Annotated in this window: 54 protein-coding genes (1 of these 54 cut by a window edge); 16 read left to right on the forward strand and 38 right to left on the reverse strand. The window is 56.4% G+C overall.

Annotated elements, in window-relative coordinates; translation table 11 throughout:
- Positions 1–435 precede the first annotated feature (435 nt).
- From dnaA to NR195_RS12980, 7 genes are all read left to right on the forward strand, one after another.
- Positions 436–1,851 (forward strand): chromosomal replication initiator protein DnaA, encoded by a 1,416-nt coding sequence (dnaA, locus tag NR195_RS12950; protein ID WP_031591042.1) that lies wholly within the window; start codon positions 436–438, stop codon positions 1,849–1,851.
- Between the two features lie 4 nt (positions 1,852–1,855).
- Entirely contained in the window at positions 1,856–2,956 is a 1,101-nt protein-coding gene (gene dnaN, locus NR195_RS12955; RefSeq protein ID WP_010258930.1) for a DNA polymerase III subunit beta, read from the forward strand.
- 215 nt (positions 2,957–3,171) lie between these two features.
- Positions 3,172–4,257, forward strand: a complete 1,086-nt coding sequence (gene recF / locus NR195_RS12960; protein WP_010258927.1) for a DNA replication/repair protein RecF — start codon at positions 3,172–3,174, stop codon at positions 4,255–4,257.
- Positions 4,258–4,275: 18 nt separating this feature from the next.
- On the forward strand, positions 4,276–6,684 hold the full coding sequence (gyrB, locus tag NR195_RS12965) for a DNA topoisomerase (ATP-hydrolyzing) subunit B (protein ID WP_010258926.1): 2,409 nt from the start codon (positions 4,276–4,278) through the stop codon (positions 6,682–6,684).
- Between the two features lie 192 nt (positions 6,685–6,876).
- A complete protein-coding gene (locus NR195_RS12970; RefSeq protein WP_010258925.1) occupies positions 6,877–7,356 on the forward strand; it encodes a YhcH/YjgK/YiaL family protein in 480 nt (159 codons plus the stop codon).
- Between the two features lie 99 nt (positions 7,357–7,455).
- Positions 7,456–8,265 (forward strand): sugar-phosphatase, encoded by an 810-nt coding sequence (yidA, locus tag NR195_RS12975; RefSeq protein WP_010258924.1) that lies wholly within the window; start codon positions 7,456–7,458, stop codon positions 8,263–8,265.
- Positions 8,266–8,380: 115 nt separating this feature from the next.
- A complete protein-coding gene (locus tag NR195_RS12980; protein ID WP_062759458.1) occupies positions 8,381–9,640 on the forward strand; it encodes a DUF3748 domain-containing protein in 1,260 nt (419 codons plus the stop codon).
- Here the strand turns inward: NR195_RS12980 and NR195_RS12985 are convergent.
- Positions 9,615–9,983: a YceK/YidQ family lipoprotein gene (locus NR195_RS12985; RefSeq protein WP_223564587.1), complete on the reverse strand. Its 369-nt coding sequence runs from the start codon at positions 9,981–9,983 to the stop codon at positions 9,615–9,617. The genes NR195_RS12980 and NR195_RS12985 overlap by 26 nt on opposite strands.
- 290 nt (positions 9,984–10,273) lie before the next feature.
- On the opposite strand from NR195_RS12985, the gene ibpA reads away from it, so the two are divergent.
- Positions 10,274–10,690 carry a small heat shock chaperone IbpA gene (gene ibpA / locus NR195_RS12990; protein WP_010258920.1) on the forward strand — a complete coding sequence of 139 codons (417 nt, stop codon included), beginning with the start codon at positions 10,274–10,276 and terminating at the stop codon, positions 10,688–10,690.
- Positions 10,691–10,752: 62 nt separating this feature from the next.
- On the opposite strand, the gene NR195_RS12995 is transcribed toward ibpA, so the two are convergent.
- Genes NR195_RS12995 through NR195_RS13020 form a run of 6 tightly spaced genes read right to left on the reverse strand, consistent with a single transcriptional unit; the run spans position 10,753 to position 16,475 of the window.
- On the reverse strand, positions 10,753–11,664 hold the full coding sequence (locus NR195_RS12995; protein WP_033773205.1) for an EamA family transporter: 912 nt from the start codon (positions 11,662–11,664) through the stop codon (positions 10,753–10,755).
- A gap of 21 nt (positions 11,665–11,685) precedes the next feature.
- Complete coding sequence (locus NR195_RS13000; RefSeq protein ID WP_010258916.1) at positions 11,686–12,186, reverse strand: YbaK/EbsC family protein; 501 nt, start codon at positions 12,184–12,186, stop codon at positions 11,686–11,688.
- Positions 12,187–12,215: 29 nt separating this feature from the next.
- Positions 12,216–13,016 (reverse strand): hypothetical protein, encoded by an 801-nt coding sequence (locus NR195_RS13005; RefSeq protein ID WP_010671609.1) that lies wholly within the window; start codon positions 13,014–13,016, stop codon positions 12,216–12,218.
- 5 nt (positions 13,017–13,021) lie between these two features.
- Entirely contained in the window at positions 13,022–13,729 is a 708-nt protein-coding gene (locus NR195_RS13010) for a class II glutamine amidotransferase (RefSeq protein WP_031591025.1), read from the reverse strand.
- Positions 13,717–14,991: an acetyl-CoA carboxylase biotin carboxylase subunit family protein gene (locus NR195_RS13015; RefSeq protein WP_256844593.1), complete on the reverse strand. Its 1,275-nt coding sequence runs from the start codon at positions 14,989–14,991 to the stop codon at positions 13,717–13,719. Before NR195_RS13015 ends, NR195_RS13010 begins: the two co-directional genes overlap by 13 nt.
- A gap of 17 nt (positions 14,992–15,008) precedes the next feature.
- Positions 15,009–16,475 (reverse strand): hypothetical protein, encoded by a 1,467-nt coding sequence (locus NR195_RS13020; protein WP_256844594.1) that lies wholly within the window; start codon positions 16,473–16,475, stop codon positions 15,009–15,011.
- A 167-nt stretch (positions 16,476–16,642) separates the two neighbouring features.
- On the opposite strand from NR195_RS13020, the gene NR195_RS13025 reads away from it, so the two are divergent.
- On the forward strand, positions 16,643–18,094 hold the full coding sequence (locus tag NR195_RS13025) for a PLP-dependent aminotransferase family protein (protein ID WP_256844595.1): 1,452 nt from the start codon (positions 16,643–16,645) through the stop codon (positions 18,092–18,094).
- Here NR195_RS13025 and NR195_RS13030 read toward each other — a convergent pair.
- The 9 genes from NR195_RS13030 to NR195_RS13070 all read right to left on the reverse strand — a co-directional run bounded on the left by NR195_RS13030 (position 18,091) and on the right by NR195_RS13070 (position 27,196).
- Complete coding sequence (locus tag NR195_RS13030; RefSeq protein WP_256844596.1) at positions 18,091–19,341, reverse strand: valine--pyruvate transaminase; 1,251 nt, start codon at positions 19,339–19,341, stop codon at positions 18,091–18,093. The genes NR195_RS13025 and NR195_RS13030 overlap by 4 nt on opposite strands.
- An 81-nt stretch (positions 19,342–19,422) precedes the next feature.
- Entirely contained in the window at positions 19,423–20,397 is a 975-nt protein-coding gene (gene ghrB, locus NR195_RS13035; RefSeq protein WP_158148902.1) for a glyoxylate/hydroxypyruvate reductase GhrB, read from the reverse strand.
- Between the two features lie 74 nt (positions 20,398–20,471).
- A complete protein-coding gene (locus NR195_RS13040) occupies positions 20,472–21,752 on the reverse strand; it encodes an MFS transporter (RefSeq protein WP_010258909.1) in 1,281 nt (426 codons plus the stop codon).
- A 32-nt stretch (positions 21,753–21,784) separates the two neighbouring features.
- Positions 21,785–22,750, reverse strand: a complete 966-nt coding sequence (locus tag NR195_RS13045; RefSeq protein ID WP_010258908.1) for a sugar kinase — start codon at positions 22,748–22,750, stop codon at positions 21,785–21,787.
- Positions 22,751–22,759: 9 nt separating this feature from the next.
- Entirely contained in the window at positions 22,760–23,509 is a 750-nt protein-coding gene (locus NR195_RS13050; protein WP_010258907.1) for a hypothetical protein, read from the reverse strand.
- 139 nt (positions 23,510–23,648) lie between these two features.
- Positions 23,649–24,674 carry a LacI family DNA-binding transcriptional regulator gene (locus tag NR195_RS13055; RefSeq protein ID WP_187500791.1) on the reverse strand — a complete coding sequence of 342 codons (1,026 nt, stop codon included), beginning with the start codon at positions 24,672–24,674 and terminating at the stop codon, positions 23,649–23,651.
- Between the two features lie 66 nt (positions 24,675–24,740).
- A complete protein-coding gene (locus NR195_RS13060) occupies positions 24,741–25,721 on the reverse strand; it encodes a LacI family DNA-binding transcriptional regulator (protein WP_256844597.1) in 981 nt (326 codons plus the stop codon).
- A gap of 135 nt (positions 25,722–25,856) precedes the next feature.
- Positions 25,857–26,519, reverse strand: a complete 663-nt coding sequence (locus NR195_RS13065) for an OmpA family lipoprotein (RefSeq protein ID WP_010258904.1) — start codon at positions 26,517–26,519, stop codon at positions 25,857–25,859.
- 110 nt (positions 26,520–26,629) lie between these two features.
- On the reverse strand, positions 26,630–27,196 hold the full coding sequence (locus NR195_RS13070) for a DNA-3-methyladenine glycosylase I (protein WP_228312352.1): 567 nt from the start codon (positions 27,194–27,196) through the stop codon (positions 26,630–26,632).
- A 153-nt stretch (positions 27,197–27,349) separates the two neighbouring features.
- Between NR195_RS13070 and NR195_RS13075 the strand changes: the two genes are divergently transcribed.
- From NR195_RS13075 to NR195_RS13095, 5 genes are all read left to right on the forward strand, one after another.
- Positions 27,350–28,036 (forward strand): autotransporter, encoded by a 687-nt coding sequence (locus tag NR195_RS13075; protein ID WP_010258902.1) that lies wholly within the window; start codon positions 27,350–27,352, stop codon positions 28,034–28,036.
- Between the two features lie 75 nt (positions 28,037–28,111).
- Positions 28,112–28,792: a hypothetical protein gene (locus NR195_RS13080; protein WP_010671597.1), complete on the forward strand. Its 681-nt coding sequence runs from the start codon at positions 28,112–28,114 to the stop codon at positions 28,790–28,792.
- A 111-nt stretch (positions 28,793–28,903) separates the two neighbouring features.
- On the forward strand, positions 28,904–29,440 hold the full coding sequence (dnaT, locus tag NR195_RS13085) for a primosomal protein DnaT (protein WP_010258900.1): 537 nt from the start codon (positions 28,904–28,906) through the stop codon (positions 29,438–29,440).
- Positions 29,440–30,180: a DNA replication protein DnaC gene (gene dnaC / locus NR195_RS13090; RefSeq protein WP_010258898.1), complete on the forward strand. Its 741-nt coding sequence runs from the start codon at positions 29,440–29,442 to the stop codon at positions 30,178–30,180. Before dnaT ends, dnaC begins: the two co-directional genes overlap by 1 nt.
- A gap of 305 nt (positions 30,181–30,485) precedes the next feature.
- On the forward strand, positions 30,486–31,619 hold the full coding sequence (locus tag NR195_RS13095; RefSeq protein WP_022624794.1) for an ROK family transcriptional regulator: 1,134 nt from the start codon (positions 30,486–30,488) through the stop codon (positions 31,617–31,619).
- A 58-nt stretch (positions 31,620–31,677) separates the two neighbouring features.
- Here the strand turns inward: NR195_RS13095 and xylR are convergent, their stop codons facing one another.
- The 4 genes from xylR to xylF form a co-directional block, all read right to left on the reverse strand.
- The gene (gene xylR, locus NR195_RS13100; RefSeq protein ID WP_010258893.1) at positions 31,678–32,856 is read right to left on the reverse strand and encodes a D-xylose utilization transcriptional activator XylR; all 1,179 of its coding nucleotides are present in this window, start codon (positions 32,854–32,856) and stop codon (positions 31,678–31,680) included.
- Positions 32,857–32,949: 93 nt separating this feature from the next.
- Positions 32,950–34,134: a xylose ABC transporter permease XylH gene (xylH, locus tag NR195_RS13105; RefSeq protein ID WP_052270968.1), complete on the reverse strand. Its 1,185-nt coding sequence runs from the start codon at positions 34,132–34,134 to the stop codon at positions 32,950–32,952.
- The gene (locus NR195_RS13110) at positions 34,127–35,647 is read right to left on the reverse strand and encodes a xylose ABC transporter ATP-binding protein (protein WP_256844598.1); all 1,521 of its coding nucleotides are present in this window, start codon (positions 35,645–35,647) and stop codon (positions 34,127–34,129) included. Before NR195_RS13110 ends, xylH begins: the two co-directional genes overlap by 8 nt.
- Before the next feature lie 28 nt (positions 35,648–35,675).
- The gene (xylF, locus tag NR195_RS13115; protein ID WP_158131270.1) at positions 35,676–36,668 is read right to left on the reverse strand and encodes a D-xylose ABC transporter substrate-binding protein; all 993 of its coding nucleotides are present in this window, start codon (positions 36,666–36,668) and stop codon (positions 35,676–35,678) included.
- 344 nt (positions 36,669–37,012) lie between these two features.
- Here xylF and xylA point away from each other — a divergent pair, with 344 nt between their 5' ends.
- Both xylA and xylB read left to right on the forward strand, forming a co-directional pair.
- Entirely contained in the window at positions 37,013–38,335 is a 1,323-nt protein-coding gene (gene xylA, locus NR195_RS13120; RefSeq protein WP_256844599.1) for a xylose isomerase, read from the forward strand.
- Between the two features lie 17 nt (positions 38,336–38,352).
- Positions 38,353–39,795, forward strand: coding sequence for a xylulokinase (gene xylB, locus NR195_RS13125; RefSeq protein WP_256844600.1), 1,443 nt, complete (start codon positions 38,353–38,355; stop codon positions 39,793–39,795).
- Positions 39,796–39,961: 166 nt separating this feature from the next.
- On the opposite strand, the gene NR195_RS13130 is transcribed toward xylB, so the two are convergent.
- The 18 genes from NR195_RS13130 to rsmG all read right to left on the reverse strand — a co-directional run.
- Positions 39,962–41,200: an MFS transporter gene (locus NR195_RS13130; RefSeq protein WP_010258883.1), complete on the reverse strand. Its 1,239-nt coding sequence runs from the start codon at positions 41,198–41,200 to the stop codon at positions 39,962–39,964.
- Positions 41,201–41,307: 107 nt separating this feature from the next.
- The gene (gene phoU / locus NR195_RS13135) at positions 41,308–42,042 is read right to left on the reverse strand and encodes a phosphate signaling complex protein PhoU (protein ID WP_010258881.1); all 735 of its coding nucleotides are present in this window, start codon (positions 42,040–42,042) and stop codon (positions 41,308–41,310) included.
- A 17-nt stretch (positions 42,043–42,059) separates the two neighbouring features.
- On the reverse strand, positions 42,060–42,833 hold the full coding sequence (gene pstB, locus NR195_RS13140) for a phosphate ABC transporter ATP-binding protein PstB (protein WP_010258879.1): 774 nt from the start codon (positions 42,831–42,833) through the stop codon (positions 42,060–42,062).
- A gap of 44 nt (positions 42,834–42,877) precedes the next feature.
- Positions 42,878–43,768 carry a phosphate ABC transporter permease PstA gene (gene pstA / locus NR195_RS13145; RefSeq protein ID WP_010258878.1) on the reverse strand — a complete coding sequence of 297 codons (891 nt, stop codon included), beginning with the start codon at positions 43,766–43,768 and terminating at the stop codon, positions 42,878–42,880.
- Positions 43,765–44,727: a phosphate ABC transporter permease PstC gene (gene pstC / locus NR195_RS13150; RefSeq protein WP_010258877.1), complete on the reverse strand. Its 963-nt coding sequence runs from the start codon at positions 44,725–44,727 to the stop codon at positions 43,765–43,767. Before pstC ends, pstA begins: the two co-directional genes overlap by 4 nt.
- Before the next feature lie 87 nt (positions 44,728–44,814).
- Positions 44,815–45,858, reverse strand: a complete 1,044-nt coding sequence (pstS, locus tag NR195_RS13155) for a phosphate ABC transporter substrate-binding protein PstS (RefSeq protein WP_010258875.1) — start codon at positions 45,856–45,858, stop codon at positions 44,815–44,817.
- 165 nt (positions 45,859–46,023) lie between these two features.
- Positions 46,024–47,853, reverse strand: a complete 1,830-nt coding sequence (gene glmS, locus NR195_RS13160; RefSeq protein WP_010672188.1) for a glutamine--fructose-6-phosphate transaminase (isomerizing) — start codon at positions 47,851–47,853, stop codon at positions 46,024–46,026.
- A 153-nt stretch (positions 47,854–48,006) separates the two neighbouring features.
- Complete coding sequence (gene glmU / locus NR195_RS13165; RefSeq protein WP_167430515.1) at positions 48,007–49,377, reverse strand: bifunctional UDP-N-acetylglucosamine diphosphorylase/glucosamine-1-phosphate N-acetyltransferase GlmU; 1,371 nt, start codon at positions 49,375–49,377, stop codon at positions 48,007–48,009.
- A 160-nt stretch (positions 49,378–49,537) separates the two neighbouring features.
- Positions 49,538–49,957, reverse strand: a complete 420-nt coding sequence (locus tag NR195_RS13170; protein WP_010258871.1) for a F0F1 ATP synthase subunit epsilon — start codon at positions 49,955–49,957, stop codon at positions 49,538–49,540.
- Between the two features lie 24 nt (positions 49,958–49,981).
- Complete coding sequence (atpD, locus tag NR195_RS13175) at positions 49,982–51,379, reverse strand: F0F1 ATP synthase subunit beta (RefSeq protein WP_010258870.1); 1,398 nt, start codon at positions 51,377–51,379, stop codon at positions 49,982–49,984.
- Between the two features lie 30 nt (positions 51,380–51,409).
- A complete protein-coding gene (atpG, locus tag NR195_RS13180; protein ID WP_010258869.1) occupies positions 51,410–52,276 on the reverse strand; it encodes a F0F1 ATP synthase subunit gamma in 867 nt (288 codons plus the stop codon).
- Positions 52,277–52,328: 52 nt separating this feature from the next.
- On the reverse strand, positions 52,329–53,870 hold the full coding sequence (atpA, locus tag NR195_RS13185) for a F0F1 ATP synthase subunit alpha (RefSeq protein WP_010258868.1): 1,542 nt from the start codon (positions 53,868–53,870) through the stop codon (positions 52,329–52,331).
- Positions 53,871–53,884: 14 nt separating this feature from the next.
- Positions 53,885–54,418, reverse strand: coding sequence for a F0F1 ATP synthase subunit delta (gene atpH / locus NR195_RS13190; protein WP_003849530.1), 534 nt, complete (start codon positions 54,416–54,418; stop codon positions 53,885–53,887).
- 14 nt (positions 54,419–54,432) lie between these two features.
- Positions 54,433–54,903: a F0F1 ATP synthase subunit B gene (atpF, locus tag NR195_RS13195; RefSeq protein WP_003849528.1), complete on the reverse strand. Its 471-nt coding sequence runs from the start codon at positions 54,901–54,903 to the stop codon at positions 54,433–54,435.
- A 105-nt stretch (positions 54,904–55,008) separates the two neighbouring features.
- Positions 55,009–55,248, reverse strand: coding sequence for a F0F1 ATP synthase subunit C (atpE, locus tag NR195_RS13200; protein WP_003849523.1), 240 nt, complete (start codon positions 55,246–55,248; stop codon positions 55,009–55,011).
- Between the two features lie 105 nt (positions 55,249–55,353).
- Positions 55,354–56,172 (reverse strand): F0F1 ATP synthase subunit A, encoded by an 819-nt coding sequence (gene atpB, locus NR195_RS13205; RefSeq protein ID WP_010258863.1) that lies wholly within the window; start codon positions 56,170–56,172, stop codon positions 55,354–55,356.
- Between the two features lie 8 nt (positions 56,173–56,180).
- Positions 56,181–56,561, reverse strand: a complete 381-nt coding sequence (gene atpI / locus NR195_RS13210) for a F0F1 ATP synthase subunit I (protein ID WP_010258861.1) — start codon at positions 56,559–56,561, stop codon at positions 56,181–56,183.
- Between the two features lie 711 nt (positions 56,562–57,272).
- Positions 57,273–57,671, reverse strand: the 3' portion of a protein-coding gene (gene rsmG, locus NR195_RS13215; protein ID WP_010258859.1) for a 16S rRNA (guanine(527)-N(7))-methyltransferase RsmG. 219 nt of this gene lie beyond the right edge of the window; the window shows 399 of its 618 coding nt (coding positions 220–618); its start codon lies beyond the right edge, outside the window; the stop codon is at positions 57,273–57,275.

Raw genomic sequence — 57,671 nt, forward strand, 5'->3', positions numbered from 1 at the left:
ACAGCCCGCAGAGTCCCGACTTTGCGCCTGATGGCTCAATGTCGGGTGGAGAATTATACGGGCTCCGCACTAAAGCGCAAGGATCGCACGGGATCTTATTGCGATCGGCTTGCCGGATCCTGGGGATAAAATGAGATGTCGCCCGAAATTTTAATGGATTGCGTCAGATCCCTGCTGGTTTTTCCCGCAACTGGCGTAAACTTCTTTGCGCGCCTCTGGCCTGTGGATAAAAAGGATCAAAACTGTGTAGAAAGGGAAGATCTCTGCCTCGCTTTGCGCTATGATCCGCCCTTCCGCTGACGATCCTCCGGTGATTGCAGGACGGAAAACCGCTGATAGCGGTCGCAGGCGCTTTCTTAGCGTCTGTGTCAAAAATGAACGTTTCTTAGAGTAACGCCTACTATTCTTTTCGAATTTGTACGAGTGGAGTCCGCCGTGTCACTTACGCTTTGGCAACAGTGTCTTGCCCGTTTGCAGGATGAGCTTCCTGCCACCGAATTCAGCATGTGGATCCGTCCACTACAGGCTGAGTTAAACGACAATACGCTTGCCTTGTATGCTCCAAATCGCTTCGTACTCGACTGGGTTCGGGACAAATACCTTAATAGTATCAATGCACTGCTGAATGAATTCTGCGGTCCAAACGTGCCCGCCCTGCGTTTTGAAGTGGGAACGCGCCCGGTTCAGCAGCAGGCGGCAGCGGTCAGCCAGCCCGTAATGGCCAGCGTCAGCGCGCCCGTGATGCCCGTACAGAGCCATATTCGTCCGGCCCCGACGCAGATTATGCGTCCCAGCTGGGATAATGTCCCGGCACCAGCCGACGTGACCTATCGCTCAAATGTGAACAACCGTCATAACTTCGATAACTTCGTCGAGGGTAAATCTAACCAGCTGGCGCGCGCGGCGGCACGTCAGGTGGCGGATAATCCAGGCGGCGCTTATAACCCGCTGTTTCTGTATGGCGGCACCGGTCTCGGTAAAACGCACCTGTTGCATGCGGTGGGCAACGGCATCATTGCCCGTAAACCCAATGCAAAAGTGGTTTATATGCACTCCGAGCGCTTCGTGCAGGACATGGTTAAAGCACTGCAGAACAATGCGATTGAAGAGTTCAAACGCTACTACCGTTCGGTAGATGCGCTGCTGATCGATGACATTCAGTTCTTTGCTAATAAAGAGCGATCGCAGGAAGAGTTCTTCCACACCTTTAATGCCTTATTAGAGGGCAACCAGCAGATCATCCTCACCTCGGATCGCTATCCAAAAGAGATCAACGGGGTGGAAGATCGTCTTAAATCACGTTTCGGCTGGGGTTTAACGGTGGCGATCGAGCCGCCTGAGCTGGAAACGCGTGTGGCGATCCTGATGAAAAAAGCGGATGAGAACGACATCCGTCTGCCTGGTGAAGTCGCCTTCTTTATTGCCAAGCGGTTACGCTCTAACGTGCGTGAGCTGGAAGGCGCGCTGAATCGCGTGATCGCCAATGCCAACTTTACTGGCCGGGCGATTACCATCGACTTCGTGCGCGAAGCGCTGCGCGATCTGCTGGCGCTGCAGGAAAAGCTGGTCACCATCGATAATATTCAGAAGACCGTGGCTGAGTACTACAAAATTAAGGTAGCGGATCTGCTTTCCAAGCGCCGTTCGCGCTCGGTGGCACGTCCGCGCCAGATGGCGATGGCGATGGCGAAAGAGTTAACCAACCATAGCTTGCCAGAAATTGGCGATGCTTTTGGGGGTCGTGACCATACAACGGTGCTTCATGCCTGCCGCAAGATTGAGCAGCTGCGTGAAGAGAGCCACGATATCAAAGAAGATTTCTCTAATCTCATCAGAACATTATCTTCCTGACGCTATGAAATTTATTGTTGAACGTGAGCAGTTGCTGAAGCCGCTGCAACAAGTAAGTGGTCCCCTGGGTGGTCGTCCGACGCTGCCGATCCTTGGAAACCTGCTGCTGCAGGTAACTGAAGGTTCGCTGTTGCTGACCGGTACCGATCTGGAAATGGAGATGGTCGCACGCGTGGCGCTGACTCAGGCACATGAGCCTGGATCCACCACCGTTCCGGCGCGTAAATTCCTCGATATCTGTCGCGGATTGCCGGATGGCGCAGAAATTACTCTGGCACTGGAAGGCGATCGCATGCTGGTGCGCTCTGGCCGCAGCCGTTTTTCGCTGTCGACCCTGCCCGCCAGTGACTTCCCAAATCTTGACGACTGGCAGAGTGAAGTTGAATTTACCCTGCCGCAGGCAACGCTGAAACGGCTGATTGAAGCGACCCAGTTTTCGATGGCGCATCAGGATGTGCGTTACTACCTCAACGGCATGATGTTTGAAACCGAAGGGGAAGAGCTGCGCACCGTGGCCACTGACGGTCACCGTCTGGCTGTCTGCTCCATGCCGATTGGTCAGGCGCTGCCGAGTCATTCGGTGATTGTGCCGCGCAAAGGCGTGATTGAACTGCTGCGTCTGCTGGATGGAGGCGATACTCCGCTGCAGGTTCAGATTGGCGGCAGCAATATCCGTGCGCATGTCGGCGACTACATCTTTACCTCTAAGCTGGTTGATGGTCGTTTCCCCGATTATCGTCGCGTATTGCCGAAGAATCCGGACAAAGCGCTGGAAGCGGGCTGCGATCTGCTCAAACAGGCCTTTGCCCGCGCCGCTATCCTCTCTAACGAGAAGTTCCGCGGTGTTCGCCTCTATATCACCGAAAATCAGCTGAAGATCACCGCCAATAACCCTGAACAGGAAGAAGCGGAAGAGATGCTGGATGTCAGCTACAACGGCACGGAACTGGAGATTGGCTTCAACGTCAGTTACGTGCTGGATGTGCTGAACGCGCTTAAGTGCGAAAACGTCCGTCTGCTGCTGACCGATTCAGTGTCGAGCGTGCAGATTGAGGATGTGGCGAGTCCGGCAGCGGCCTATGTCGTCATGCCCATGCGCTTGTAGAAGATATCGGCCTGGCTTACTTGCTACGTTGTGCCCCGGCAGTGCTCGCCATCCTCACGTACTTCAGTACGCTCCGGTGGCTGTGCGCTGGCGGGGCGCAACGTAGCTGCGACGCCGACGGCCTGGTGACTGAGGTATCGGGCAAACCTGCTTTGCCGTTGACGCCCTGGATCGCCAGGCCCAAAACTTTATTGCCCTTCACGCTGGACTGATTCATGGCTTTAACCCGCCTTCTTATCAAAGATTTTCGTAATATTGAGCAGGCTGATCTGCAGCTGGCACCCGGCTTTAATTTCCTGGTCGGCGCCAACGGCAGTGGTAAAACCAGCGTTTTAGAAGCGATTCATACTCTGGGGCATGGCCGTTCGTTTCGCAGCCTGCAGGCGGGACGCGTGATTCGTCACGACGAGGCGGCGTTTGTGCTGCACGGGCGTCTGGAAAACAAAGAGCGGGAAATTTCAGTCGGGCTGACCAAAAACCGTGCCGGTGACAGCAAAGTGCGCATTGATGGCAGCGATGGTCATAAGGTCGCGGAGCTGGCGCAGCTGTTGCCGATGCAGTTAATCACCCCTGAAGGCTTTAGTTTGCTGAATGGCGGCCCCAAATATCGCAGAGCCTATGTCGACTGGGGCTGCTTTCATAACACCCCCGGCTTTTTTAACGCCTGGAACAACATGCGCCGCCTGCTTAAACAGCGGAACGCGGCGCTGCGCCAGGTCTCACGCTACAGCCAGATTCGTCCCTGGGATCAGGAGCTGGTTCCGCTGGCTGAACAGATCAGCCAGTGGCGGGCGGAATACAGTGCGGCGATTTCCGCGGAAATCACCGCCACCTGTGGCCAGTTTCTGCCGGAATTTGAGCTGCGCTTCTCATTCCAGCGTGGCTGGGATAAAGAGAGCGATTACGCCGAACTGCTGGAACGTAACTTCGAGCGCGATCGCGCACTGACCTATACCGCCAGCGGCCCCCATAAAGCGGATTTTCGTATTCGGGCTGAAGGGACGCCGGTAGAAGATTTACTCTCACGCGGGCAGTTAAAACTGCTGATGTGTGCATTGCGTCTGGCACAGGGCGAGTTCCTGACAAGCCAGAGCGGACGCCGCTGTATTTACCTCATTGATGACTTTGCTTCTGAGCTGGATGAGAGCCGCCGACGCCTGTTGGCGGAACGGTTAAAAGCCACTCAGGCTCAGGTATTTGTCAGCGCAATTTCTGCCGGACATGTAATCGACATGACCGACGAAAAGGGCAAGATGTTCCGCGTGGAACAGGGTAAAATAGCGGTTCAACCTGAAGATTAAAATGAGCGAGAAACGTTGATGTCGAATTCTTATGACTCCTCAAGTATTAAAGTCCTGAAAGGACTTGATGCGGTACGCAAACGCCCGGGCATGTATATCGGCGATACCGATGACGGTACCGGTCTGCATCACATGGTATTCGAGGTCGTGGATAACGCAATCGACGAAGCGCTCGCTGGTCACTGTAGTGACATTGTGGTCACCATCCATGCCGATAACTCTGTATCGGTGCAGGATGATGGACGCGGCATTCCTACCGGTATTCACGAAGAAGAGGGCATCTCTGCCGCTGAAGTGATCATGACCGTGCTGCATGCTGGCGGTAAGTTCGATGATAACTCCTATAAAGTCTCCGGCGGCCTGCACGGCGTGGGCGTCTCCGTGGTTAACGCTCTGTCGCAGAAGCTGGAGCTGACCATTCGTCGTGAAGGCAAAGTGCATCAGCAGATTTACGTCCATGGCGTACCGCAGGCACCGCTGGCGGTGACGGGTGAGACCGACATTACCGGGACCCGTGTGCGTTTCTGGCCGAGCCACGAAACCTTTACCAACGTGCGCGATTTTGAGTATGACATCCTGGCGAAACGCCTGCGTGAACTCTCATTCCTGAACTCCGGCGTGTCGATTCGTCTGGATGATAAGCGTGATGGCAAAAGCGATCACTTCCACTATGAAGGCGGCATCCGGGCGTTTGTTGAGTACCTCAACAAAAACAAAACCCCGATTCACCCTACCGTGTTCTATTTCTCTACCGAGAAAGATGGCATTGGTGTGGAAGTGGCGCTGCAGTGGAATGACGGCTTCCAGGAAAATATCTACTGCTTTACCAACAACATCCCACAGCGCGACGGCGGTACACACCTCGCCGGTTTCCGTTCAGCGATGACCCGTACCCTGAATGCCTATATGGAAAAAGAGGGTTACAGCAAGAAGGCCAAAGTCAGCGCCACCGGTGATGATGCCCGTGAAGGTCTGATCGCTGTGGTTTCGGTGAAAGTGCCGGATCCTAAATTTTCCTCGCAGACCAAAGATAAACTGGTCTCCTCCGAGGTGAAAACAGCGGTTGAGCAGCAGATGAATGAGCTGCTGGCTGAATACCTGCTGGAAAATCCATCAGACGCCAAAATTGTAGTCGGCAAAATCATCGACGCCGCCCGTGCCCGTGAAGCGGCACGCCGCGCCCGTGAAATGACCCGCCGTAAAGGCGCGCTGGACCTGGCGGGTCTGCCAGGCAAACTGGCGGATTGCCAGGAGCGCGACCCGGCGCTGTCTGAAATCTACCTGGTGGAGGGTGACTCCGCAGGCGGCTCGGCCAAACAGGGCCGTAACCGTAAAAACCAGGCGATTCTGCCGCTGAAAGGTAAGATTCTTAACGTTGAGAAAGCGCGTTTCGACAAGATGCTCGCCTCCCAGGAAGTGGCCACGCTGATCACCGCGCTGGGCTGCGGTATTGGTCGCGACGAGTACAACCCGGACAAGCTGCGCTATCACAGCATCATCATCATGACCGATGCCGACGTCGATGGTTCGCACATCCGTACCCTGCTGCTGACCTTCTTCTATCGTCAGATGCCTGAAATCATTGAGCGCGGCCACGTTTATATCGCCCAGCCGCCACTCTACAAAGTGAAGAAAGGCAAGCAGGAGCAGTACATCAAAGATGACGAGGCGATGGATCAATACCAGATCGCTATCGCGCTTGATGGCGCGACGCTGCACACCAATGCCAGCGCGCCGGCGCTGGGCGGTGAGCCGCTGGAGACGCTGGTCACTGACTTCAACAGCACCCAGAAGATGATCAAGCGTATGGAGCGCCGTTATCCGATGGCCATGCTGCGTGCGATGATTTATCACGACACGCTGAGCGACCTGACCAGCGAAGCAGAGGTTACAACCTGGCTGAATGGTCTGGTGAGCTATCTGACTGAACGCGAAGCGCATGGCAGCACCTATCTGGCACAGGTGCGTGAAAACCGCGAATCAAACCTGTTCGAGCCGGTACTGCGCGTCCGTACCCACGGTGTAGATACTGACTATCCGCTGGATGCTGATTTCATTCAGGGTCCTGAGTATCGCAAAATCTGCGCCCTGGGAAGCAAACTACGTGGTCTGCTGGAAGAGGATGCTTACATCGAGCGTGGCGAGCGTCGTCAGCCAGTGGCAAGCTTCGAACAGGCGATTGAGTGGCTGATTAAAGAGTCGCGTCGCGGCCTCTCGGTCCAGCGCTACAAAGGTCTGGGCGAGATGAACCCGGAGCAGCTGTGGGAAACCACCATGGATCCAGACAGCCGTCGTATGCTGCGCGTTACCATTAAAGATGCGATTGGCGCTGATCAGTTGTTCACAACCCTGATGGGCGATGCGGTTGAACCGCGCCGCGCCTTCATCGAAGAAAATGCGCTGAAAGCCGCCAATATCGATATTTAACCGGCATCAGAGATGAAAGGCCATCACACAGGTGATGGCCTTTTTTTTGTGCCGTCCGGGCGGAAAACCCGCCAGGAGGTGCCTTCCTGCCCGCATGCTGCGATCCCGATCACGTTTTAACCCGGTCAGCTCCCTTACTCTTGCCCCTCTTTGCGCATTTACCGCGCACTATTCCACACAGGGAGTTACACCATGATTGTTTGCGATCGTCACGACTGGGACAGAGAACGTCACGCCTTTCATCCGGTAGTCGATCAGGCGATAAGCTGGATTGCCAGCACAGATTTCAGCCAGCTGGAAACCGGCAAATATGAGATCCTGCCCGACAACAAAATGTTCTGTCTGGTGCAGGAGATGATGACCGAACCGGCCAGCGCGCGTAAAGCGGAGTCCCACTTCAACTACATCGATATTCAGTATCTGCTGGCAGGCACCGAAAATATTGGCGTGGCCCGTGCCCATCCCGACCAGCACATCACCGAAGATTTTGCCCAGCAGCGAGACGTCGTTTTTTATCAGAAGATATTGAATGAGTCAGTGATTACGCTGATGCCCGGCATGTTCGCGCTCTTTTTCCCGCACGATATTCATCGTCCCTGCTGCGCCCCTGGCGAACCCGCAACAATCCGAAAAGCCGTGATTAAAATCCACCGCGATCTCTTTACCGCCTGAACCTGGCGATCAGCTGGCCGTTCTCGCCTGCCATGAAACTGGTCAATGTGCGCTGAATCGCGCTAGCATTGAACAAAACCCAGACGCTACGAGGACTCTATGGCTATTAAATTGATCGCTATCGACATGGATGGCACCCTGCTCAACCCGCAACATGAGATCACACCGGCGGTGAAATCCGCCCTGGATCGCGCCCGTCAGCAAGGGGTGTCGATTGTGCTGACCACCGGCCGGCCGTTTGTAGGTATCCAGCGCTATCTCATGGAACTGGATATGCAGACGCCCGGCCAGTACGCGATCAGCAACAACGGTGCGCTGGTTCATCAGGCCGAAGATGGTGAGTGCGTGGCGGAAGTGACGCTGACCTTTGACGACTACCTCTACATCGAGAACCTGGCACGTGAGCTTGGCGTACATTTCCAGGCATTCGACAAAACCCATCTCTATACCCCTAACAAAGACATCAGCGAATACACCATCCATGAAGCGAGCCTGACCGGCATTCCGGTGCGCTACCGCGCGGTGGAGGAGATGGATCGTGCCATGCGCTTCCCGAAACTGATGATGATCGACCGGCCCGCTCTTCTCGACGCGGCGATTGCCCGCCTGCCCGGGCATGCTCAGCAGACCTACACCATCCTGAAGAGCGCGCCTTATTACCTGGAAATCCTCGATCGTCGGGTGAATAAAGGCCAGGGCGTCAAAATGCTGGCTGAGAAGCTCGGCCTGAAGCAGGAAGAAGTAATGGCGATTGGCGATCAGGAGAATGACCTGGCGATGATCGAATACGCAGGAACGGGTGTCGCAATGGGGAATGCCATTGACTCTGTTAAGAAAATTGCTCAGTTCATCACCAAAACCAATATGGAAGATGGCGTCGCGCATGCCATCGAAGAGTTAGTGCTGTAACGGCCTGCTCTCTGCCGGGCCGCTTCGGCCCGGATCCCCTAACCCGGCAAAAATGCTGCACCGCAAAACAGAATCGCGTAATTTGTCGGGCAACTCTTTCTCCGTGGGTTTCATCATGTCAGAAAAACAGATCACCTTTGCTGCCCGTCAGCATCAGCTCACCAATATTAATGTCTGGACTGCCGACAGCCAGTGGCTGGCGTTTGACGTTCGTCCATCGGGCGCATCGTTTACCAGTCAGACCATTGAGCGGGTCAATGTGATGACCGGTGAGGTGGAGGTGCTCTATCAGGCCCGGCATGGTGCCCATGTTGGCGTCGTCACGGTCAGTCCCGACCTGCCACCGCGCTACGTCTGCATTCATGGCCCGGAACATCCCGATGCCAGCTGGCAGTATGACTTCCACCACCGGCGCGGGGTGATCGTTCAGAACGGTGCGGCGGTGAATCTGGATGCCTGCGATATCACGCCGCCGTTTACCCCTGGCGCGCTGCGTGGCGGCTCGCATGTACATGTCTTCAGCCCCGACGGTTCTCGCCTGAGCTTTACCTACAATGACCATGTGATGCACGAACTGGATAGCCGGCTCGATCTGCGCAACGTCGGCATCGCGGTGCCCCTTTGCGCTGTAACGCCTGAAAAGCAGCATCCGCGCGAATATGACGGCACCTTTTTTTGCCTGCTGGTGAGCCAGACGCATGCGGAACCGCTGCCAGGCAGTGACCAGATTAATCGTGCCTGTGAGGAGTGCTGGGTCGGTGAGCGTGGCTACCAGAAGCCGGACGGCAGCTGGCAGCGCTGGGCGATCGCCTTTATTGGCGACACGCTGACGGCGCAGGGTGAAAAACGGCCTGAAGTTTTTATTGTTGATCTGCCTGATGCGCTGGAGGATTACGCCCGCGCCGGAGAGATGCCGCTGGAGGGCAGCAGCCAGCAGTTACCTGCGCCACCGGCTGGCGTGCAGCAGCGTCGCCTGACGCACAGCCGTGGTGTGGCTCTGCAACCTCGCCACTGGCTGCGCGCCGCACCGGATGGCAGCCAGATAGCGTTTCTGATGGCGGATGCCGCAGAGGTGATCCAGCTCTGGACGGTCTCCCCCAACGGCGGCGAACCGCGTCAGATCACCCGACTCAGCCACAGCATTCAGTCCGCCTTTAGCTGGCATCCTGACGGCCAGGCGATCGCTTTTATCTGCGATAACAGCGTGATGCGATGTGACGTTGAGAGCGGCGCGTGTCAGCGTCTGACCCGCAGAACGGAAGAGGCGCCATCAGGTGACGCGGTGGTCTGGTCACCTGATGGTACACAGATTGCTTATATGCGTGAGGTGAATGGCTGGCGGCAACTCTTTACGGTTGCGGCAGTGACCGCATAGGAGGCATAGGCTGCGCCTGCGCCAGGCTTTCCTGCGTATGCGCCAGCCTTTCGCTCTGCAGGATGCGTTCACGTGGAGAGTCGAGAGATTTATCTTTGTCGCTGCGGTAGTAGTCCCACGGCAGCAGCAGCGTATCCAGCACGGCAGAGAAAGGAAGATCGATTAACGCCAGCGGCTTCAGCGCCCAGCTGGTATCACCATCGGACAGCATATCAGCGCTGGCACGGGTGCCTGGATAGTAGCCCTGACTCGCACCTGTGTGAGACATCACGCTGGAACAGCCGGTTGTTGCCATTGCGCAGCACACCACTCCAGCCAGAGGTAAGGTCTTCATCAATTTCATCATCATCATCCCTTCAGTCATGGCATAAGCCTGGCTGAGTTTGCTTGCCAGACAACGTCAACACTCTGGGGCGAAGTCCGTCTGGGTCTGGCAAAAGTAGTCCTGAGTGTATGCCATTTCCACAATTTGGCGAAAAAAATTGCATTTCACCCTCTTGAAAATGGTCTTGTGGCACCCATTTTTAGTTTACGGACGCACTCACCGTTGCCGCAAGGGACAGTGGGGTGCCGTATCCAGCCTGTCCAGTAGTGGAAGGTTGCCAAAACTTGCTGAAATTCAGGAGTCTTAATATGCGTAATTTTGATCTCACCCCACTTTATCGCTCTGCTATCGGTTTTGATCGCCTGTTTAACCTGCTCGAATCTAATCAGAATCAGAGCAATGGCGGCTATCCTCCCTATAACGTTGAACTGGTCGATGAAAATCACTATCGCATTACTATTGCGGTGGCCGGTTTTGCTCAGAGCGAACTGGATATCACGGCGCACGATAACGTGCTGATCGTGCGGGGTGCCCATCCTGAAGAGCAGACCGAGCGTAAATACCTGTATCAGGGTATCGCCGAGCGTAACTTCGAGCGTAAATTCCAGCTCGCCGACCACATTGTGGTGCGCGATGCCCGTCTCGAGAATGGTCTGCTGAGCATCGATCTTGAACGACTGGTGCCGGAAGAGGCGAAACCACGCCGTATTGAGATTCTGAAGTAACCATGACAAACGCCGCATTAGCGGCGTTTTTTTTGCCCTTATGTCTGAAGGCGGACTTGTCCTTACGGCTGCGTTCGCATCGCTAAACGCTGACCCAGCACGCCACCAAACACATTGACCAGCAGTCCCAGTATAATCACCACCGCACCCAGCATCTGCTGCCCGGAGAGATGCTCATCCAGCACCAGCGCGGCGGTAATAATCCCCACCACCGGCACCAGCAGCGACAGCGGCGCGACGCGCCAGGTTTCGTAGCGACTCAGCAGATTCCCCCAGATAGCGTAACCCACAATGGTGGCGACAAATGCCAGATAGAACAGCGCCAGCACGGTCTGCAGGCCGATATGCAGCAGGCTGTAAACGATGGCGGCCTGACCATCAAACAGCAGCGAACAGGCAAAGAAAGGAACGATCGGCACCAGCGCACTCCAGACCACCAGTGACATGATCGGCACGCTGCGGTTCCGCATAATAATCTTATTGGTGATATTACCCAGCCCCCATGAGAGCGCCGCCGACAGCGTCAGCATCATGGTGGTCAGCGTAATACCGGCGCTGGTCTGCCCTTCCATGCCTGCCGTTGCCAGCAAAAACATCCCCAGCGTAGCGATGATAATCCCGACGATATGATTCCAGCGCAGCTTCTCCGCCAGCAACAACGCGCCCAGCAACAGGGTAAAGAATGCCTGCGCCTGCAGCACCAGCGAGGCCAGACCGGCAGGCATGCCGAGCTTGATCGCCAGGAACAGAAAGGCGAACTGACCAAAACTGATGGTCATGCCATAAACCACCAGCCAGCGCAGCGGAATCGGCGGGCGACGCACAAAGAAAATGGCGGGAAAGGCGACCAGGGTAAAACGCAGCCCGGCGAGCAAAAAAGGCGGCATACCCTGCAGCCCCAGCTTGATCACCACAAAATTGACGCCCCACGCCACCACCACGCACAGCGCTAACAGCATATCTTTTACCGACATCAGAAACTCCTTGTCCTGCCGTCAGGCGGTGACCGCAATGGGGGTCGCGATATCGGCACAGCAGCCTTCACCCACGATGCGAAAATAATCATCTACAGCCAGCGCGATCGACTTATCCAGTTCGCCCGCGTTAAACCATAACGTTCCGACCTGTTGCAGCCGGGTATCCACCCGCAGCGCCAGCCGGTCATCAAAACTAAACGGCGGTACCGCGCCCATCACACAGCCCGTCAGCGCCTGCGCCAGCTCCGGAGCGGCGAAAGAGGATTTTTTGCCGCCGATGGCGCGCGCCGCACTTTTGAAATTGATCCGGCAGTCGCCCGGCACTATCGCCAGCAGCTGACGCGATGGCGCACCGTCCGGCATGCTGACCTCCAGCACCATCGCTTTGGCCGCCTGACCCAGCAGGTTACCGCGTATCTGGCTGATCTGTTCGGTCTGCCCTATCGCCTCATGTTCCACCACGCGATAGCTGGCCTGCTGCTGATCCAGCAGCGCAGTGATTTTTTCAAACGTCGTCATTCCCTTCTCCTGTTCTGGCACGACCCGGCTTAACTCCAGGCGATAGCGTGCTTCATTTTTTTATCGGTCAGCCCGAAAAAGAAACCCATGGTGATACGGGTATCGCCTTCGACCCGATCGATCTCATGATAAAACGCAGGATTAAACAGATAGATATCGCCACTGCGTGGTGAAAATTCGCAGATCTCGCTGTTTTCAATCACCCCACTGCGATAACCCAGCTCCCCGGCAGTTTTGAACTGCTCATCCTCCGGCGACCACTTTTTGTTGTAGATACGCAGTGCTCCGCCCGCGTTGCACTCCTGCAGGCAGACCACGCAGCTGAGCTGATGCAGGATTTGCGTCACCACTAGCGAAGTCTCTGCGGCGTCGCGCACGATATTGTCGTTATGCAGCGGGTTCGCGACGCCATTGGCATGAAAGCGCACGATAGAACCGGCATAGTCTCCACAACCCGGTTCGTGGGCGATGCGTAAACTTTCCAGCCGCAGCGCATGCTGAACCCAGCGGTAAATCTGTTCGCGCAGCGTATTCAGTGAGGGCGGCAACGCCGGCTGGATATCGCGCAGCTCGGTAAAATAGTTATCGGGAGCCGCAGTATGACGCGCCAGATAGGGGCCGAGCGTGGTCAGCGCGCCATTGGGATAGTGGGAGACACGGATCTTTTCCCGGCAGCTCTGCAGGTCAGTCACCACCGCTTCCCGCACCTCTGGCGTCAGGAAATTACGCAGCACCAGCAGCGGCACCCGTGCGGTGACGATGTCATCCAGCCAGGTCGATTCCACAAACATGTTGGGGTTAATCACGCGGAACTGATTGAAAATTGCCATGTTTATCACTCCCTAAACGGTATTTCATAGAGTTCATGATTGTTCATTCGCCGCCAGTTGCCAGCGCTGCCTGGTATTGCCACGGGTTCAGAGGCGATCAGCGTGCAACCATCCTGTTGCTGAAAATGCATCGTAAAATAGTCGGGCCAGGGCGTGTCGTGCGGATACCACTGCCATGCCCAGGCTTTGTCACGGGTGACGAAAATGGCATTGCCTGCGCTGCCGCCCGGCTCTACCTGCGCCATCTTTGCGCGCAGATAGTCGCGGGTGAAATCGGCGGGCGTGGTCTGATCCACCAGATAATGCAGATACTCTTCTGAATCGAAGCGCGATTCCGCCAGACCGAGCTGGCGGTAAATCGTCGGCAGAAAGCCGTTATGCATCATGTACCACTGATGTCCGGCGCTGTTGCGCCACAGCGGATGAGAAAACGCCAGTCCCTGATTTTTACTCAGCGTGGCGTGCCGCACATGCACCGCCAGAAACCGGCTGCGCAGGCGATCCACATCGATACCCGGCAGCGCTTCTGCGAACGCGCCGGTGCCGTGCAGGGTACGAATCTCGCCCTCTTCGAGCCACAGACAGCCCCAGCCGTTAGGGTGTGATTTGATCGGGCCATCGTGTTCGGCGCTTTCACCGCAGCTCATGGCGCGCGCCGCCTCCAGAATCTCTGCGCTGTCGAACCGGCCATGCGCCAGAATCATCCTGCACATACTTTATCTCTCCCGGCCGCCACCGGCTGCGCGGCAATCACCTGCTGAAAAGTGGTCATAATCGGCTCACGCGCTGTGGCCGTCAGGCTGAAAGTGGCCAGAATGCCCGCGTGACGCGTCAGGTCTGCATAGAGCGATGAGCGTGACGAAACCTGTAACGCAGGCAATCTGAGTGGCGGTAACAGCGCGCCCTGCTGATGCTGATCGATCCAGCGTTCGGCAGCCTGCAGCTGCGCCGGTTGCCGCAACCGCAGCTGGCCGACCGCACCGGGTGTGGTGAAGGCAAAGACGGGTAACGCGCCGCCCGCTTCTAACCGGAAGGTGACTTCCGCCCAGTTGATGCCGGTCGCCTCATGCACCAGCGTCGCCACGCCCATGCCAGAGAGCCGGAACCCCATCTCCAGGAAATGCGGCACGCCGTTGACCACAATAAAATCGATATGAAATGCACCCTGACGGTAGCCAAAGGTTTCGCAACAGAATGTCATCAGGCTGCTGAACGACGCTGGCAGGGCCGCTGCCGCCATCGCCACATGCCCCGACTCATAAAAGCTGACGCAGCCCTCAGCATCCCGGTGCTGCTCAATCACCTTCTGGCAGCAGGTCAGCGCCTGGGGATGTCCCTGATGCACCACGCCCTGCAACGAAAACTCATCGCCGATCAGCGCGCTTTCCACAATAAAGCCGCTGAAGCCGCGTCCGCCGTAGTTCATGGTCTGTACCAGCTGTTTCACTACGCTATGCAGCTGATCGGCATGCTCAATCAGCCAGATGCCCAGGCCGCCGCCGCCATCCACCGGCTTCACGACGCAGGGATAGATCAGCGCCTGTCCGGCATCCAGAATGCTGAGCGGCGAGGCGAAAAAGCGGAACTCCGGCTGCGGGAAGCGCGGCCAGGCTTTTTTCAGCGCCATGCGCTGCGCATATTTATCCAGCGGAATAAAGGCAGCGGGCGCATCCGGCCCGGCCAGCATCTCGCGCAGTCGTCCGGCGCTGGCGTTGTAGGCTTCAAAGCCCGCCAGCACCACCAGCGGATGCGCCAGTAAACCGGCGTGCAGATAGGCCTGCATCACCTCCCAGGGATTCTCGGGGCGATCGAGGCGAATGATCAGATCAAATGGCAGAGCCAGGCTTAACGACTGGTAATCGACGAAATCACCCATTTCAGCCAGCACGGTAAAATAGCCGTCGCGCTTCGCCACCGCGCAGTAAGGATTTTGCCCGTCGCGGGTGGCGCCAATTTGCAGAAAAATCTTTTTCATCGCCTCGCCTTACCGGGTTAACGCCCGGAAATGATTTCTGTCACGATGTCATTCAGTACACCGTTATTGACCTGAATCACCGCTTTGTGGGGATCAAAACGCAGCACGCGCGATAGCGGATCGGCGCTTTTGCCCTCCAGCAGCGAACTGACCGGCTTGCTCTGCCAGCAGTGCCGCATCTGCGTCAGCGTCATGCCGGAGAGCCGGGTTAACTGCTGTGCCAGCGCGCGATCTTCACTGCGTTGCTCAAGCAGGTCGCGGATGGCCGCCTCATCCAGCGTAATCTGCTGCTGCATCAGCCAGTGTCCGAGCTGCTCTCCCTGCGCCAGGAACGGGGAGTAGATCATGCAGATCAGCTGATCTTCGCTGAGGTCAAACGCCTGTATGGCGAAGTCCGCCGCGCGCTGCCGCTGCCGCTGGATCGCGGCGTCATCCTGATAGCGCGCCGCCATCTCATCGATTAGCGCGGGCGGAAAATCTTTCTTCACCATCAGTCCCAGCGCAAAGCGCACATATTCGCGGATCCCTTCGGCATAGTGGCGCTGCAGCAGCGTTTCTGCCCGCAATCCGCGCAGGTGCGCCATCAGCGTCGGATTACCGCAGTCGGATTCGGAAAAACTGAACATCAGCGCATCAAAACGGAAGCGCATAAATTCGCTGAGCAGTGCCCAGTGCGCGCCCGCTTCATAGGCGGTGTCCTGATAGATGTTGAAGAACAGTGGATTGCGCGCCAGCTGGTGGGTGATGCGGTGCGCAGGCGTCAGCTGCTCGGCGCCATAAACATCGCTGAAGTAGTGCTCTGCCACGCCATCCAGCGTCTGCAGAAACCCGCTGAAGCCCCTGCTTTTGTCCACCACCGGCGCATCAAACAGCCGTGAGAGGTGCCGCGCCCAGGCGACATAGGCGGCCTGCTCCTGTGGCGAGTCGCCGGTAACAATCAGATCCACGCCACCGTTGTAGTCTGCCGCCAGGCCAAAGGAGTTCACCATGCTGAGATTACAGGCGTTGCAGAAGGTCGAGCGCGCGTCGGCGCGAAACCGGTGGCCATTCATCAGCACATCATTACGGTTCTGCTGCCGCACGCTGCCCGGCATCGGCAGGTCGCGGTCAAATGGCCGGATCAGCAGGCCATCCACCACCAGGCACTCCACCCGCTCATCGTCATGCATCGCCAGCGACTGATAAACGCGGTGAATATTCTCCATTACGCTCTGATTCATCGCCGCATGGCGATTGGTGCTGATCCGCAGATGAAAGGTGCTGCCCTGCTGCTGCCAGATCAGTCCCTGAATGTAACGCACGTAAGCCACCATGTAGCTGCTGTCTTTTCCCCCGCCATAGGCGAGCAGCACACGGTTATTCTCCAGCTGCTGCTGATCCGGCAACGCTGCCAGCAGGCGAAGAGAGCAGCGCTGAGCGGACTCAATGATGGCGGGTGACAGATACGCTTCCATCTCCTTCATCATGGCGGGCAGATTATTCATTTCTCACGTTTTCCTCAGGTGAACAGAATCACTTTATGGTCTGAAGCCCGGGGCTGACGGGGTCGCCGGGCCGTTTAGCGTTATGAATAATTAAGAGATGCAGCCTAAAGTACTTTGAATGTACTCTGTTGAATATGCACAGATCAGCGCGATATGGGGTGGAACAGATGGCCGATATTATCGGGGAACAGGAGAGTCAGAGCAGTCGTTACCGCCAGATCGCAGAACAGATCAAGCAGGCCATTCATGCCGGTTCGCTGGCACCTGACAGCCGTCTGCCGTCGGTGCGCACGCTGGCGACGCAGTACAATGTCAGCCTCACCACCGCCCTGAAGACACTGCGCACGCTGGAAGATGAGCGCTACGCCGTTGCCCGCCCCAAATCGGGCTTTTTTGTTGCTCCGCAGCGGCCCTCTTCCCGTCAGTTGCCCGCCGTCAGTGAACAGCCGCGCGCCATCGCGCCGCTTGATGAGCAGACAGAGCTCCATCTGGCGATGCTTGGCTCAGACTGCCGGGTGCGTCTCGATCTGGCCAACGGTGACAGTGCGCTCTATCCGGTCAAGCGCATCGGCCTGCTGATGCGTCAGATGGGCTACAGCAAACCGGCCCTGCTCGGGAATACGGTGAAGGGCACCGGCTATGCGCCGCTGAAAACAGAGATTGCCCGCCGGGCAGTGGGTTACGGCTGCAATATCAGCGCTGACGATATTCTGATCACCAACGGCTGCATTGAGGCGATCTCGCTGTCGCTGCGCGCCACGACCCAGCCGGGCGATGTGGTCGCCGTGGAATCACCCTGCTATTTCGTGCTGCTGCAGATGCTGCATAACCTCAATTTACGGGTGATTGAAGTGGAAGCCGGGCCGGAAGGGTATGTCGATGTCGCGAAGCTCACCGGGCTGTTTCAGCGCAAGGCGGTGCGGGTTTTTCTCACCCTGTGCAACGTCAACAATCCGCTGGGAAAAAGCATTCCCAACGAGCATAAGGCCTATATTGCGCGGCAGGCGGATGAAAACGACGTGGTGATTATTGAGGATGATATTTTTGGCGATACCGCCTTTGGTGAACGCCGCCCTTTCCCGATGCGCGCCTTCAGCCCCAACGCCATTCTCTGCAGCGGCTTCTCTAAAACCGTGGCGCCAGGCATTCGTATTGGCTGGGTTCACAGCGTCAACTACATGCGCAAAATCGCCTCACTGAAATATACCTCAACCATGGGCACCTCGGTGCTGTCGCAGGCGGCGGTGGCGGAACTGCTGCGCAGCGGCGGGTATGATGCTCATCTGCGTAAGCTGCGGCGTGAGCTGGCTCGACAAATCCGTGAAATGCGTCAGTCGGTGCTGCGGAAATTTCCGGCGGGAACCCGGGTGTCCGATCCGGAAGGAGGCTATGTGCTGTGGGTTGAGATGCCCCGACAGGCGCTGAACGTGCGCGAGCTGTTTCTGAAAGCGCGTAATGCGGGCATCGGCATTGCGCCGGGCCACATTTTTGCCACCGACCAGCGCTACGATCACTGTTTCCGGCTGAATGCCGGTTTTGGCTGGAATGCGGAAGTGGAACAGGCGATTCAGCAGCTGGCACAGTGGTGCCAGCTGTCGTTAACCGATACGCAGGATTAGCTGTCGCGCCAGGCGTTATCAACCTCTTCCGCCAGAATCTGCACCGCCCGCTCAATATTCTCTGCATCCGGCACGTAATTCATCCGCATACATTGATGGGTGTGCGGCCACGCCTGTTCCAGTCCCGGGAAGAAGAAGTGGCCCGGCACCATCAGCACGCCGCGCGCTTTCAGCCGCTGATAAAGCAATTCGGTGGTGATCGGCAGATCGCGGAACCAGAGCCAGAGGAAAATCGCCCCTTCCGGCTTGTGGATCAGGCAGCGGTCTTCCGGCAGATAGCGCCGCAGGATCGCAATGGTCTGCTGCACCTTCTGCTGATAGAACGGCTTAATCACCTTTTCGGAGAGCCGCAACAGATCGCCGCGACGGATCATCTCATTGGCAATGGCCGGACCGATACTGCCGGGCGCCAGACTGATGATGCCGTTCATATTGCTCAGCGCGGTGATGGTCTTCTCGTCAGCGATAATGATGCCGCAACGCGCACCCGGCAGGCCGAGCTTCGACAGACTCATGCAGAGAATGATGTTGGGGTTCCACAGCGGGCGCACCTCGCTGAAAATGATGCCGGGGAACGGCACGCCATAGGCATTGTCGATCAGCAGCGGCACGTCATGCTGCTGTGCCAGCGCATCGAGCTGCATCAGCTCATCATCGGTGATCACGTTGCCGGTGGGGTTGGTCGGGCGCGATACGCAGATCAGCCCAACCTCTTCGTTCATCGGCAGATGCTCGAAATCGACATGATATTTAAACTGACCTTCCGGCAGCAGCTCAATGTTCGGCTTCGCCGACACAAACAGCCCCTCTTCCAGGCCGGCATCCGCATAGCCAAGATACTCAGGCGCCAGCGGGAACAGCACCCGCTTTTTGCTGCCATCGGCCCGGCGACCGGCAAACAGATTGAACAGATAGAAGAAGGCGCTCTGGCTGCCGTTAGTCAGCGCAATGTTCTGAGCGGTGATGGGCCAGCCAAGCTCATCGCTCAGCAGCCCGGCCAGCGACGCCAGCAGCGTCGCTTTACCGCGCGGGCCGTCGTAATTGCACAGCGCCTCGCTGAGTTTGCCTTCCTCATGCATCTGCTGCAGCAGTTGCTGAAAGTAGTCGTTCATGGCCGGGATCTGCGCCGGATTACCGCCGCCCAGCATGATGGTGCCGGGCGTTCGCAGGCCCGCGCCCATATCTTCCATCAGACGTGAGATGCCGGAATGTTGGGTAAATTTGTCGCCGAACTGAGAAAAAGACATAGCGGTTAAATATTTGTGATAGCGAATCGGGGGTCCACCATAACGCCCGCCATGGGCGGGCGCAATGGAAAGGCGAGGGGATTACTTCAGCGCCTGCGGGTTCACGCAGTTTTTCTCGACGCTTCCGCCGAGTGCAGCGAGGAGATTTTCTACCGCATCCTGCATCATGCCGTAGCGGGTTTCATGGGTGGCAGAACCGATATGCGGCAGCGTCACCACATTGGGCAGCGACAGCAGCGGAGAGTCGGCAGAGACCGGCTCCTGCTCAAACACATCCAGCCCGGCGGCATGCAGTTTGCCCGCCTGCAACGCGGCGATCAGCGCATTCTCATCCACCACCGGCCCGCGACCGGCGTTGATCAGCACCGCATCCGGCTTCATCAGTTCAAGCTCGGCGGCACCGATCAGATGGTGCGTCTCTTCAGTCAGCGGCAAACTGATGCAGACGAAATCACTCTGCTTCAGCAGCGCCTCCAGCTCACAGCGCTGTGCGCCAAAGCGCGACTGCGCCTCTTCATGCTCGCGGCGGGCGTTGTAGAGGATTTTCATGCCGAAGCCAAAGTGGGCGCGCTGCGCCAGCGCCATCCCGATACGTCCCATGCCGAGAATACCCAGCGTTTTATGGTGCACGTCGATGCCGAACTGTGCCGGACCGATGCTCTTCTGCCAGTTGCCCGCTTTGACCCAGGCATCCAGTTCCGGCACCCGACGCGCGGTGCTCAGTACCAGCGCCATCATGGTGTCCGCCACGGTTTCGGTCAGCACGGTGGGCGTGTGCATCAGCACCACGTGACGCTGATTCAGCGCTTCTACATCAAAATTGTCATAGCCTACAGAGACGCTGGAGCAGACGCGCAGATTGGGCATCTTCGCCAGCAGCTCACCATTCACTTTACCGCCCGATCCCAGCAGACCTTCTGCCTGTTGGAACGCCGCAGCATGTTCCTGCTGGCTTTCCGGCGAGAGATCGCTGATTTCCGTCACGTCACACTGTTCAGCCAGGCGAGCATAGAGATCATCGGGCAGTTTTTTATAGAGAATTACAGCGGGTTTCATTCGGTGGCTCCCGGTCAATAAGTAGCGGGCGGCTTGCAGGCCGCCCGGAGAAATAGAGGCTAACGTTTACGCTTTCAGGCGGGTTTCGCACCCTGCAGCGGCGGCGCTTTGTTCTGCGCCGGTTTCACAATCAGCGTCAGCCACACCGAAACCAGCAGGGCCGATCCCATAAAGATGTAGGACGCGGACGGGCTGCCGGTGGCTCCATTAAGATAGCCGACAATCCATGAACCGATAAACGACCCCAGCGCACCCATACTGTTAATCAGCGCCATTGCGCCACCGGCGACATTGCGTGGCAGCATCTCAGGAATAATGGCGAAGAACGGCCCGTAAGGCGCATACATCGCGGCACCGGCAATCACTAACAGGGTGTAGGACATCCAGAAATTGTTCGATCCCACCAGATAAGAGCCGAGGAACGCCAGCGCGCCCACCAGCAGCAGCGGCCAGACGAACAGCTTACGGTTCTGGGTTTTATCCGACGCCCAGGAGACCACCACCATCGCAATGGTCGCCGCCAGATAAGGCACCGCGGAGAGCCAGCCCGCTTCTACCATGCCCATCTGCGTGCCATTACGCAGAATCGACGGCAGCCACAGCACAAAGCCATAGACGCCGATGCTCCAGGCAAAATATTGCAGGCAGAGAATGATCACGTTGCGGTTGCGGAACGCTTCGCTGTAGTTGCGCACCGCTTTAATATTTTCCTGCTCTTTCTGTAGTTCAGCCTGCAATGCCGCTTTCTCGGCATCGCTCATCCAGCGCGCCTGCGCCGGCTTATCCTGCACCAGGAACCACCAGGCGATCGCCCAGACCACCGCCGGAATCCCTTCGAAGATAAACATCTCACGCCAGCCAAACGATTCGATCAGATAGCCTGACACGACCGACATCCACAACACCGTGACCGGATTACCCAGGATCAGGAAGGTGTTGGCGCGTGAACGTTCCGACTTGGTAAACCAGTTGCTGATGTAGATCAGCATCGCGGGCATCACCGCGGCTTCCACCACGCCCAGAATAAAGCGAATGGCCGCCAGCATCGGAATGTTGCTGACCACGCCGGTCAGTGAGGCACAGCCGCCCCACAGGATCAGACACCAGAAGATCAGTTTCTTGACGCTGCGGCGTTCGGCGTAAATTGCACCCGGGATCTGGAAAAAGAAGTAACCCAGGAAGAACAGCGCACCCAGCAGCGAGGACATGCCTTTGGTGATGCCGAGATCGTCATTAATCCCGGCAGCAGAAGCGAAGCTAAAATTTGCACGATCGAGATACGCCAGGCTGTAGGTGATAAACACGATGGGCATGATGAACCACCAGCGTTTTGGCGCGATTGTCTGCTTTTTCATCGGGAACTCCTGTGACTGTAGAGGGGCGCGAACTACACGTCGCCCAGTTGCTGACGCGTCGGCAGACCTTCGCTGTCACCAATGACCTGAATCGCCATCGAACCAATTTTGTTGCCGCGACGAATCGCCTGCGGCAGCGACTGACCTTCCAGCAGGGCGCTGATGACGCCAACGGCAAAGCCGTCTCCGGCGCCTACGGTATCCACCACGTTGTCGACTTTTATCGCCTCAACCTGGCCCTGCTCGCCCTGCGCCGTTTTATACCAGGCACCGTCACAACCGGTTTTAATCACGACCGCTTTCACACCCTTATCGAGATAGAAATCCGCGATCGCTTCTGGCTGACGATAGCCGGTCAGAATCAGCCCCTCTTTTTCGCCCGGCAGTACCCAGTCGGCATACTCCGCCAGCAGATTGAGCTGCTTACGCATCTCCTCTTCGCTGCGCCACAGTACCGGCCGCAGGTTAGGGTCAAACGAGATAGTTTTACCGCGCGCGCGCATCTCTTTGGCGGTGTGCTTCAGCAACTCCAGCGAACTCTCTGACAGCGCCGCCGCCACACCGCTCAGGTGCAGATGTCGCGCCGAACCAAAATAGTCCGCGTTAAAATCGTCGACCGACAGATGGCTGGCCGCCGAGCCTTTACGAAAATATTCCACCAGCGGATCAGAGCCGTCATCGACTTTGGACTTGAGCTGAAAACCGGTGGGATAGCGCTTATCGACCGTCACCCGGGCGTGGTCGATACCCTCTTTTTCCAGCTGCTGGCAAATAAACCGGCCAAAAGCGTCATCGCCAATACGACTGACCCAGCCCACTTTCAGGCCAAGACGAGCCAGGCCGGTCGCCACATTGAGTTCAGCGCCCGCCGCGCGTTTAACAAAGGTCTCTGCTGCGGCCAGGTCGCCGGTTTCACGGGCGATGAACATCGCCATCGCTTCACCGATAGTGACAACATCAAGCGGACCGTTGTGATGCATAGTGTGATGCGTGGTCATCTTCACTCCTTACACGTTACGCAGCAGCGACACGTAGTGGCGTGTCACCGCAGTCAGATCGTCGCCTTCCAGCGGAAATTCAATACCGCGCGGTGCCTGTGCGGGCAACTGTTGCAGCAGTGTGCGCCAGTGGTCATCAGCCTCATCCAGCGCAATCGCGCGGTAGCTATCCTGGTGCGCCACGGCGGCTTTGACATGCACATAGCCCACCTGCGCAGCCAGCTGCTGCGCCGCCTGATCGGCATCCTCACCGGTCCAGCACCAGTTACCCATATCAAAGGTCATGCTGATCGGCAGATCCGCTTCCCTGACCGCCGTGAAAAAGGCGACTGACGGAGCCAGTCGGCCATGCTCAGTCTGGTCGTTTTCTACCGTCAGCTGAAACGGCAGATCTGCCAGCAGCGCCTGCAACGCTTCGCGAGGCAGCGCACCGGTGAACTCTCCCAGCGCCACTTTCAGCCGCTGAGCGTTTAACTGGCGTGCTTCTTCAACGTAGTGGGTTATACGGGGATTGATTTCGCCGCCGTCACAAAACAGCGTATCGGGCACCGAATAGCTGCTGTGCAGCTGATGCTGCGCCACCGCCCGGGCCAGTGCCGGCAGATCGGCCAGTGCCGCGTCATCAAGCAGTTCGCGGCGGATTTCGACCCCGTCTGCGCCCGCCTGCTGGATAATCGGCAGCAGCGCACGCTGACCGCCGAGAGCGGCGATTTGTGCGTGGCCATATGCGGCGGTCACCACGATGATGTCAGGTTTCATGTTCTACTCCATGGCAGGGTTCTGCCCATAACGAATACAAAAACCCTAAATGGAACCGGTTCCAAAGCAAAGCAGCAAACTGTGAAATTATGATCGTGCTCACGAAGCGAGCACGTAAACGGAAGGTTAAATCTGAAATTCAGTTAAGAGGCTGGCTGGAGCCGCGAACGATAAGTTCGCCAGAAAAGACCTGCTCGGCAACCGGCAATCCGCTGCCTTCGATGCGCTTAATCAGTCGTTCCAGCGCACTGTAGCCAATCTGCCAGGTGGGCTGTTTCAGCGTGGTGATACCGACACCGGCCAGCGCCGCCCACTCCAGTTCGTCAAAACCGAGCAGGCCGATATCGCGGCCCCAGTGCAGATTGAGTCGCTGTAGCGATCGCGCTACCTGCAGGGTCAGCGCCCCGTTGGCGACCATCACTGCGCAACGTTTGCCGGTGTGACGCTGATGAAAGGCCAGCAGCGCCTGATCCAGCGCGGCGGGCTGATGCAGCGCCACTTCCGTATTCTCATGCTCAACCTGCGGATGCTCGGCCAGTAGCTGGCGGAAGGCCTGCAGGCGCTCACGGCGCGTGTTGACGCTGCCCAGCGGCTCGCTAAGAAACAGCAGCGCATCATAGCCATTGTCGACCAGATGCCGCGTTGCCGTTTCAGCTGCCTCGGCGTTATTCAGGCCCACCACATCGCAGGGAAAATCGGGGATTTTACGGTCAATCAGCACCATCGGCAGCAGGGATTGTTGCAGATGGTTCAGCACCTCTTCGCGCATCCCGACGGCGTTAACCACAATGCCCTCAACCTGATAGCTGCTCAGCAATTGCAGATAGTGCTGCTCCAGATCCACTTCGTTATTGGTATTACACATCAGCAGCGTGAAGCCCTGCTCGCGGCAGGCGGCTTCAATACCGCTCATGACATCAACAGAATAGGGATTGGTGATATCGGCGATAATCAGCCCGATCAGGCGGGTACGTCCGCGCTTCAGGCCACGCGCCATCTGACTCGGGCGATAGCTGAGATCAGCAATAGCCTGTTCGATCCGCGCTTTCAGACCGGCAGAGAGCAGATGCAGTTCACCATTGAGATAGCGTGAAACGCTGGTTTTACCGGTTCGTGCCGCGTGAGCAACATCGCTGATGGTGGCGCGAGGCGGCCTGATTTTCATGAGATATCCTGCGTAATAAGAAACCCGGCAGAGACTAGCACAAGCAAAGCCCGGCGCAAAAAAGCGCTACACAGGTAATTGCAGCCAGGGTTGCCACAGGGTCTGTAACGTTTCCGGCGGTGCGCCATCAATCAGCCGGATGACCATTTCAGCCACCTGTTCACCGGCCTGATGCGGCGTCGCCTGACGAATGGCGACAATGGGATGATCGAGAATCGCATCTCGCGGCAATCCTTCCCAGCCCGCCAGCAGAATGGCACCCTCGCCCGCTGCACGCCCCGCCAGTTGCAGCGCCAGAGCCACGCCTTCAGCCAGCGCAGCGCAGTCGGTGATGATCACTTCCGGTACTGGCCCCTCTGCCAGCCACTCCCGGGTTTGCTGATAGCCGGCGCGGCGCGACGGTGCCACCGCCGCCATCGCGTAAGGCGTAACTTCCCCCAGCGCCGTCAGATAACCCTGACGCCGGTCACGCACCCGCGTACTGTTTTCATTGCTGCCAAGCCAGGCTATCCGCTGCCGTCCCTGCGCCAGCGACCAGCCCACCGCCAGCTGTGAACCGGCAAGGTGATCAACATCAAACCACGCATAGGTAGATGGCAGATCGCTGCGGCCCAGCGCCAGAAAACGAAAATTGGTCTGGAGCAGAGCATGAAGCCGACTGTCTTCTGGCGTGGTGTGGCCGACGATCAGGGCATCAACGGCGCCACTGCGCAGCAGGCGTGTCAGCGTCGACTGACTCTGCTGCTTATCCGCCAGCAACAGCAGGTTAATGTCATAACGGGCAAGGTGATGCTCCAGCGCCAGCAGCATGTCGCTGAAGTCGCTGCCATTCAGGGGAGAGGCACCGATCGGGTAGACGAACCCCACCGCGTTAGCACGGCCGGTTTTCAGACGCCGGGCCGCCGCATTAGGCCGGTAGCCACGCCGCTGCGCTTCCTCTTCGATGCGTTTACGCGTCTCCGGAGCGACATCCTGATAACCGTTGAGGGCGCGGCTGACGGTCGTTACGGAAAGACCTAAAACCGCAGCGATGGCTTTAAGAGACATGGGAAGGCGTCCATTGATCAATTTTTGATCAGACTACCATAAAGCCTCTGCTGGCTCTATTCGCAGAAACATTACTGATACTTTTAACGCGATGCTTTACAGAAAAAAGGCGCCCCCGGGCGGGGGCGACCGCGTTTATCCCAGCGGGCTGAGCGTGATCTCAACACGACGATTTTGCGCTTTGCCTGCTTCGGTGCTGTTGCTGGCAACCGGGTTATCCGGGCCTGCACCTTGGGTGCGCAGGCGATCGCTGGCAACACCCTGCACGATCAACGCGCTGGCGACGCTTTCAGCACGCTGCTGTGACAGACGCATGTTCAGCGCGCGGGTGCCGGTGCTGTCGGTATAACCCACTACGTTTACCGCGGTTTTCGGATACTCTTTCAGCACCATTGAAACACCTGTCAGGGTGTTCGCGCCGGCAGGTTTCAGATTGCTGCTGCTGGAGTCGAAGGTGACATTGTTTGGCATATTCAGGACGATGTTATCGCCATTACGGGTCACGCTGACGCCCGTTCCACGCATCTTGTCGCGCAGTTTCGCTTCCTGCACATCCATGTAGTAGCCCACGCCACCGCCCAGTGCGGCTCCGCCAGCAGCACCAATCAGCGCACCTTTACGGCGATCTTTCTTCGACGAGGAGAGTACACCGACACCGGCACCCACTAACGCACCCAGGCCTGCGCCCACACCTGACTTACCCGCCTGAGATTCGCCGGTGTAAGGATTGGTGGTACAACCTGGCAGGGCCAGACTGCCGCTTAATAACAAGGTGATGGCGATTAATTTCTTCTGCATTTTTGTTCCCTTACATTCGACACACAGGGGAAAACCTTTCCCATAAGTGGCACGATTATGCCGCCTGGTGGCCGGGAATGTAGTGAGGAAAAATCCTGATTTAGCGGGAATTACGCCTTTTGGTTGTCAGGATGGCAAAAACAGTTGCTCTGATGATCGTTTATTAGCCCGCAGGCCTGCATAAAGGAGTAGCAGATTGTGGGGCCGATGAATTTGAAACCACGCTGCTTTAGCGCCTTCGAGAGCGCAATGGCCTGCTCTGAGGTGGTGGGAGCCTGACTATAGTCAGGATAATGGTGGACGATTTGCGCGTTATCGACAAATTGCCAGACGAAGTGGCTGAAATCCTCGCCTTGCGCTTCCATCTGGAGATAAGCACGAGCGTTGGCGATAATCGCCGCGATTTTACCGGCGTGGCGGATAATACCGCTGTTGAGCATCAGCGTGTCGATCTCTGCCGCATCCATCAACGCTATGGCCTGCGGATCAAACTGGTAAAACGCCGCCCGATAGTTTTCCCGCTTTTTCAGCACGGTAATCCAGGATAACCCCGCCTGCTGTCCTTCCAGACAGAGCATCTCAAACAGCGCACGCTTGTCTCTCTGTGCCACACCCCACTCCCTGTCGTGATAAGCCAGATAGAGGGGATCCTGCGTTACCCAACCACATCGTTGCATCGCTTTGTTCCTTTATAACGAGAATATTTTAGCGGTCCGCTTGATCTTAGAATTAATCGGTTGATAGTTAAACGATCACCGGTTAAATAACAGAGACGGGCCGAAATTTAATTTAAACGCCGGATAATAACTTCAGCCTTGCCTGGAGAAGCGATGTTGCCGAGAAGCGGTTGGAAAGGTCTGCGGATCTGCTGTGCTGTATGGCTGTTAATCTTAACGCAACCGACTTTTGCGCGCGGCGGCATCTCTGCGCCTCAGCATCCCGACTTTCTGCCCGACTACGATACGATTCTGGCGGAGAAGATCGCCCTGACGCCACTCGCCTTCAGCGATGAGAGCCGCGCCCTGTTTGAAGCCGCCATCAACTCTCCCACCGCGTCACCCATCGCCGTCCACAGTGAAACCGGCAGCGTAGGCACCACCCCGCTGGGAAAACGCTATCGGGCTGGGGTTGACCTGCCCATTGCCCCGTCATTTACCACCGGGCCGGTGGCGCAGTATGCCGTTGATCCGCAGCAGATGAACTGTCTGCAATGTGACTACAGCGATCAGCAGAGTCGTGAGCAGAGCGCCAGCGTCGGCTGGCGCATCGATTCGCAGCAGGGATGGATATCGCCCTGGGCGCAGCTGAGTTATCACTATCTGCTGGCAGACACGCCGCAGAATCCCCGGCGTGAGGCGACGAACGGCACCGATCAGTCCGAAGGCATCGATCTGAGCATCGGTGCACAAGTGCCTCTGAACGATAATCTGGCGGCTTTCGCCGCGTTTTCACAAAGCGAAGCGCTGAATAACCAGGAGCAGCAACTTTATACCTTTGGCTTCAGCGCCAGCTTCTGATCGGGGCATGAAAAGAGAAAGGGAATCGGGCGTTTAAAATATAATGAGTCCGCTAATCATTATACTGGTAACACTATGCGCAACGATTTGACAATTATTGGCCGTGAAATGACGGTCTTCATACTGGCAGCACTCTTTCTCGCTCTGATGATATTGCCCATCTATATTGATGTGGCCTGGATGAATGATGCGCTGCACGAAACCTCTTTTACTGAAACCACCCAGGAAATCATGCTGGCGGTGATTGCCGCCCTGTTCTTTATTGCGGCCCAGCGCCGTCCGGCTCAGCGCGGCGCGCTGACCTTAGTGGCGGGCTTCTATAGCTGTATGCTAATCCGTGAGCTCGACTTTGTGTTTGATGCCATCCAGCATGGCAGCTGGATCTGGTTCGCCCTGGCGGTGACGGCCGGTTGCCTGGCCGTCGCGCTGCGGACGCCGAAAAAAACGCTGCACGCGCTGGCCAGGCTGCTGCAACACCGCAGCTGGCCGGTGATGGCCTCCGGCTTTTTAGTGGTGCTGGTCTTCTCACGACTGTTTGGTATTCATGCGTTGTGGCAGCACCTGATGCTGGGAGATTACAACCGCGTGGTGAAAAACATGGCCGAAGAGGGCACCGAACTGCTGGGTTACGGCCTGTGCTGGCTGGCCTCGGTTCGCTATCTATGGCAGACCCGTCCGGCCGCCGCTGCCGTCAGCGTGCACGCCACCGAATCTGCACCGGCCCGTCACGCCACTTCTCCGGTCACCTCGCACTGATCCGCACTCTTGCTTTTTAAGCGATCCGCATCATTAAAAAAGGTACAATAAACACTTCTGCGTCGGCGACGGGTTCCCGGCGCAAGGTGTTCGTTAACCTCAGGTCTTTTCATGTCAGCTAAAATCTTAACTTCAACGCTCATTGGCCTGGATGCCTTCCGACAGGATCCGCTGACTGCCCTGCAGCAGGCGGAAAAGGGCACGCTGGCGGTGTTAGATAATTATGCGCCGGTGATGTACGCCATCACACCTAAGCGTCTGGCTGAGCTGCTGGCGCTGGAAGCCGCCGCCCGGCAGCCGAATGATGTGGCGCTGGATGACAGCCTGTATGACGATTCCCCCGCCGCGATCCATACGCCGGCAGGTAAGTTCGCCATGTATCAGGGCTGGCAGCCGGATGCCGACTTTACGCGCCAGGCCGCGATCTGGGGTGTGTCGCTGGGCGAACCAGTGACCCCCAGCGAGCTGGCAGCCTTTGTGGCTTACTGGCAGGCGGAAGGCCGGATGTTCCATCATGTACAGTGGCAACAGAAACTGGCACGCAGCATTCAGATGAACCGTGCCGCAAACGGCGGGCAACCGAAGCGTGATATCACGCAGTTGCCCGATCCTGACCGTACCATTCCCGATGGTTTCCGAGGTGAATGATGAAAACGCCAAACGATCTCTTTAACCGTCTGAAAAAAATGATGCCCGCAGGCACCCGTCCTAAATTTGCTAATGGCGAAGAGCTACTGGCGTGGAATCAGGAGCAGGGTCGCCTGCGATCAGAGGCGATTGTGCGTGAGAATCGCGCAATGAAAATGCAGCGCGTAATGGGCCGTTCCGGCATTCGCGAGCTGCATATGAACTGCTCATTTGATAATTACCGGGTAGAGAATGAGGGACAGCGCAAGGCGCTGGAACTGGCGCGTCAGTATGCCGCTGAATTTGATGGCAGCATCGCCAGTTTTGTCTTTTCAGGCCGTCCCGGCACCGGTAAAAACCATCTGGCCGCCGCGATTGGCAACGACCTGATCCTGCGTGGTAAAAGCGTGCTGATCGTGACGGTTGCTGATTTGATGTCGAGCATGAAGGGCACCTTCAGCGGCAGCAGCGGCATTACCGAAGAGCGGCTGATTCAGGATCTCAGCAGTGTTGATCTGCTGGTGATTGATGAGATCGGTATGCAGAGTGAATCGCGCTACGAAAAAGTGATTATTAACCAGATTGTCGATCGCCGATCCTCCTCGAAACGCCCGACCGGCATGTTATCCAACCTCGACCATGCGGGCATGAATACGCTGCTGGGCGAACGTGTCATGGACCGTATGCGCCTCGGCAACAGCCTGTGGGTGCGCTTCGACTGGGAAAGCTATCGCAGTCGGGTACGCGGCGACGAATATTAAACAGTGACCCGGCAGCGCCGGGTCACTGCGCTCATCGGGCCTGAAGCCCCTCGTCATAACGACGAGCTATACCGCCTTTGCCCTTCCGCCCATGCCCGGCGCAGCCGGACGCGCTGAGTCAGGATCATTCCGACGTCCGGCCACTGGTGCAGCAGAAAACCCGGCATTAATCCCACGATCTGATCGCGGTCACGATCTTAGCCACAGGCGATCGGGTTGTGTGAAACCGCCCGCAAAAGTGTGGGATGTGGAATACGTATGGGCTGATACACTCAATTCTTACTCCTCTGTTGAGTGAACCCGTAATGAAAACGAACGGCAAAGGCCCTGCACTACTGCGACTGAATAACCAGAAACGGGTGATGACTCAGCTGCGTAAGCTGCGCGTGACGTCGCGTCAGGATCTGGCGGAGGCGCTGACACTCAGCAAAAATACCGTCTCATTAATCATTGATGACCTGCTGGAGCAGGGTCTGATAGAGGAGCTGGGGCCGGTCAGCGTCGCGTCCGCCGGACGGCCTAAAATCGGGATTACCCTGCGGCCGGAAAAACTCAAGAGCGCAGGCATCATGGTGGAACGCAACGTCATCCACTGGCGGGTCTGCGACTATTTTTCACAGGTGCTGGCTGAAAAGACGCTGCGCACCGATACCAGTAACCCGACCCGACTGCTGGCTGAGCTGGCGATGCTGTGCCGGGAACTGATGAAAAGCTATCCTGATTTGCTCGGCATTGGCCTGGGTTTTCCCGGTATCGTCGATCCCCGGCGCGGCTGGATGCATATTTCATTGCCCCTCGAATGGCAGGATGTTGACCTGCTGGGCGCGCTGAGTAAGCACGTCAGTCTCCCCATCCGCATTATGAATAATGTCAAAGCCGCTGCGCTGCTGGCGGTACAGCTACGTGGATTATCTGTGGAGAGCGGTCACTTTTATCTGCGTATTTCCGAGGGAATTGGCGGCGCACTGGTACAGCATGGTGAAGTCTTTACCGGGCACAGCTGGACGGCGGGCGAGGCGGGACATCTGGTTGTCCAGCCCGACGGCCCGCGTTGCAGTTGCGGCCGCCGCGGTTGCCTGGAAGCGCTGGTCAGCCAGCCTGCGGTTAAACAGCAGCTGGCGCAGCGTCAGCCTGGCCTGAGCTGGCAGAACCGCGACAGCGCGCCACGGGTGGTGGATGAGGTGATGGCGCAGGCGGGTGGCTATCTGGGTGCGGCGCTGAGTCAGATTATGCTGCTGCTCAATCCCGCCACCATCATCATTGATTGTCCGTGGAACGCCAGTGAAGTCTTCTGCAAGGCGGTGCGCACTACCGCACACGGCAACGCGCTGGCCTTTACCGCCGCACATACCCTGCTGCACTTTCCTGAGCAGCGGATCGATCCGGCCAACGGGCTGGCGCTGGCGGTGCTGGAGCAGAGTGAGCAGCGGATGATCTAGTGGCTCAAGCCGCCCTGATTCATCCGGTATCCATCCACCTCAGACTGAACGCTTCCTGCTACAACACATTCTCCCCAAAATGCTGGCGATACTCTTTTGGCGTGGTGTCGTAGCTTTTGCGGAAGACCGAATAGAAGTATTGCAGCGACGGATAGCCGCACATCTGCGAGATCTCGTTGATGTTGAGCGATGAAGATGCCAGCAGTTCGCGCGCTTTTTCCAGTTTTTCACGGTGGATCATCGCATGGAGGGTGTCGCCGGTCTCATCCCGAAAGCGTTTTTCCAGATTAGAGCGCGATAGCCCGACGGCATCCAGCACCTGCTCCACTTTGATCCCCTTACAGGCGTTGAAGCGGATGTAGTGCATCGCCTGAATCACCGCCGGATCGCGCAGCGAGCGGAAGTCGGTAGAGCGCCGGGCGATGACTTTCACCGGCGGCACCAGGATACGCTGAAGCGGTAAGGGCTGCTTATCCAGCAGCCGATGCAGCAGTTTGGCCGCCTGATAGCCCATCTGCCGTGAGCCCTGCGCCACGGACGAGAGCGCCACGCGTGACAGATAGCGGGTCAGCTCCTCATTATCAATCCCGATCACCGTAAGCTTCTCCGGCACCGGGATTTTCAGGTGTTCGCACGCCTGCAGCAGGTGTCGCGCCCGTGAATCCGTGACGGCGATAATGCCGGTTTGCGGCGGCAGCGTCTGCAGCCAGTCGGCGAGACGGTTCTGGGCGTGCTGCCAGTTTTCCGGCGCGGTTTCCATGCCCTGGTAGACCACGCCCTGATAGCGCTCACGTCCCACCAGCTGGCGAAACGCCTGTTCACGCTCCTGTGCCCAGCGCTTGCCGCTGGAGGCCGGTAAACCATAAAAGGCAAAGCGATTAATGCCCTTCTCTTTCAGATGCAGAAAGGCTTTCTCCACCAGCGCGGCGTTGTCAGTCGCGATGTAGTGCACCGGCGGATAATCCTCCTGCCGATGATAAGAGCCGCCAACGCCGACAATCGGCACGGAAACATTCGACAGCAGGGTTTCGATAGAGCGATCGTCGTAATCGGCGATCACCCCATCGCCCAGCCACTCCCGGATGTTGTCGATGCGGCAGCGGAAATCTTCTTCGATGAAGATATCCCAGTCAGTCTGCGACGCCTGCAGATACTCACCGACGCCCTCCACAACCTGACGGTCATACACTTTGTTGGCGTTAAACAGCAGGGTAATGCGATAGCGTTTCTCATGCATGATGGCGCGTTCCCTTAAATCCTCAGCGCATTGCATAACACGGCTGAAAGGGGCAAAAAAATTGTTTGCGCCACAATGTGATCGCCCGCGCGATTACACCCGACGCCGCGTTGCCGTATCCATCCACACCGCCAGCAGCAGAATCGCGCCTTTGACGATGTACTGCCAGAAAGTCGGCACATCCATCATGCTCATGCCGTTATCCAGCGAGGCCATAATAAAGGCTCCCATTACCGCGCCCGCAACCGAACCCACGCCACCCGCCAGGCTGGTGCCGCCGATGACACAGGCGGCGATAGCGTCGAGTTCCGCAATATTACCCGCCGACGGCGAACCTGCGCCCAGCCGTGAACTGAGGATCAGCCCGGCAATCGCCACCATCACACCGTTGATGGCAAACACCGCCAGCTTGGTACGCGCCACGTTAATGCCAGACAGGCGCGCAGCATCAATGTTACCGCCGATGGCGTAGATACGACGGCCAAACGCGGTGCGGGTTGCCATAAACATGCCCGCCAGCAACAGCACGGCCAACAGTAACACCGGGGTCGGCACGCCGCGATAGTCGTTGAGCAACCAGATGGCACCCAGCACTAAGATGGCGGTGATCGCCTGACGCCCGACGGTGCCGCTGGCTGCGCCCTGCGCCAGTCCGAGCTGCTGACGACGCAGCCGCAGACGCCACTGCCACAACATAAACAACGCCAGACCGGCAAAGCCAAAGCCGAAACCGACGCCGCCCGGCAGATAACTCTGACCAATCTGCGACATGCCCGGCGTGATCGGCGCAACCGTAGTGCCATCGGTAATCCCGACCAGAACACCGCGGAAAGCCAGCATTCCCGCCAGCGTCACGATAAACGAAGGCACTTTACGGTAGGCCACCCACCAGCCATTCCACGTGCCAAGCAGCAATCCCATCACCAGCGTCACCACGATGGTCAGCGGCAACGGCCAGCCGAGCCAGACGTCGAATATCGCCGCCGCGCCACCCAGCAGGCCCATCATGGAACCGACTGACAGGTCGATCTCCGCCGAGATAATCACGAACACCATACCCACGGCCAGAATGCCAGTAATGGCGGTCTGGCGCAGCAGGTTGGAGACGTTACGCGCACTGAGCCACGCGCCGTCTGTGGTCCAGGTAAAGAACAATGCAATCAGCACAATTGCGCCCAGCATCACCAGAACCTGCAGATTAGGCAGTGTGAACCTGCCCGGTGACGGTTTGCCCGGCGTGCCGGAGAGGCGGCTTTGGGTACTTTCACTTTTAAGCATAATGTTCACTCCGCAGGGCAGCTTCCATCACCTGCTCCTGAGTCAGGTTATCGTTAATCAAATCGGCTTTGATCTGCCCTTCATGCATCACCAGCACCCGATCGCTCAGGCCCAGCACTTCCGGCAGCTCAGAGGAAATCACAATCACCGCGATACCCTGCTGAACCAGCGCATTGATCAGCAGGTAGATCTCCTGACGTGCGCCCACATCAATGCCGCGCGTCGGTTCATCGAGGATCAGGATTTTTGGATTGAGCAGCAGACATTTCGCCAGAATTGCTTTCTGCTGGTTGCCGCCGCTCAAACGACCAATCGGCAGTTCTGAGGAGGAGGTTTTCACCCGCAGGCGGGTGATCGCGTCGTTGATCGCCTGCTGCTCCTGCGCTTCATCCAGCGTTGAGAGCCGGTGGCTGAACTGGTCCAGCGCCGCCAGGGTAATATTTTTGCCCACCGCCATCAGCGGCACGATGCCATCTTTTTTACGATCTTCCGGCACCATCGCGATGCCGTGCGCAATGGCGGCGCGGCAATCGGTGATGTTGACCTGTTTGCCATTGATCCAGATATCGCCCTGCCAGCGCCCCGGCCAGACGCCAAACAGACATTGGACTGTCTCAGTCCTGCCCGCGCCCACCAGCCCGGCGATGCCGAGGATTTCACCGCGTCTGAGCGTAAATGAGACATTGTTAACGCGGCGGATGTGGCGGTTAACCGGATGCCAGGCGGTGAGGTTTTCAACTTTCAGTATCACGTCGCCAATCTGATGCGGCGCGTGGGGATAGAGCGCGGTCAGCTCGCGTCCCACCATCATGGTGATGATGTCATCTTCGCTCAGGCCCGCTGCCGGACGGGTAGCAATATGCTGGCCGTCACGAATCACGCAGATGGTATCGGAGATCGCCTTAACCTCATTCAGCTTGTGCGAGATGTAGATGCAGGCAATGCCGTGTTCACGCAGATTGCGGATGATGCCGAGCAGCACGTCCGTTTCCTGCTCCGTCAGGGAAGAGGTCGGCTCATCCAGAATCAGCAGCCTGACCTGTTTGTTAAGGGCGCGGGCAATCTCCACCAGTTGCTGCTGCCCAAGGCCTAACTCACCGACCCGGGTGGCGGGAGAAACGTTCAGCCCGACCCGCGCCAGCAGTTGCTGGCAGCGCAGGGTCATAGTTTCATCATCCACCATGCCGAAACGGCTCAGTTCGGCACCGAGGAAAATGTTCTCCATCACCGTCAGTTGCCGCACCAGCGCCAGCTCCTGATGAATAATCACAATGCCTTTACGCTCGGTATCGCGAATGGTCTGCGCCTGAATGTCGTCGCCAGAGAAGTGAATCTGCCCTTCAAAATCACCGTGCGGATAGAGTCCGCACAGGATTTTCATCAGCGTCGATTTGCCCGAGCCATTCTCACCACACAGCGACATCACTTCGCCCGCTTCAAGTTGCAGGCTGACATCATTCAGCGCCTTCACGGCACCGAAACGCTTGGTGATATTTTTCATTTCCAGCAGCATCGACTGTTCTCCCTCACGCTATGCGCAGTCAGAGTTCGCTCTGTTTGTGGAAACCGTCTTTCACCACGGTGCTTTCAATATTGTCTTTGTTGACCGGAATCGGCTTCAGCAGCCGTGACGGAACCTCTTTCAGACCATTGTTAAGCGTGCTGTTGCTGGCAGGTGTTTTGCCCTCGCCCAGCTCGACGGCAATTTTCGCCGCTTCGGTGGCGAGCTCGGTGATCGGTTTGTAAACCGTCATGGTCTGGGTGCCCGCTTTGATACGCTTAATGGCTGCCAGATCGGCATCCTGACCGGAGATCGCCACTTTTCCTGCCAGCCCCTGCGCGCTCAGCGCCTGAATCGCGCCGCCTGCGGTGGCATCGTTAGAGGCCACCACTGCATCGATATGGTTGCCGTTGGCGGTCAGGGCATTTTCCATAATTTTCAGGGCATTTTCCGGCAGCCAGGCATCAACCCACTGGTCGCCAACAATTTTAATGCTGCCGTTATCGATATAGGGTTTTAACACTTTCATCTGTCCGGCACGGAACAGGCGTGCGTTATTATCCACAGGCGATCCGCCCATTAAAAAATAGTTGCCCTTAGGCACCTGTTTCACAATGCTTTCGGCCTGCAGCTCGCCCACTTTTTCATTATCGAAAGAGATATAAAAGTCGATATCGGCATTATTTATCATTCGGTCATACGCCAGCACTTTAATGCCTTCCCGTTTCGCTTCAGCGACAACATTACTCAATACCTGACCGTTGTAAGGAATAATCACCAGCACATCGACACCGCGATTGATCATATTTTCAATCTGCGACATCTGTGTCTCTTCGTTGCCGTTGGCTGACTGAACAAACACCTTCGCGCCCAGCGTCTCAGCCTGTTTTACGAAAATATCGCGGTCTTTCTGCCAGCGCTCGAGTCGCAAATCGTCAATCGCCATGCCGATCTTCACTTCTTTTGCCACGCTGGTCTGGCTGAACAGCGCCAGCGCCGCACAGGCGGCGAACAGTGCATGTTTCATCTTCATTGTGATCATCCTGTAGGTTGAGGCTATTGTCGTTTCAGGCCTATAAACCAGGCGGATGAATTGTTGCCCTTATTTTCCTGTTACAGCAATTACTGATTTTTATCCGGCTATTACGTTTTTTGGTTTATTTCATTTTTTATGAGCGCGATCGAGGTTTCATCTTTTTCGGACAAGAGAGCGATAATGATAAACCACCCCGTAAATAACATTATTTTGCGAGCCAGCGCACAAATAATAATTATCTGACACCCGTAGTGAAATATCGTAATTGAGCTAAGGCAGCAGCCAATATCAAATATTGCTTCAACGCAGGCCATTCGGGTACTGATGCTAAGGAGCAAACCATGCAAGCTTATTTCGATCAGATCGATCGGGTTCGTTATGAAGGCACCCAGTCGACTCATCCTCTCGCTTTCCGCCACTACAATCCCGATGAGGTGATCCTCGGCAAGACCATGGCGGAGCATCTGCGCTTTGCCGCCTGTTACTGGCACACTTTCTGCTGGAATGGCGCGGATATGTTTGGTGTCGGCGCTTTTGATCGTCCGTGGCAGAAAAGCGGAGATGCGCTGCAGCAGGCAAAACTGAAAGCGGATGTGGCCTTTGAGTTTTTCCACAAGCTGAATGTGCCGTGGTACTGCTTCCATGACGTTGATGTCTCTCCAGAAGGCGATTCGCTGCACAGTTACAAAGAGAATTTTGCCGCCATGACCGATAAACTGCTGGAGAAACAGCAGGAGACCGGCGTGAAACTGCTGTGGGGCACAGCCAACTGCTTTACCCATCCGCGCTACGGAGCCGGGGCTGCTACCAATCCCGATCCTGAAGTCTTTGCCTGGGCAGCGACGCAGGTCTGCAGCGCCATGCAGGCGACCAAAACCCTGGGCGGTGAAAACTATGTGTTGTGGGGCGGACGCGAAGGATACGAAACTCTGCTGAATACCGATCTGCGCCAGGAGCGCGAGCAGATTGGCCGCTTTATGCAGATGGTGGTCGAGCACAAACACAAAATTGGCTTCCAGGGAACGTTGCTAATTGAACCGAAACCGCAGGAGCCGACCAAACATCAGTATGACTATGATGTCGCGACGGTTTATGGCTTCCTGAAACAGTTCGGACTGGAGAAAGAGATCAAGGTTAACGTTGAGGCGAACCACGCCACGCTGGCGGGTCACTCTTTCCATCATGAAATTGCGACGGCCATTGCGCTGGGCATTTTTGGTTCCGTGGATGCCAACCGCGGCGATCCGCAGTGCGGCTGGGATACCGATCAGTTCCCGGTCAGCGTGGAAGAGAATGCGCTGGTGATGTACGAAATTCTCAAAGCGGGCGGCTTTACCACTGGCGGCTTAAACTTTGATGCCAAAGTGCGTCGTCAGAGCACTGATAAATACGATCTCTTCTACGGTCATATTGGCGCGATGGATACCATGGCGCTGGCGCTGAAGGTCGCCGCTCGCATGATCAGCGACGGTGAACTCGATAAGCGTGTGGCACAGCGCTACAGCGGCTGGAATGGTGAGTTCGGCCAGCAAATTTTGAAAGGTGAGTTTTCACTGGAGGCGCTGGCGGCGCATGCTCAGCAGCAGCAGCTCAATCCGCAGCATCAGAGCGGACGTCAGGAGCAGCTGGAAAATCTGGTGAATCACTACCTGTTTGATTTCTAACCCTTCAGGAGCAGAGCATGTTTATCGGGATCGATTTAGGCACCTCTGGCGTCAAAGTGGTGCTGATGGATGCACAAGGCAACGTGGTGGCGACGGAAATAGCGCCGCTGCAGGTTTCGCGTCCGCAGCCATTGTGGAGCGAACAGGATCCCGAAAGCTGGTGGCAGGCGCTGGATTTGGCCATGCAGGCGCTGAGCGCGCAGCAGGATCTGCGCGCGGTGCAGGCCATCGGGCTGAGCGGACAGATGCATGGTGCAACGCTGCTCAACAGTGCAAACCAGGTATTACGACCGGCCATGCTCTGGAATGATGGGCGCAGCGAGGCGCAGTGCCGTGAGCTGGAACAGAAGGTGCCGGATTCGCGGGCGATCACCGGCAACCTGATGATGCCCGGCTTCACGGCTCCTAAGCTGCTGTGGGTTCAGCAACATGAACCGGCAATATTCAGTCAGATCGCTCACGTGCTGTTGCCCAAAGATTACCTGCGCTGGCGATTGAGTGGCGACTTCGCTACTGATATGTCAGATGCAGCAGGCACAATGTGGCTGGATGTGGCACGGCGTGACTGGAGCGATGCGATGCTGCGCGCCTGCGACCTCAGCCGCGATCAGATGCCGCAACTCTATGAGGGCAATGCCCTGACCGGCACCTTACATGCCGAACTGGCCACACGCTGGAAGATGAACGCCGTGCCGCTGGCGGCGGGCGGTGGCGACAATGCTGCGGGTGCGATTGGTGTCGGCATGACCGAACCGGGCCAGGGCATGCTGTCGCTGGGTACGTCGGGCGTCTACTTCGTGGTGAGCGACGGCTATCTCAGCAATCCGCAGCGCGCGGTACACAGCTTCTGTCATGCGTTACCCCAGCGCTGGCATCTGATGTCGGTGATGCTCAGCGCAGCCTCCTGTCTGGACTGGGCAGCGACGCTGACCGGTTGCAGAGATGTTCCTGAGCTGCTGGCTGAGGCTGAACGCGCGCGCGATGACGTGCCCGGCCTGTGGTTTCTGCCCTATCTTTCCGGTGAGCGCACGCCGCACAATAACCCGAATGCCCGGGGTGCTTTCTTTGGCTTTACCCACCAGCATGGCCGTCCCGAGCTGGCGAGATCGGTGCTGGAAGGCGTAGGATTTGCGCTGGCGGAGGGCATGGACGCGCTGCACGACTGTGGCGTTCAGCCAAAGAGCATTATGTTGATCGGCGGCGGCGCACGCAGTGCACTATGGCGTCAGATGCTGGCAGACATCAGCGGCCAGACGCTGGATTACTGCCATGGCGGGGAGGTTGGCCCGGCGCTGGGGGCCGCCAGGCTGGCACAGCAGGCGCTGGATGCAGAGGTCACCGTGCCGACCCCGGTTCTGGTGCAGCGACACCAGCCGGATCCGGCCCGGGTAGCGCACTACCAGCCGCGTCGGGAGACCTTTGAGACGCTGTATCAACAGCTCCTGCCGCTGATGAAGTAAACCTGCGAGAACGCTCTGCCTGTTATGGATTTAAATCGCCTGTTAACGGATCCCCCTGCCATGTAATGCCAGGGGGGTAATGAAGGCAGAACAGGTGATCGTGAGCCATATTACTGACCCGGAATGGCCGGGATGACACTTACCCAGCCATACCATCACGGTAGCATCAGCCGATCGCGCCCAGCGTATCTTCCTGACCCTGTTTCTTCGGCAGCAGGAACAGCGTCGCCGCAATATCCAGCAGATAAATCAGCGCCAGCAGGGTAATCGCCGCCGTAAACGAGAACTGGCTCGCCAGCAGACCAATCACCACCGGGCCGAAGCCGCCCACACCGCGGCCAAGGTTGAACAGGACGTTTTGCGCGGTGGCACGCACCTGCGGCGGAAAGGTATCGGAAATCAGCGCGCCATAACCGCCAATCATGCCGTTAACAAACATCCCCATGATCGCGCCGGTAAATAACATGATGTTCGGGTCGCGCAGCTGAGCATACACCACCACCATCACTACTGCGCCAAACTGATAGAGCAGGAAGATTTTCCAGCGTGCGAAGCGGTCGGCCAGTACGCCAAACAGCCAGATGCCAAAGGTCATCCCGACCACGGTCACCGCGGTCCAGAGGCCCGACTTCGTCAGGCTGAAGCCAAAGCTGGAGGAGAGGTAACTCGGCATCCAGATCATCAGCCCGTAGTAACCAAAGTTCTGTACTGAACAGAGGATAAAAATGCCCAGGCTGGCTTTGGCGGTGGCGCGATCGCGCACCAGCAGTTTCAGGCGCGCCGGAAAAGAGAGTGACGGCACATGTTTAACCTGCCGTTGATACGCCTCCGGTTCACCCATGCCGCGACGAATGGCAAACGAGACCAGCGCAGGCAACAAGCCGACCAGAAACATGCCGCGCCAGCCGATGATAGTCAGCAGCGGCGGTGTGATAAAGGCCGCCATCAGCACCCCGAGTTGCCAGCCGATGCCAACCCACGCTGATGCGCGATTGCGCTTCTCCGCCGGCCAGGCTTCGGCAATCAGCGCCATGCCGATACCAAATTCGCCACCCAGACCAACACCCGCCAGCGTTCGCCAGGCGAGCAGATCCCAGTAGCCCTGCGCCACCGCGCACAGCCCGGTAAAGACCGAGAAGACCAGAATCGTGACGGTGAGCATGCGGATGCGGCCATAGCGGTCGCTGAGATGACCAAATACGATGCCACCGATAACCGCGCCAATCAGCGTCCAGGTCACCAGCGATCCCGCCTGTGATGGGTTGAGCGCCAGCGAAACACTGATAGCCGGCAGCATAAAGCCGAGTATCAGCAGGTCAAATCCATCCATGGCATAACCGCTGACCGCAGCCAGCATCGCTTTGCCTGGCGTTACGCCGGGCTTAGATTGGGGAGAAGGGGACATCGTTGCGCACCTCATAAAGAAAAGTGCCGCAATTATAGAGAGAGTTCAGGATGTGACCAATTGAAAAGGCTTATCCCTGCGCCGATCAGGCGCAGGAAGAAGATTTATCAGGAAGGTCTGTTGCTGCCGTCATCGCCCGACAGTAATTCATCGAGCCGGTCACCGCCAACGTGACGGAAATCCTGACCTTTGACGAAATAGAAGATGATTTCGCAGATATTCTGGCAACGATCGCCGATACGCTCAATGGCGCGGGCACAGAACAGCGCCGTCAGCACGCTGGGAATGGTGCGCGGATCTTCCATCATGTAGGTCATCAGCTGGCGCACAATGCCTTCGTACTCTTTATCCACCTTTTTATCTTCACGGTAGATAGTGATCGCTTCGTTGAGATCCATGCGTGCAAAAGCGTCCAGCACATCATGCAGCATCTGTACGGTGTGACGACCCAGCGACTCAAGGCTGACCAGCAGCGGCAAATGCTGCTGACCAAACTTCTCCAGCGCCGTGCGGCTGATCTTCTCCGCCACGTCGCCAATCCGTTCCAGCTCAGAAATGGCTTTGATGATCGCCATCACCAGTCGCAAATCGATCGCAGTTGGCTGACGTTTGGCGATGATGCGCACGCAGGCTTCATCAATCTCCACTTCCATCATATTGACCTTCTGGTCACCGTCGATCACCCGCTGCGCCAGTTCGCCATCCAGATTATGCATGGCGGTAATTGCATCGGTCAGCTGCTGCTCGACCATACCGCCCATGATCATCACCTGGGTACGGATATGCTCCAGCTCGGCATTGAACTGACCGGAGATGTGCTTATTCAGATTAAGATTATCCATGTCGTTCTCCTGTCAGATCAGCCGTAGCGGCCAGTTATATAATCTTCGGTTTGCTTCTGGGCGGGTTTAGTGAACAGCGTGTCGGTATCGCTGAACTCAATCAGTTCGCCCAGATACATGAAAGCCGTATGGTCAGAGCAGCGTGCAGCCTGTTGCATGTTGTGCGTCACGATCACCACGGTGTAATCCTGTTTCAGCTCGGTGATCAGCTCCTCAATACGGCCAGTAGAGATAGGATCAAGCGCGGAGCAGGGCTCATCCAGCAGTAAGACTTCCGGGCGAATCGCGATACCGCGGGCAATGCACAGACGCTGCTGCTGGCCGCCGGAGAGACTGTAACCGCTCTGATGCAGCTTGTCTTTGGTTTCATTCCACAGCGCCGCCTTGGTCAGCGCCCACTGTACGCGCGCATCCATATCGGCACGCGACAGCTTTTCAAACAGGCGAACGCCGAAGGCGATGTTGTCATAGATCGACATCGGGAACGGCGTAGGCTTCTGAAACACCATGCCGACCCGGGCGCGCAGCAGCGCGATATCCTGCTGAGTCGCCAGAATGTTTTCGCCATCCAGCAGAATGTCCCCTTCAGCCCGCTGATCCGGATAGAGCGAGTACATTTTGTTGAAGGTCCGCAGCAGGGTCGACTTACCACAGCCCGATGGCCCGATAAACGCAGTCACCTGATTCTTAGCGATATCCAGATTGATGTTCTTCAGCGCATGATATTTGCCGTAATAGAAGTTCAGATTACGGACCTGAATTTTATCGGCTGATGCTGTCGCGATACTCATAATTCATCTCTCTTATACGGCGCCGCACAGGGCCGCGCCGGAAATTAACCGTGTTTACCTTTGGCGAAAATCACCCGCGCCACGATGTTCAGCACCAGCACGCAGAGGGTGATAATCAGCACACCTGCCCAGGCCAGGCTCTGCCATTCGGCGAACGGGCTCATGGCGAACTTAAAGATGGTGACCGGCAGGTTCGCCAGCGGCTGCATCATGTCGGTGCTCCAGAACTGGTTCGAGAGCGCCGTGAACAGCAGCGGTGCCGTTTCACCTGCAATGCGCGCAATCGCCAGCAGCACACCCGTGATGATGCCGGAGACCGACGCTTTCAGGGTGATAGACGCGATCATCTTCCACTTGGGCGTACCCAGCGCGTAAGCCGCTTCACGCATGCTGTCTGGCACCAGTCGCATCATGTTTTCGGTGGTACGAATCACAATCGGCACCTGCAGCAGCGCCAGCGCAATCACCCCGGCCCAGCCGGAGAAGTGCTGCATCTGCGACACCACAAGGGTGTAGACGAACAGGCCGACCACAATCGAGGGTGCCGAAAGCAGAATGTCGTTAATAAAGCGGATCACTTCTGCCAGTGGCGACTTGCGCCCATATTCCGCCAGATAGATACCCGCCATGATGCCCAGCGGTGTGCCGAAGAAGGTAGACCAGAAAATCAGTAATCCGCTGCCCGCCAGGGCGTTAGCCAGCCCGCCGCCCGCGGTATTGGGTGGTGGCGTTGATTCGGTGAACAGGGACCAGGAGAGCCCATCCACGCCGCGCGATACGGTGGTGAACAGGATCCACACCAGCCAGAACAGGCCAAAAGCCATGGTCAGCAGCGACAGCGTCAGCGCAATTTTATTTTTAGTGCTGCGCCAGGACTGCATTTTACGGCGTGATGCGTCCAGTTCGGCGCGCGCCTGAATTTCAATTGTGGTCATGAGCGCGCTCCTTCACTTTTCGCCAGCCGCATAATCATCAGCTTTGAAATCGCCAGCACGATAAAGGTAATCACAAACAGGATCAGTCCCAGCTCCATCAGCGCGGCGACGTGCACGCCCGATTCCGCTTCAGCGAACTCGTTGGCCAGCGCCGAGGTGATGCTGTTACCCGGCATAAACAGCGACGGGCTGTCGAGCTGGTAGGTGTTGCCGATAATAAAAGTCACCGCCATGGTTTCACCCAGCGCACGACCCAGTCCGAGCATCACACCGCCAATCACGCCATTTTTGGTAAAGGGCAGTACGATGCGCCAGATCACTTCCCAGGTGGTGCAGCCGATGCCGTAGGCTGACTCTTTCATCATCACCGGGGTCTGCTCAAAGACGTCGCGCATCACCGAGGCGATATAAGGGATGATCATGATCGCCAGAATCACACCCGCCGCGAGGATGCCGATACCGAAAGCGGGGCCGGAGAAAAGCTCGCCGACAATCGGAATGCCCGATATCACGTCATTGACCGGTGTCTGGAAGTATTCGGCAAACAGCGGCGCGAAAACAAACAGACCCCACATGCCATAAACAATACTGGGAATGGCCGCCAGCAGCTCAATGGCGGTGCCCAGCGGGCGACGCAGCCAGCCTGGCGCGAGTTCGGTCAGGAACAGCGCGATACCAAAACTCACCGGTACTGCGATAATCAGGGCAATAATGGAGGTCACAAGGGTGCCGTAGATCGGTACCAGTGCACCAAATTGTTCGTTGGGCGCATCCCAGGTTTTGGTCCACAAAAAGGCGAAACCAAACTTCTGGATGCTGGGCCACGAGGAGATGATCAGGGAGACAATAATGCCGCCCATCAGTAACAGGACAATCAGCGCAGCCAGCCTGACCAGCGCGCCAAAAATTCTGTCACCTTGTTTGCCTGGGGCTTTGAATGCCGGCTTCGTTGCAGCCATAGAAGTCTCAGTCTTCAGAAGTTATCAGGACGGCATGACGCCGCCCGTTGAGTCTGACCGGACTGCTGTCCGGTCAGGGTCGGTCAATTACTGATAAAGCGCTTTACCAGAACTGTCTTTGATGTTGGCTTTCCAGGCGGCGCGAATCTGTTCAGTCACGCTCTCTGGCAGCGCAGCATAATCCAGCGCTGTGGCGGTTTTGCTGCCGCTTTTGTAAGCCCAGTCGAAGAATTTCAGTACTTCAGCGCCTTTGGCCGCATTAGCCTGATCCTTGTAGATCAGAATAAAGGTGGTTGACGAGATTGGCCAGGCATCAGCGCCCTTCTGGAAGGTCAGATCCTGCGCGAACGATTTGCTCCAGTCAGCACCTTTCGCGGCATTACTGAAGCTGGTTTCGCTTGGGGCGACCGCTTTGCCATCGGCATCGATGAGTTTGGTGTAGGTCAGGTTATTCTGTTTGGCGTAGGCGTACTCCACGTAGCCGATTGAACCCGGCAGACGCTGAACAAACGCGGCGACGCCGTCGTTGCCTTTGCCGCCCAGACCGACCGGCCAGTTGACGGTGTTACCTTTACCAATTTTGCTGTTCCAGTCCGGGTTCACTTTCGCCAGATAGCTGGTGAAGACGAACGAGGTGCCTGAACCGTCAGCGCGACGTACCACGTTGATGTTGGTCTCTGGCAGTTTCACGCCTGGGTTAAGTTTGGCAATCGCCGGGTCGTTCCACTTTTTGATGGTGCCGAGGTAGATATCACCGACGGTTTTGCCATCCAGCGTCAGCTGACCTGACTTGATACCCGGCAGGTTAACCGCCAGTACTACGCCACCGATCACGGTAGGGAACTGGAACAGGCCATTTTTCTGCAGATCTTCATCTTTCATTGGCGCATCGGACGCACCGAAATCGACGGTTTTAGCGATGATCTGTTTCACGCCGCCAGATGAACCGATACCCTGGTAGTTAACTTTGCTACCGGTGGCTTTTTGATATTCTGCTGCCCACTTGGCATAAACCGGCGCCGGGAACGTCCCGCCTGCGCCAGTGAGATCGGTTGCCGCAAAAGCAGATACCGCGCTTACGGCGAAGGTGGTGGCGAGGATTCGGGCTACGGTGCTACGCATCAGTGTCATATTCCCTCCAGGGGAGAAAAGTCAGGCTTGGGGCCGTTTTAGTAAGAATCTGTGATTGCTGCAGGAGGGAAAATAGGACAGTTTGATGACAGTGAAATGTACGAAATATGACAGTTATATGACAGAGGGCCAGAGCAAAGTGGGCCCGCGACGGGGCCCACCCGGTTATTCCACAGTAACCGATTTTGCCAGGTTACGTGGCTGATCGACGTCGGTCCCTTTGATCAGGGCGACGTGATAGGAGAGTAACTGTAGCGGCACCGTGTAGAAGATGGGCGCAATGACCTCTTCGACATGCGGCAACGGGATGATCTTCATGCCGTCACTGTCGCTGAAGCCCGCATCCTGATCGGCAAAGACATAGAGCAGTCCACCGCGTGCGCGTACCTCTTCGATGTTGGATTTGAGCTTCTCCAGCAGTTCGTTGTTAGGTGCCACCACGATCACCGGCATGTCCGCATCAATCAGCGCCAGCGGGCCATGTTTCAGCTCGCCTGCGGCATAGGCTTCCGCATGAATGTAGGAGATCTCCTTGAGCTTCAGCGCCCCTTCCATGGCAATCGGATATTGATCGCCACGCCCCAGGAACAGCGCGTGATGCTTGTCAGAGAAGCCTTCTGCCAGATTTTCAATCAGCTTATCCTGCGCCAGCATCTGCTCAATCCGGTTCGGCAATGCCTGCAGTGCATGAACGATCTCATGCTCAGTCTCGGCTGACATCCCTTTCAGACGACCCAGTTTCGCCACCAGCATCAGCAGCACCGCTAACTGGGTGGTGAACGCTTTGGTAGAGGCGACGCCGATTTCGGTGCCCGCTTTGGTCATCAGCGCCAGGTCAGATTCCCGCACCAGTGACGAACCGGCCACGTTACAGACCGCCAGCGAGCCCAGGTAGCCCAGCTCTTTAGAGAGACGCAGCGCCGCCAGGGTATCTGCCGTTTCACCCGACTGCGACAGGGTGATCAGCAGGCTGTTTTTGCGAACAGCTGATTTGCGGTAGCGGAACTCCGAGGCAATCTCGACATCACAGGGCAGGTTTGCCAGCGACTCAAACCAGTAGCGTGACACCATGCCGGAGTTGTAGGAGGTGCCACAGGCGATAATCTGGATATGCTCAACCTGGCTCAGCAGCGCTTCTGCGCCCGCGCCCAGTTCGCTGAGATCAACCTGACCCTGGCTGAACCGACCGCTCAGGGTGCTTTTTAGCGCCATGGGCTGTTCGTAGATCTCTTTCTGCATGTAGTGACGGTAAATGCCTTTGTCACCGGCGTCATATTGCAGGTTCGACTCGATCTCGGCACGGGTCACGGTGTTGCCTTCACGGTCGATCACCGTGACATCGCGACGGCTGATCTCGGCGATATCACCCTCTTCCAGATAGATAAACCGACGGGTCACTGGCAGCAGGGCCAGCTGATCCGAGGCGATAAAGTTTTCGCCCATGCCACGACCAATCACCAGCGGGCTGCCGGAACGGGCCGCCACCAGCAGTGACGGATCGCGGCTGTCCATGATCACCATGCCATAGGCACCGCGCAGCTGCGGAATCACACGCAGCACCACTTCACGCAGCGAACCGCCCTGCTTCTGCTCCCAGTGAACCAGATGCGCCACCACTTCGGTGTCCGTTTCAGAGGCAAACACATAACCGCGCGCGATCAGTTCAGCGCGCAATGGCTCATGATTTTCAATGATGCCGTTGTGCACGATGATGATGTGCTCTGAGACGTGCGGATGCGCGTTCGCTTCCGACGGCTCGCCATGGGTTGCCCAGCGCGTGTGCGCGATGCCGGTTCCACCAATCAGCGGTTGCTGCTCAGCGGCTTCCGCCAGTTTCTGCACTTTTCCTAAACGCCGCAGGCGCGTGACGTGCCCCTGACGATCGACCACGGCCAGACCGGCCGAATCATATCCGCGATATTCAAGACGACGCAGACCTTCCAGCAGAATCTCTGCGATATCACGTTGCGCTACTGCACCAACAATTCCACACATAATGATGTTTTCCTGACTACATGGCTTTTCGCCACTTATGTTGTCATGCGACCTGATATCCGGCTTTGCCGGTTCCCCGAGCCTTGTAGATAGTGGGGATTATAGTTTTGGCACTGCACTGCATCGGCCCGCATTAAAGCGGGCCGTTAAAATTTATTTTTTCTTCACCGGACGCTGCCAGTCCGCTTTGTGATTCTGCTCTTTACGGTTATAGACCAGACCGGCCTGGGTCACATCTTTCATAATGGTGCTGCCCGCCGCAATGGTGGTCCCTGCCGCGATGCTGACCGGCGCCACCAGCTGGGTATCTGAGCCCACAAACACATCATCGCCAATTACGGTTTTGAATTTGTTCGCACCGTCGTAGTTGCAGGTAATGGTGCCTGCACCGATATTTACGTTGTCGCCAATCTCCGCATCACCGAGATAGGAGAGGTGCCCCGCTTTCGATCCTCTGCCCAGACGCGCTTTCTTCATTTCGACGAAGTTGCCCACGTGGGCGGCATCGGCCAGTTCGCTGCCAGGACGCAGACGGGCAAAAGGTCCGACGGTGCAGGCAGTGGCGAGATTCGCATCCTCGATCACCGAATAGGGGCTGATTTCACAGTCATCGCCAATCACGCTGTTTTTGATAATGCAGCCCGCGCCGATTCTGACGCGTGCGCCCAGCGTGACCTGGCCTTCAATAATGACGTTGGTGTCAATTTCAACATCCCGCCCGTGCGTCAGCGTCCCGCGCAGGTCAAAACGGGCCGGATCGCGTAGCATCACGCCAGCCAGCAGCAGCTTTTCCGCCTGTTCAGCCTGGTAAGTGCGCTCTAATGTCGCCAGCTGCAGCCGGTTGTTGACGCCATCGGTTTCACTGATGCGTGCCGGATGAACCGCGTTGATCACCCGACCTTCCTGATGCGCCAGCGCGATAATATCGGTGATGTAATACTCACCCTGCGCATTATTGTTGGTGAGCTGCGCCAGCCAGCGTTTTAAATCGCCGCCGTTGGCGATCAGAATGCCGGTGTTGATCTCTTTAATGGTGAGCTGCGCCGGGCTGGCATCTTTCTGTTCGATAATGCCGGTGATGGTGTCGTTCTCACGCACAATGCGGCCATAGCCGGTTGGGTCGTCCAGTACCACGGTAAGTAAGCCAATGCCGCCCTGCGGTTTGGCTTCGCGCAGCCGCTGTAGTGTCGCCTGAGAGATCAGCGGCACATCACCGTAAAGCATCATGATATCTTCATCATCCGCGAATGCAGGCGCTGCCTGCTGCATCGCATGGCCAGTGCCGAGCTGCTCGGCCTGCAGTACCCAGTTGAGCGAGCTGTCAGTGAGGGTCGCCTTCAGGCGATCGCCGCCGTGACCATAAACCAGATGAACCTGCTGTGCGCCCAGCCCTTTAGCCGCGTCAATCACATGCTGAACCATGGGTTTGCCTGCCAGCGTATGCAGAACTTTAGGCAGATCGGAATACATACGGGTGCCCTTGCCAGCAGCAAGGATCACCACACTCATCGCACTGTTAGACATAACTATCCTGAGTGAATTTTTACGGGTGAAAGTAAAACGGTTTGGGATTGAGATTACTACATTTTTCTCAGGCCGAAATTAGGCGGAAAGGCAGATCAGGCGCAGCAGACAAAAAAAATGCCAGCCCGAGGGCTGGCATTTCATGACGCATAAAGCTGGATTACATCGCTTTTTTGGTCAGTTCGATCACGCGCAGTTTAGCAATGGCTTTCGCCAGCTCGGCAGAGGCCTGAGCATAGTCCACGTCGCCGTGGCTGCTGTTCATATGGTCTTCTGCTTTGCGTTTTGCTTCCAGAGCGCGCGCTTCGTCCAGATCGGTACCGCGGATAGCGGTATCGGCCAGAACGGTGCTGCTGCCCGGTTGCACTTCCAGCACGCCGCCAGAGAGGTAGATAAACTCCTCTTCGCCGTGCTGTTTCACGATACGGATCATTCCAGGCTTAATGGCAGTCAGCAGCGGCGCATGGCCAGGGAAAATCCCCAGTTCACCTTCGCTACCTGACACCTGAATTTTCTGTACCAGACCAGAGAACAACTGCTCCTCTGCGCTGACCACATCCAGGTGATAAGTCATAGCCATAATCTTCCTCCCGGGAAACCGTTATTACAGTTTCTTCGCTTTTTCCACGGCTTCTTCGATGGCGCCAACCATGTAGAAGGCCTGCTCTGGCAGGTGGTCAAACTCACCTTCCATGATGCCTTTAAAGCCACGGATAGTGTCTTTCAGCGTCACGTATTTGCCCGGTGAACCGGTGAATACTTCTGCAACGAAGAACGGCTGAGACAGGAAGCGCTGAATCTTACGCGCACGTGCCACCAGCAGTTTGTCTTCTTCAGACAGCTCATCCATACCGAGGATGGCGATGATGTCTTTCAGTTCCTGATAACGCTGCAGCAGTGACTGAACGCCACGTGCAACATCATAGTGCTCCTGACCGACAACCAGCGGATCCAGCTGACGGCTGGTAGAGTCCAGCGGGTCAACGGCCGGGTAGATACCCAGAGAGGCGATCTGACGGCTCAGCGTTACCGTTGAGTCTAAGTGCGCAAAGGTAGTTGCTGGTGACGGGTCAGTCAGGTCATCCGCAGGGACGTAAACGGCCTGTACGGAGGTGATTGAACCGGTCTTGGTGGAGGTAATACGCTCCTGCAACACACCCATCTCTTCTGCCAGCGTTGGCTGGTAACCTACCGCAGATGGCATACGACCCAGCAGTGCAGAAACTTCTGTACCGGCCAGGGTATAACGGTAGATGTTATCGATGAACAGCAGAACGTCGCGACCTTCATCACGGAATTTTTCCGCCATGGTCAGACCGGTCAGTGCTACGCGCAGACGGTTACCCGGCGGCTCGTTCATCTGGCCATAGACCAGTGCAACTTTATCGATAACGTTAGAGTCAGTCATTTCGTGGTAGAAGTCGTTACCCTCACGAGTACGCTCACCCACACCGGCAAACACTGAGTAACCTGAGTGTTCAGCCGCGATGTTACGGATCAGTTCCATCATGTTGACGGTTTTACCTACACCCGCACCACCGAACAGACCGACTTTACCGCCTTTAGCAAACGGACACATCAGGTCGATAACCTTGATGCCGGTTTCCAGCAGTTCCTGCGAGTTAGACTGATCTTCATAAGAAGGGGCTGCGCGGTGAATAGAGGCGATCTCTACTGCGCTGCCATCTTCTTCTTTCAGCTCGCCTTTCATATCGATTGGCTCGCCGAGAACGTTCATGATACGGCCCAGGGTCGCTTTACCGACGGGTACCTGAATCGGTTTCTGCAGGTCGTTGACGCTCAGACCACGCTTCAGGCCGTCAGACGTACCCATTGCGATGGTACGTACTACGCCGCCGCCGAGCTGCTGCTGAACTTCCAGCACCAGACGCGCATCACCATTCATAACCTCGAGGGCGCTGTACACTTGCGGTACCGCGTCCTGAGGGAATTCGACGTCAACAACGGCGCCGATAATCTGGACAATCTTTCCAGTTGCCATCTTGAATCCTCTACCTAATTCCAAACCTGGTTAAACCGCGGAGGCTCCACCGACAATCTCGGTAAGTTCCTGGGTGATGCTGGCCTGACGAGCTTTGTTGTACACCAACTGCAGCTCTTTGATCAGATTTCCGCCGTTATCGGTTGCGGCTTTCATCGCTACCATACGTGCGGCCTGCTCACTGGCCAGATTTTCCACCACACCCTGATAAACCTGCGATTCGACATAACGACGCAGCAGGGTATCCAGCAGCGCTTTCGGATCGGGTTCATACAGGTAATCCCAGGTCTTCGCCTTCATCTCTTCTTCACCTTCCGCTGGCGGTAACGGCAGCAGTTGGGTGATGGTCGGAGTCTGAGACATGGTGTTATTGAATTTGTTATTGACGATCATCAGCTTGTCGATGCGGCCTTCATCATAAGCCTGCAACATCACTTTTACCGGGCCAATCAGGTCAGACAGGGTAGGTTTATCGCCCATGCCACTGACTTGCGCCACAATGTTGCCACCCACAGCATTAAAGAATGACGCCCCTTTTGAACCGATAATCGACAGATCGCTCTGCACGCCTTTATCGGACCAGGACTTCATATCCGCCAGTAACTTTTTGAACAGGTTAATGTTCAAACCACCACAAAGCCCGCGGTCAGTTGAAACGACCAGGTAGCCGACGCGCTTCACGTCGCGCTCTTCCAGGTAAGGGTGCTTGTATTCCAGATTACCCAACGCAAGGTGACCAATCACTTTGCGCATGGTTTCTGCATACGGACGGCTGGCCGCCATGCGTTCCTGCGTTTTACGCATCTTGGAGGCGGCGACCATTTCCATCGCTTTGGTGATCTTCTGCGTGTTTTTCACGCTTCCAATCTTGCTTCGTATCTCTTTTGCGCCGGCCATTAGCTTCTCCTCAAAGCCTTGCGGCCTGCCTTTTCAGACAAGCCGCCAGACATTACCAGGACTGGGTTGCTTTAAACGTCTCGACCAGGCCTTTCAGCTTGGCTTCGATATCGTTATTAAAGTTGCCCGACTGGTTGATTTCAGCCATCAGCTCAGCGTGGTCGCGATCGGCGAAGGCCAGCAGTGCAGCTTCGAAGCTGCCAATTTTTGCCAGTTCAACGTCGTTCAGATAGCCACGCTCTGCAGCGAACAGAACCAGACCCTGCTGTGCGACAGACATCGGCGCATACTGTTTCTGCTTCAGCAGCTCGGTCACTTTCTGACCGTGGCTCAGCTGTTTGCGGGTTGCATCATCCAGATCAGAGGCGAACTGCGAGAATGCCGCCAGTTCACGATACTGTGCCAGCGCGGTACGGATACCACCGGACAGTTTCTTGATGATCTTGGTCTGTGCAGCACCACCTACGCGGGATACCGAAATACCTGGGTTAACGGCCGGACGAATACCGGAGTTGAACAGGTTCGATTCCAGGAAGATCTGACCATCAGTAATCGAGATTACGTTGGTCGGAACGAACGCAGAAACGTCGCCCGCCTGGGTTTCGATGATCGGCAGCGCGGTCAGTGAACCGGTTTTACCTGTCACTGCGCCATTGGTGAAACGCTCTACATAATCAGCGCTTACGCGTGATGCACGTTCCAGCAGACGGGAGTGGAGATAGAACACGTCGCCAGGGAATGCTTCACGACCTGGTGGACGACGCAGCAGCAGAGAAATCTGACGGTACGCGACAGCCTGCTTAGAAAGGTCATCGTATACGATCAGCGCATCTTCACCGCGGTCACGGAAGTATTCGCCCATCGCACAGCCTGCGTACGGAGAGAGATACTGCAGTGCAGCAGATTCAGAAGCAGACGCCACAACAACGATGGTGTTCTGCAGTGCGCCATGCTCTTCCAGCTTACGAACCACGTTAGAGATGGTTGAGGCTTTCTGACCAATCGCAACGTAGACACACTTGATGCCTGAGTCGCGCTGGTTGATGATCGCATCGATCGCCATTGCGGTTTTACCGGTCTGACGGTCACCGATGATCAGCTCACGCTGGCCACGGCCGATTGGAATCATCGCATCGACCGACTTATAACCGGTCTGAACCGGCTGGTCGACTGACTGACGATCGATAACGCCAGGTGCAATGACTTCAACCGGTGAGAAACCGTCGTTGTCGATTGCGCCTTTACCGTCGATAGGAGCACCCAGGGTGTTCACTACGCGGCCCAGCAGGCCACGGCCTACCGGTACTTCAAGAATACGGCCAGTACACTTAACCTTCATGCCTTCGGCGAGGTCAGCGTAAGGGCCCATCACCACTGCACCAACCGAGTCACGCTCGAGGTTCAGGGCGATAGCGTAACGGTTGCCCGGCAGGGCAATCATCTCACCCTGCATGACATCGGCCAGGCCGTGTACGCGGATGATACCGTCACTTACAGAAACAATCGTACCTTCGTTGTGAGCTTCACTCACGACATTGAACTGAGCAATGCGCTGCTTGATCAGTTCGCTGATTTCGGTGGAATTCAGTTGCATATGCTCCAGTCCCCTTAAGACTGCAAGACGTCAGCCAGACGGTCAAGACGGCCGCGTACGCTGCCATCAATAACCAGATCACCCGAACGGATGATCACGCCTGCCATCACAGACTTATCAATTTTGCAATTCAGCTTAACTTTGCGTGACAGACGTTTTTCCATCGCGGCGCTGATTTTATTCAGCTGGTCGTCACTCAGCGTACTGGCGGAGATAACATCAACTTCAGCGGTGGCTTCATGAGCGTCACGCAGTTCGATGTATTGGGCCAGTACAGCCGGAAGCGCTGTCAAACGTCCGTTTTCCGCCATCACCTTAATCAGGTTCTGCGCGGGTTCATCCAGTTGATCACCACAGACTGCGTTAAACGACGCTGCCAGCGCTTCGGGTGCTAATGCACCTGAGAGAAGATCAGCCATCTGTTCATTGCGAGCCACTTCTGCGGCAAACGCCAGCATCTGTTGCCAGCGTTCAATACTTTGATGCTCAACAGCAAAGTCAAAAGCTGCTTTGGCGTAGGGGCGAGCTACAGTAATCAGATCAGACATCAGCCCCTCCCTCCTTACAGTTCAGCGACCAGTTTATCAACGATGTCGCTGTTAGCAGCTTCATCCACGGAGCGTTCGATGATCTTCTCGGCGCCAGCCATAGCCAGCAACGCGACCTGCTTACGCAGTTCTTCACGCGCACGTTTGCGTTCAGCGTCAATTTCAGCCTGCGCTTGTGTCACGATGCGATTACGTTCGTTTTCAGCTTCGGTTTTGGCTTCGTCCAGAATCTGCGCGCGACGCTTGTTCGCTTGCTCGATAATGACCTGAGCGTCTTCTTTGGCTTTTTTCAGCTGGTCGGTCGCATTAGCCTGCGCGAGATCCAAATCTTTCTTTGCACGTTCAGCAGAAGCAAGGCCTTCAGCAATTTCTTTCTGGCGCTTTTCGATAGCAGCCATGAGCGGCGGCCATACGTACTTCATGCAGAACGCGACAAACAGGATGAACGCGATAGCCTGGCCGAGGATTGTTGCATTAATGTTCACAGCACAATGCCTCTAGATTGAGTATTTAACTTTTCTGCCGTTATCAACGATAAGCGGCAGAATCCGTTCACCCTTGCACATTGTGCGCTGAGTGAACACAGGGCTTTAGGCGACAGCAAACATCACGTACAGACCCAGACCAACAGCGATCATCGGGATTGCATCCACCAGACCCATTACAACAAAGAACTGCGTACGCAGCAGAGGAATCAGGTCAGGCTGACGAGCAGCGCCTTCCAGGAATTTTCCTCCGAGGATGCCGATACCGATCGCAGCACCGATTGCCGCCAGGCCCATCATCACAGCGGCAGCCATGTACAGCAGATCCATATTCAGGTTTTCCATGACAGTCTCCAGTTTGTTTCAGTTAAATGCTCCCTTCATCTTCCGGGCTTCAGCGGTGTGCGCTGCAACCCGAAATCAAGAGGGAAAGTAGTGTTGAGAAAAAAATCAATGTTCTTCAGATGCCATCGACAGATAGACAATCGTGAGGACCATGAAAATGAAAGCCTGTAGCGAAATGATCAGGATGTGGAAAATGGCCCACGGCACATTCAGCACCCACTGCGACCACCACGGCAACAGACCGGCAATAAGGATAAAGATCAGTTCACCCGCATACATGTTACCGAACAGTCGTAAACCCAGTGATACAGGCTTAGACAGCAGGCTCACACCTTCCAGAATCAGGTTGATCGGGATGAAGATCGGGTGGTTAAAAGGCTGCAGCGTCAGCTCTTTAGTGAAGCCGCCAATGCCTTTCATTTTGATGCTGTAGAACAGAATCAAAATAAATACGCCCAACGCCATAGATAGCGTGATGTTCACGTCTGCAGACGGTACGACGCGCAGCGCCGGTAACCCCAATACGTGCTCGCCAATATATGGCAGCAAGTCGATTGGCAGCAGATCCATGAAGTTCATCAGGAAGACCCAGACAAAGATTGTCAGAGCCAGCGGGGCGATAAGTTTGCTCTTACCGTGATACATGTCGCGCACGTTACTATCGACGAAACCGACAACCAGTTCGATAGCCGCCTGCATTTTCCCTGGCACACCGCTGGTGGCAGATTTTGCCACGCTACGGAACAACACCAGGAAGATGATTCCCAGCACCATAGAGAAAAACATGGAATCGATATTTAATACCCAGAACGTCGCGGGAGCGTCGTGCGGATTCACTATCTCGAAGGTACGCAGGTCCAACTGAAGATGAGTCAGGTGGTGACCAATGTACTCTTGCGGAGTAGAGATTTCTCCTGCAGCCATGATGCCTCTTACCCTTTGTTGTTAATTACCGCCGGTGCCAGCATTTGTACCACCAGCACCGATAACCAGGTTATTCCGACCGGCCAGAAAACCGCTCCGAATAGACCCAACGCCACAATGAGCAAAATGATGGTCGCAAACACTTTGGCTATTTCACCCAAAGCGAAGCTCCACGCGACTCGCCCCGAAGCTGGGGTTTGCCCCTGCAGGCGCCAGGCTAAAAACAAAAACAATACGTTTGGCAGCCAGGCTGCCGCACCGCCAGCAAGAGCAGAGAGACCCCAGATGACATCTTTAAGAGCAAAGAGTGCACCGATGATGACTATCGTCACCAGCTGAATCATCAGCACCGTTCGGGCGTATTTTACACTGTAAAGAGACACTGACATGACGCTGATACTCTCCTGCCCCGTTAGGGGTATGTCGCGTGTCGTATAAGACTGCCTTTGCGCAGTTGAGTCAAGCAGCAAAAGCCGTGCAAATTATACGGGCCGCACCTGCGATTTCAATCGGTAAGTAGCGAAAAGGTGAACAATTATTTAAATTTCTTTCCGGAGGGCTATTTTTCCAAAGATTACCCTGCAGAGATTCACCCTAATCTGACTGAAAATTCTCTCGCAACTTGCTTTTAAAGCGTGCTTTAGATCACATAATAAGCACTTTCACTACACTGAGTTTTATCTTCGCGCTATTTAAGAACAATCTGTATTACAAATTAAATCAATAAAATCAAAGTATTGAAATTATAAAAATGCATCTGCAAGACTATTTTCACAGAAAACACGCTATTGACATCGAACTGTGCTTAAGAATCGTGTAATTGATATTACGCACGCAAAGTTATTACCGCGATATATTTTCTGCCGTGACTACTTTTATTCAGCGACCCGCCTATACAAGTGATATTTCTGATAACTGAATGTGAATTAAACGTTAAATGTAACAGAGCTTTTCGGATAATTTCCGTCAGCGTTTTAACCTTCGGTCAGCCAGGGCTTAATCAAAATCTTTTATTGATAGCGCATCATCTGCACTTTTTTCATCCCGGAACTGACGAAAATCACTGGCAGATAAACGCTAAATCTCTGCCAGTCGAAAGCCTATTGGTGACGAAGAATGACCAGGTGGCGATCACCTTCCAGCTGCGGTACCTGCAACTTAATCACAGCATCAGAGACGTAGCCTGCCGGTAACTCCGCAATTTCATCGTCCGGACGCACGCCTTTCAGCGCGAAGAAGCGCCCTTCTCTTCCCGGCAGATGATGACACCAGTTCACCATGTCGGTCAGCGAGGCAAATGCACGACTGATCACGCCATCAAAGGGCGGCTCAGCCGGGAACGCCTCAACCCGGCTCTGCACCGGAGTAATGTTAGTGAGTCCTAACTCATGCTGAACCTGACGCAGGAAACGCACCCGCTTGCCCAGGCTGTCGAGCAACGTAAAGTGCGCATCAGGCATCACGATAGCCAGCGGAATGCCAGGCAGTCCTGGTCCGGT

It is taken from the genome of Pantoea sp. Ft-CA_14, from assembly GCF_024520875.1.
Taxonomy (GTDB): Bacteria; Pseudomonadota; Gammaproteobacteria; order Enterobacterales; family Enterobacteriaceae; genus Pantoea; species Pantoea agglomerans.

Coding starts and splice junctions, on each gene's coding strand:
- atpA (WP_010258868.1), bottom strand. CDS start 53,870: ATGCAACTGAATTCCACCGAAATCAGCGAACTGATCAAGCAGCGCATT.
- NR195_RS12985 (WP_223564587.1), bottom strand. CDS start 9,983: ATGAAATTGATGAAGACCTTACCTCTGGCTGGAGTGGTGTGCTGCGCA.
- NR195_RS13020 (WP_256844594.1), bottom strand. CDS start 16,475: ATGAATAATCTGCCCGCCATGATGAAGGAGATGGAAGCGTATCTGTCA.
- NR195_RS13040 (WP_010258909.1), bottom strand. CDS start 21,752: ATGAAAAAGCAGACAATCGCGCCAAAACGCTGGTGGTTCATCATGCCC.
- pstB (WP_010258879.1), bottom strand. CDS start 42,833: ATGAGTATCGCGACAGCATCAGCCGATAAAATTCAGGTCCGTAATCTG.
- atpE (WP_003849523.1), bottom strand. CDS start 55,248: ATGGAAAACCTGAATATGGATCTGCTGTACATGGCTGCCGCTGTGATG.
- NR195_RS13075 (WP_010258902.1), top strand. CDS start 27,350: ATGTTGCCGAGAAGCGGTTGGAAAGGTCTGCGGATCTGCTGTGCTGTA.
- gyrB (WP_010258926.1), top strand. CDS start 4,276: ATGTCGAATTCTTATGACTCCTCAAGTATTAAAGTCCTGAAAGGACTT.
- NR195_RS13015 (WP_256844593.1), bottom strand. CDS start 14,991: ATGAAAAAGATTTTTCTGCAAATTGGCGCCACCCGCGACGGGCAAAAT.
- NR195_RS13060 (WP_256844597.1), bottom strand. CDS start 25,721: ATGTCTCTTAAAGCCATCGCTGCGGTTTTAGGTCTTTCCGTAACGACC.
- ghrB (WP_158148902.1), bottom strand. CDS start 20,397: ATGAAACCCGCTGTAATTCTCTATAAAAAACTGCCCGATGATCTCTAT.
- NR195_RS12980 (WP_062759458.1), top strand. CDS start 8,381: ATGTCAGAAAAACAGATCACCTTTGCTGCCCGTCAGCATCAGCTCACC.
- xylH (WP_052270968.1), bottom strand. CDS start 34,134: ATGCTTAAAAGTGAAAGTACCCAAAGCCGCCTCTCCGGCACGCCGGGC.
- NR195_RS13030 (WP_256844596.1), bottom strand. CDS start 19,341: ATGTCTTTTTCTCAGTTCGGCGACAAATTTACCCAACATTCCGGCATC.
- NR195_RS13110 (WP_256844598.1), bottom strand. CDS start 35,647: ATGCTGCTGGAAATGAAAAATATCACCAAGCGTTTCGGTGCCGTGAAG.
- xylB (WP_256844600.1), top strand. CDS start 38,353: ATGTTTATCGGGATCGATTTAGGCACCTCTGGCGTCAAAGTGGTGCTG.
- pstC (WP_010258877.1), bottom strand. CDS start 44,727: ATGGCTGCAACGAAGCCGGCATTCAAAGCCCCAGGCAAACAAGGTGAC.
- NR195_RS13170 (WP_010258871.1), bottom strand. CDS start 49,957: ATGGCTATGACTTATCACCTGGATGTGGTCAGCGCAGAGGAGCAGTTG.
- glmU (WP_167430515.1), bottom strand. CDS start 49,377: ATGTCTAACAGTGCGATGAGTGTGGTGATCCTTGCTGCTGGCAAGGGC.
- pstA (WP_010258878.1), bottom strand. CDS start 43,768: ATGACCACAATTGAAATTCAGGCGCGCGCCGAACTGGACGCATCACGC.
- dnaN (WP_010258930.1), top strand. CDS start 1,856: ATGAAATTTATTGTTGAACGTGAGCAGTTGCTGAAGCCGCTGCAACAA.
- phoU (WP_010258881.1), bottom strand. CDS start 42,042: ATGGATAATCTTAATCTGAATAAGCACATCTCCGGTCAGTTCAATGCC.
- ibpA (WP_010258920.1), top strand. CDS start 10,274: ATGCGTAATTTTGATCTCACCCCACTTTATCGCTCTGCTATCGGTTTT.
- dnaT (WP_010258900.1), top strand. CDS start 28,904: ATGTCAGCTAAAATCTTAACTTCAACGCTCATTGGCCTGGATGCCTTC.
- dnaC (WP_010258898.1), top strand. CDS start 29,440: ATGAAAACGCCAAACGATCTCTTTAACCGTCTGAAAAAAATGATGCCC.
- NR195_RS13005 (WP_010671609.1), bottom strand. CDS start 13,016: ATGGCAATTTTCAATCAGTTCCGCGTGATTAACCCCAACATGTTTGTG.
- NR195_RS13050 (WP_010258907.1), bottom strand. CDS start 23,509: ATGAAACCTGACATCATCGTGGTGACCGCCGCATATGGCCACGCACAA.
- NR195_RS12970 (WP_010258925.1), top strand. CDS start 6,877: ATGATTGTTTGCGATCGTCACGACTGGGACAGAGAACGTCACGCCTTT.
- NR195_RS12995 (WP_033773205.1), bottom strand. CDS start 11,664: ATGTCGGTAAAAGATATGCTGTTAGCGCTGTGCGTGGTGGTGGCGTGG.
- NR195_RS13065 (WP_010258904.1), bottom strand. CDS start 26,519: ATGCAGAAGAAATTAATCGCCATCACCTTGTTATTAAGCGGCAGTCTG.
- pstS (WP_010258875.1), bottom strand. CDS start 45,858: ATGACACTGATGCGTAGCACCGTAGCCCGAATCCTCGCCACCACCTTC.
- NR195_RS13130 (WP_010258883.1), bottom strand. CDS start 41,200: ATGTCCCCTTCTCCCCAATCTAAGCCCGGCGTAACGCCAGGCAAAGCG.
- NR195_RS13070 (WP_228312352.1), bottom strand. CDS start 27,196: ATGCAACGATGTGGTTGGGTAACGCAGGATCCCCTCTATCTGGCTTAT.
- NR195_RS13045 (WP_010258908.1), bottom strand. CDS start 22,750: ATGACCACGCATCACACTATGCATCACAACGGTCCGCTTGATGTTGTC.
- yidA (WP_010258924.1), top strand. CDS start 7,456: ATGGCTATTAAATTGATCGCTATCGACATGGATGGCACCCTGCTCAAC.
- NR195_RS13080 (WP_010671597.1), top strand. CDS start 28,112: ATGCGCAACGATTTGACAATTATTGGCCGTGAAATGACGGTCTTCATA.
- recF (WP_010258927.1), top strand. CDS start 3,172: ATGGCTTTAACCCGCCTTCTTATCAAAGATTTTCGTAATATTGAGCAG.
- NR195_RS13010 (WP_031591025.1), bottom strand. CDS start 13,729: ATGTGCAGGATGATTCTGGCGCATGGCCGGTTCGACAGCGCAGAGATT.
- NR195_RS13000 (WP_010258916.1), bottom strand. CDS start 12,186: ATGACGACGTTTGAAAAAATCACTGCGCTGCTGGATCAGCAGCAGGCC.
- atpG (WP_010258869.1), bottom strand. CDS start 52,276: ATGGCCGGCGCAAAAGAGATACGAAGCAAGATTGGAAGCGTGAAAAAC.
- atpB (WP_010258863.1), bottom strand. CDS start 56,172: ATGGCTGCAGGAGAAATCTCTACTCCGCAAGAGTACATTGGTCACCAC.
- xylF (WP_158131270.1), bottom strand. CDS start 36,668: ATGAAGATGAAACATGCACTGTTCGCCGCCTGTGCGGCGCTGGCGCTG.
- atpI (WP_010258861.1), bottom strand. CDS start 56,561: ATGTCAGTGTCTCTTTACAGTGTAAAATACGCCCGAACGGTGCTGATG.
- atpD (WP_010258870.1), bottom strand. CDS start 51,379: ATGGCAACTGGAAAGATTGTCCAGATTATCGGCGCCGTTGTTGACGTC.
- glmS (WP_010672188.1), bottom strand. CDS start 47,853: ATGTGTGGAATTGTTGGTGCAGTAGCGCAACGTGATATCGCAGAGATT.
- atpH (WP_003849530.1), bottom strand. CDS start 54,418: ATGTCTGATCTGATTACTGTAGCTCGCCCCTACGCCAAAGCAGCTTTT.
- xylR (WP_010258893.1), bottom strand. CDS start 32,856: ATGCATGAGAAACGCTATCGCATTACCCTGCTGTTTAACGCCAACAAA.
- xylA (WP_256844599.1), top strand. CDS start 37,013: ATGCAAGCTTATTTCGATCAGATCGATCGGGTTCGTTATGAAGGCACC.
- NR195_RS13025 (WP_256844595.1), top strand. CDS start 16,643: ATGGCCGATATTATCGGGGAACAGGAGAGTCAGAGCAGTCGTTACCGC.
- NR195_RS13055 (WP_187500791.1), bottom strand. CDS start 24,674: ATGAAAATCAGGCCGCCTCGCGCCACCATCAGCGATGTTGCTCACGCG.
- NR195_RS13095 (WP_022624794.1), top strand. CDS start 30,486: ATGAAAACGAACGGCAAAGGCCCTGCACTACTGCGACTGAATAACCAG.